This window comes from Wolbachia endosymbiont of Anopheles demeilloni (genome assembly GCF_018491735.2).
GTDB lineage: Bacteria > Pseudomonadota > Alphaproteobacteria > Rickettsiales > Anaplasmataceae > Wolbachia.
The window spans coordinates 692,058-749,728 of record NZ_CP084694.1 but is presented as its reverse complement, the minus strand read 5'-3'; the positions used below and the strand labels follow the sequence as shown (position 1 = coordinate 749,728).

Here is a 57,671-nt window from a genome sequence, read left to right as displayed (position 1 = left end):
GAATGTCAAATAAATTCCGTAATTTTGTTAAAAAAAACTCACAGGATCAACATCTATTGTTATTGCAATGTTTGAACTTAAGTTACAGCAATGTTTCAGCTTTTTCTTTATAAATGGACTATGTTTATTGTATATCTTTAGTAACACTCTGTATCGATATTTATTATTTAAGAAATTTATTGCTGCTGGTGATGGGCCAAAAATTTCGAGTTCTTCTTTTCTAGATTCCAGTGTCAAGCACTGGAATGACAACACAGAAGGAGTAGTAGCTGAACATTGATCATGCAAAAAGCTTGTTATCTCACTTGCTGCTTTCTGCGTTGCAAATTGATCCTTACCGCAAACTATAAGAGCTATTAATCTACTAAATGGAGGCATTTTAGCTTTGCGTCTTGACTCAAGTTCAATTTCATAAAACAAATCCCTTTTTTGCTGCTGCAATGCTTTTATTATCAAACTTTCAGGATTATTAGTTTGCACTATTACCGTTCCTTTTTCGTTGAACCTCCCAGATCTACCCGCAACTTGATGCAATAATTGATACGTCTTTTCTGCTGCCCTAAGATCAGAATTTTCAAGTCCTAAATCTGCATTTATCACTCCAACCAAAGTTAACTTAGGGAAATTATGCCCTTTGGCAATCACTTGTGTACCGATTATAATATTCACCTCTTCCTTGAGCACTGAGTCAATGACGCTACCAAGCGACTTCTGATCGCTGCTGATAATCGCAGTTTTTGCATTTGGTATTAATTTCACTATTTCTTCAACTAACCTTTCGATTCCCACACCATAAAGAAGCAATGACTGCTCACTTTGACAATTGGAGCATTTTTCTGGAAGTTTTGATTGATAAGAACAATGGTGACACAAAAGGACGTTCTTTTTCTTGTGGTAAGTAAGCCATACAGTGCAATTTGAGCAGGAAATTTTGTATCCACACTTTTTACAAACTGCAAGTTGTGCGTATCCTCTGCGGTTTAGAAAGAGCATAACTTGCTGTTTTTTCTCTATGGTTTGTTTTATTCCTTCGAAAAGTTCATTGGAAATCCATTGCTTATTATTTACTACTTTTATTTGTGGCAACTCTGCACCACCGAATCTTTTAGTCAATTTTACATTATTGTAATTCCCTTTTTTAACATGATAAATTGTTTCAAGTAGCGGAGTGGCGGATGATAAAATAATCGAAATATTTTCGAGCTTGGCTAAGATAATGGCCATATCTCGAGCATTATATATAATCCCCTGTTCTTGTTTAAAGGATGAGTCATGCTCTTCATCAATGATGATTAATTTTAGGTTTTTATAAGGTAAAAAAAGTGCTGACCTTGCCCCAATAATGATCTGCGCACTTCCATTTGCAATACTAAGCCAATTATTTCGGCGAGCTTTGGGAGTAAGTCCTGAATGCCACTCAGCTATATTGCCAGATGTCTGACTGCGAACACGATTTACCAATTGTGAAGTTAGGACAATTTCTGGCAGAAGGATAAGGACTTGTGCATTACCTCCTTCTGTTGTCATTTCAGTGCTTGGCAAAGGCAGTATGCTAAGTGTTACAGTGGGTTTTACCTTAAATATAAGGGTGTCATTCCAGTGTTTATCCAGGAATTTTGATTCTAAATTAGGTATTGGTCTTAAATTAAAATAAACGTTTGTGATGAGATTATATGAAAAACTGGATCCCAGTGTCGGGGCACTGGGATGACAAGAGAAGAGAGCATTGGAATTGCAAAAAAAGTAAGCGCTGTGATGATAGGAGAAGGAGGTACAGGAAAAAGAAACACTGGGATGACACCATAGGATGGAGTGACGTCTTTTTGGTAGACAATGTTCGTAAATACTATAATTCTTAATTAACTGTGCAATTACAGAGAGATAAACTTCCGTTTTTCCAGACCCGGTTTCACCGTCAAGTAAAGTTACTGAATATTCATTCAAATTACTTATTATTTTATCTCGAGCTACCTGCTGCTCAGGGCTTAATTGGTAGTCTATTTCGCTTATTTCTTGCTTTTGCTTAGTGCAAACTAACTTATCTATTTGATTTACCTTTAATACTCCTCCCATTATCACTTTGGCAAGCATACCAATAGGTATTACATTATATTGCGCAACCCACTCTGCAAATTCGATCAGTTTTGGTCTGATGCTCGGCAAATCGACCTTTTGTTCAATAAATTTTAATTCTCGATCGCTTTTGCTACTTTCTCTCCAAACTATTCCAATCAAACGCTTTCTGCCAAACGGCACCACTACGTAATCTCCAATTGAAACTTCAGTATCTTCCTCAACTGCATATGAAAATAGCTGATCAATTGGAAGTGGCAGTAATACGTCAACTGTTTTTGTCATAAGTTAGCGCTGTTTTTAGATACATAGAGAAGCCTTAATGCTCTTTTCATAGTACACAATTTATAATCATAAATACTGGAAATGTGAGGAAATTCTGTATGTTTAGCGATAAAATAGTCCTAGACTTTGAAATAGAAAAAGGTGATCGAATAGATTGGTGTTACTTCTCTACACGCATCAAACTTACAGATAAGAGCAAGAGTTTTTTACGTGAAAAGCTCGGTAAACCTAACAATTTAGATGATTACTTTAATCTTAATCCTGAGAATTTTTATATTTATTACAACAAATATAGTGGTCACTATGGTATAAATGAGCTATATGTCAGAGATGATAATGGTAGATATTTAGCTACTAAACTTCCACTTGATCAAAGCGGATTTTCGATAGAGTTATCATTCGACGAGGTGAATTATGGTTTTTATCCTCTGTATGCAATCTATAATCCCACTCAATATGACAAAAAGCAGGAAAAGAGCTTTGAAGATAATGGTGAATTGCAGCCGTTTGTGTCAAGTGTATTGGATTACTTTCTAAATGGCTTAACCATTCAAGATATGTTTTTGCAAATACAAAATGAGCTTGTTGAAAAAGAAACAAAATTAGAAGAAGACAGAAGAAAGGCAGAGGAAGAATTAAATCAAAAGAAAGAAAAGTTAAGAGAACTCATAGAAAATGATGAGATTAAAGTACTTAAAGTAATAAAAGGCCATAGTATTGGGAATGGACGTTCAGTGGCAATTTTACAGCTTAATGGTGATCTTGATGCAAGTAAATACTACATAGCAGAGTATGAAAGCAATGAATACTTACATTGCACGAGCTCTGGTTATGACATACTGCTTGACCAGAGCGATTTATTTTTTGTTCTGAATAGCAGCTCTTATCTTGAACTTGAAAGCGGTTTTTACTCAATCCCTGAATTTAATTCTAGAAGCTATGCTAAATATCTCAATACTAAGAATCGGCTTTTCAGCGATGATCAACTATCTCAGCAGTTGTGCAAAAACAAGGTAAAGGCTGAATCTACAGTTAACGCATTTTTCTCAAGACTTATTTATAGTGAAAATTTTTAAGAGGTGAATATGAAATTTAAAATAAATTCTGAATATGATAAATCACAAACTTTGATTAAAAAATTATTTCCAAATAAAGAAAGTATAGTAATAAACGATCAGCTTACAATAGAAGTAAAATATGGGGGATTAGCTAGTTATACCCCTGAGTATATAAAACAAACTGTAAAAGATGCTTACGGAGCCTGGTCTGATAATTTTTATTCACAAAAAAGCGTTCATTCTGGTCCAGTAAAATTGCAGCTTTATGTGCTGAAAAATTACGATGATTACAAAGCTCACATCAAGGAATTTTCAGGTGGTAAGGACCATAGAGAATTATGGAGTGGTGGAACAGTAAGAGCACACGAAGCTGACGGCACGATAGCAAAGACTTTTATTGTTGGAGATGTAAATGGCTTACTTTGTGCAAAATCTAAAATTTTAATGGAAAAAATGAGCGATGCATTTCTTGAGTACTCTACCGGTAATATGGATACAGTACCTGAAGTTTTACGTACCGGTATGAAGCTTTTCATGTGGAGCTATGATGCAGCTAAAAAAGAAAGCACTCGCGATATGCATTATACAAAAGAAGCATACAATAAAATTCATGAATCTGGGCATGATACACCATATAAAATAGCAAGTATGTCTAACGAATATAGAATATCAGATTGCTTAGTGACATTCCTACAAGAAAAACATCCTCAATTCATAAAGCAATTGCTTACTGAGATGTCCTTCGATAGAGTAGAAGCGATATCAAAATTCAAGCATCTTTTGAATAACTCAGAAGTTGAAAAAGAATTTAAGCAGTGGATGGATGTAAAAAGTGGCGATAAAATTGTGGCAGATCTTGTGCCAGATAGTGAAGTTATGACTTTCGGCGAACACAAGCTTCAAATAAATATAAAATATGATGATGAGGAATTAACTCAGAGCAAATTGAGTAGTGTAAAAAATGCCATTGAGAGTACTATAAAAGATTTTGGTTCAGCATTTGGCATTAATAATTCTCAGCCTTGGCACAACATACCAAATAAAGTTAATGTTTTCGTATTTAATACAAAGAGTGACTACGAAAATTATCTTAAGGAGTTGAACGTTAACTATAAAGGCGCTTCTGGCTTAACAGTTCAAGGGCGTGGCTCAGAAATTCATGTTTATTTTTATTTGCAGGACCAATTCAATGACTCATATTAAACTTTAAAACACGAAATGGGGTACGCTTTAACTATTATTAACTCCTATTATGGTACAGGTGATGTCTTATCTAAGGCCATGCATGAAGGGGTTGCTAACTATATGGCAAGTTTGGAAGATGGTCGGAATGTCAATGATCACGGAGATAAAGAGGCCTTGATTGCAATAAAGAATAAAGATCTCAAACCAGATGAAATATTGCGCAATAATATTAGCAATAACAAAGGAGAACATTATCATTCGGATGCTGAACAAGTGATCAAATTTCTTGAAGATAAACACCCAGATATGATTGATAATTTGCTCAAGAGCCTTTCTAAATCTGGTGCAAATAGGTCTCAAGGTAATAAATTATTTGAGGATTTTTTGACTGAGCTGAAAGGTTATGATCAAGAATTTAAACAATGGGTTAAGGCTGAGCTGAGTGGTGAACAACATATGGAATATAATGTTGTTGAATCTAACAGTGTTGAAAGTTCAACAAGCCAACAAAGTGCAGGAAAGGGTCTATATGGTTATAGCCCAGTACATAATGTAAGTGGTGATAAAACCAAGATAGAATCTAAATCAAGTGTCAGTAGAGAAGATTCTATGCAACCTGCTAAAAAAGCGAGTGAATACGAACAAGGAAAAGCTGTTACAACAAAAGTTATGAAGTATAATAAACAGCCTTTCTTAAAGGTGAATATTGATGACAATAATGTAGAATATACTATAGGAAAAGTAAACGAGATAAATAAGGTAACAGGTGCGACTAGTTTACATTTTGCTGCTTCATTGGGAGATTTAAGCAAAGTAGCAACGCTACTAAAACACAATTCATATATTGATACAAGAGACCATAATGGACAAACACCACTACATTATGCCATTCAGTCAGGAAATACGGGAGTAGCAAAATATCTTATTGATCATGGAGCAAATCTTAATGTTCATGACAATTATTATCAGAAAACTAATACTAAATATGTGTATTATAAGACACCTTTACACTATGCTATTGAGTCTGGAAATATAGAGATAGCTAAATACTTAATAGATCTTGGTGCAAATCTTAATATTCAAGATGCTTATTCCAAAACGTCATTATACAGTGCTATTTATTCAGGTAATACAGAAATAGTGAAGTATCTATTAGATCATAACGCAGATCCTAATAGTAAAAGTTATTATACTTTTCCGTTACTTGCTGCTATTAAGCTAGGGAATGCGGAAATAGTTAAGAGTTTAATTGAGCATGGCGCAGATCTTGGTATCAAGAACACGTCAGCTCAAACACTACTGCACTATGCAATTGAGCTAAAATATACGGAAATTGCTAAATACTTAATAGATCATGGTATAGATGTTGATATCCGTGATATTAGCTCTGGTAAATCTCCACTACATTTTGCCATGCACATGAAAAATATGGAAGTAGTTAAATATCTCATAGAGCATAATGCGGATATTGATATTCAGTATAGCTACGGCTTAACACCTTTGCATCTTGCTGTTGATCTTGGGAATAAGAAGATGATAGAGCAGTTAGTTGAAAAAGGTGCGAGTATTAATGCTCAGGATAATGATGGTTAGACACCTTTAGTTCATGCAGTGAGGCATGGAAAGTTAGATACAATAGAATATCTAATAAAAAACAAAGCTGACGTTGACGTTGTAGGTAAAGATGGCAGGACACTTGTTGAACATGCTGAGTTATGGGCAGAAGAGAAAGGACTAGCAAGAGATGTAATAGATAGCAAAGGCGATAATGATTCTTATTATCGTGAGCTTTCAAAAGAAGCTGCAACTTGGGAAAAAGCTGGAAAGGATATGCTTAGCTATCTCAAAAAAATTACTATGCAAGAAGAAGAATCTAACTATATAGACCAAATGCCAGCAGATCAACCTGCGAGTGAAGAAAGGAGTAAAAGATCGATAAGAGGAGACGAAGAGAAGCAAGAGGAAACAATTGTTATAGATAATGTGAAAGAAGAATCACAATATCCTTTAAAAATCAAAGTGGGTGAGGCTGTTGAAATAGGGAAATATAAGGTAGAACTGCAAGTTACGTATGATGATATAAGAAATTTTTATGACACTATACGTGGTAAATATCATGATGGTAGTGGATACAATTATGAGCAAGTAATGGTTTTGTACAATGAAATTGTTAGGCCAGCATCACAGCATCATGATGAACCATTTACTCTTGCTGAGTCCTATATTGCAGATGGGCATCTATTTATTAAAAATCAAGATTTTGGAATTTTGAATGATTTTAATGAGATGTTCTATAAAAGTGATGAGTTTATGTAACATAAAAGGTGGATGAGAATTAATTGATATAAGGAATTAGATCTTCTATTTTCATTCCAGCGTTTCCTTCTCCTGTCATCCCAGTGCTTCGACACTGGGATCCAGTTTTTCATATAATCTCATCACAAACGTTTATTTTAATTTAAGACCAATACCTAATTTAGAATCAAAATTCCTGGATTCCAGTGTCAGCTACTTGCATGACACCACCTATTATGTAATTTACTTTTTATATAATAAATATTATTAAGATATATAGTTAATATCTTAATAACTATATATGCCAAAATATGTTAATCGCATTGCTGAATCTATTGTATTAAAAGTCTATACTGACAAGAAAAACGCTAAAATTAGAGTGTTTTCTAAAATTAAAGATGGAGAAGTTGAAAAAACACTTTCAAAACAGCAAATTGTAGAATTTTTAAACCTATTAACTAATATAAGGAATCAAGGAAATAAAGAACTTGCTATCAGTAAAAATGTAGAACGTGGTATCGTTGAAGATATAGAAGGTATACGTAGAGAAAATGGTAGATATGTATATAAGGCGTCAGATTTATCAGCTAAAGAACAATATAATAAATTATTTGAAAGTGAGAAAGCTATTCAATTTAATTTGAATACTTTTATGTCAGATAGTATATCTAAAATTGTACAATTAAAAGATAGATTTGAAGAAATTTTAGGTTTTTCTCTCGAAAGAGGGTTATGTCACTCATTAAATTACTTTATTACTTTTCTAAAATTAGAGAATAGGCAAGATTTTGTTGGATTTCTCGAGTCTGATAATATTATATCTGAACAAGATTTTATGAATTATATTGATGGAAGAAAAGAACAAACGATTAAGTTATTGATGATGAAGTTTTTATCGCAATTTTTACCTATTCTTGATGTTCAGAGCATTAAAAAGCGAGAAGGAGATCCATTTTATTCTGATGAGGTAATATATGAGCAATTATATGATAATTTATTTTCAACAAAAGTATGGATCGATACTGAGCAAGAACAAATCAAACGTGTCTTAAATGATGTGGAGATAGGATGCTACTTAGAATTTAATTCTTTTTGTTTTACTTATAATAGAGCAGATGTCAAGGGTGCTGGACATTCTATGTTGGTGTATAAAGAAGAGAATGATAAATACATATTTTTTGACTCTAATAAAGGAGTGGTTGGCTTTTGTCCTGATACAGGAGCTGCCAATTTTACATTAGAGGAAGTTTGTAGGGTAATGGAACTTGCTGTAAACCGTTATTCATATGATATGTATATTGAAAATTTTGCAGATTATTGCCAAGTTTATATTATGCTTAGAAATGTAACACTAATGTTAAAGAAAGCCGAAAAGCTTTACGAAACAATGGAAAGAATAAATTCAAAAATAATTGATATATCAGTTGATAAAGGTATGAATAAATTGTTGCTCACACCTGCAAGTCTGTGAAAGGACATAACTTGATCTTTTTGGCTATTTACCAAGTATAGACATCAGCTCATTCCATTCTCTTTTACCAATGCCACTTTCTTCTCTCGTAACATTTTCTCCTTTTATTAGCTTGCGAATTATTTCAAGAGCAGTTTTTGAAATGCAGGCTGATTTTAGCGAGTATTCAACAAAAGCATTATAGGCCAGCGGGACCCATTTCTTCACTATGTCCAACATAACTTCTGCATAAACTCTAATTTCATATTGGGCGTGCTGATCAGCTCTAAGCCTTAAAAAGTGAAGAAGGTTGTGTAAATCTATTTTCCAATAAAACTGAGTATAGTAATTAAGTGTTAGATTAGTTCGGGCAATTTCCCTTGCAAGGCCCTGTTCAATAAATTTCTCATAATGAGAATATACTAAATTAGAATCATTTATTAGAGAATCTATTATTTCTTTTGAAGTACTTGAGTCAAAAGCTTCACCGCTGCCTTGTTTATTATTATCAGATTGTTTTGCAACCTGTTTTGGTATATAAAATTCATTATCAAGTATCGAATACCTTCCGGAATATTCATTCACATTTGCAGTTCTATGTCTTATCCACTGTCTTGCAATAAAAATTGGAAGTTTCACGTGAAACTTAATTTCACACATTTCAAATGGAGTTGTATGATGATTTCTCATCAAATATTTCATAAGCGCCTCATCTTGATTTATCTGTTTCGTTCCCTTTCCATAAGAAACGCGAGCAGCTTGAACTATTGCGCTATCAGAGCCCATATAATCAATTACTCGAACAAATCCATGATCTAACACCTTATGTTCTTCGTATAGAATTTCATCTATCTCTTTTACTGTAGTTCGCTTATTCATAACATGTCCTCAAGGAAATATCGGCTCCACACGAATTGAGTTTTTCGTCCATCGCTTCATAGCCTCTCCATAAATGATGTGAGTTATTTATTGTAGTTTCTCCTTTAGCTACCAAAGAAGCGAGAATTAAAGCTGCTGTTGACCTTAAGTCATTAGCATGAAGATTAGCTCCAGATAGGCTCTTTGTTCCACTTATAGTAGCTTTACTTTTTTCGATGCTGATATTAGCGCCTAGTTTTCTTAGCTCATTTGCATGTGCAAATCTACTTTCAAAAATGTTCTCTTCAATGATTGATATTCCATCTGCAATGCACATTGCAGACATTAGTTGTGGTTGCATATCACTGGGAAAGTTGGGATATGGATTTGTTGCAACGTGAGCAGATTTAATAGAGCCATTTTTTCTAGAAATAATAATACCATCATCATGTAACTCAACTCTGGTTCCTATAGTCTTCAATTCATTTGCAATACATTCTATATAAGACAAACTTACTCCTTCTAACTTTAGCTCGCCGTCGGTAATGACAGCAGCCAAAGCATAAGTACCGGCCTCTATGCGATCTGGTATTATTTTATGCTCACACCCATTTAATGCTTCAACACCTTCTATTGTGATTTTTATATTATTAACTTCAATATTGGCACCCATAATCTTCAGAAACTCTATTAAATCAAGAACTTCCGGCTCGATTGCAGCATTGTTTATTATTGTTACTCCCTCTGCAAGTGTTGCTGCCATTATTATATTTTCTGTTGCACCAACACTCACTTTTTCAAATGTTATTTCTTTGCCTTGCAATTTCCCCTTTGTTGTTGCAGTTATATTACAGCTATCAATTTCAATTTTAGCTCCCATTGCTTCAAGTGCCTTAATATGAATGTCAACAGGACGTTTTCCAATATTACATCCACCAGGAAATACTGTTGAAACTCTACCAAATCTGCTGAGCATTGGACCTAGCATTAAAAAAGATGCTCGCAGTATGCTTGCAATTTCATGTGATATTAAATAGTTATTGATATTGCTACAGTCAATTTCTAAAGTGTGATTTGCTTTATAGTCTTTATTGCATATAAAATTTACTTCTGCACCAAGACTCTTAAGCAGCTCAGACATTAAATGCACGTCAATTAAATCAGGTACGTTATGCAAAGTTATTGAAGAATTACTAAACAAGCTTGCCGCCATTATTGGCAAGACTGCATTCTTTGAACCATTAATTTTGATTTTTCCAATCAAGGGCTTATGGTTATTTCTTACTAATATTTTATGCATTTAATCAAGCGATAGAACTTATCAAGTAAGTATAATAGGTTAGCGGTAAAAGGCAAAATTTTGCTTTTTCTTCTTCTGTCATTCGAGTAGTTGACACTGGGATCCATTTCTTCATCATCATCAAAATGTTATATTTCAACATTACTTTTATGCTGACCAATTTAACTGGATTCTAGTTTCAGCTACTCGAATAACATTTTCGTAGTCGATTCAAAATAGCATAATTAACTACAGCTTTCCAAAGATGAGAGACGCGTTGGTACCACCAAAACCAAATGAATTAGAAAGCGCATATTGAATTTTATGCTCTTGAGCTTTAAGTGGTACAAAATTTAAATCACACCCTTCTGAAGGTTTGTGTAGGTTTAAAGTTGGTGGAACAATTCCATTGTTTAATGCAAGGATACTAAATATTGCTTCAACACTTCCTGCGGCACCAAGTAAATGTCCTATAGAAGATTTAGTCGAGGAAACAGGTATTTTATAGGCATAGTCACCGAATAACTGCTTCATTGCTATTACTTCAACTTTATCCCCAAGTGTTGTTGAAGTCCCATGTGCATTGATATACCCAATTTGACTTGGGCTTACTTGTGCACTCCTTAAAGCAAGTTCCATTGCCTTAAGTGCGCCTCTTCCTTCTGGATGTGGTGCTGTGATGTGGTACGCATCTCCTGTTAACCCATATCCAGTGAGTTCTGCATATATTTTTGCTTCCCTTTTTTTTGCATGTTCATATTCTTCCAGAACTAATATACCTGCCCCTTCGCCCATGACAAATCCATCGCGTTCTTCGTCCCATGGCCTTGAGGCCTCTTCAGGATTATCATTGAATTTAGTTGATAGCGCCTTCATTGATGCAAAACCTGCAATTCCAACTCTGCATAACGCACTTTCTGCTCCGCCTGCAATCATAATGTCAGCTTCACCGAGTTTTATAGCTCTTGCTGAGTTTATAATCGCATGCGCACCTGTTGCACATGCAGTTACCGCTGAGTCATTTGGACCTATAAATTCGTATTTAATAGAAATATGACCAGATATCAAATTTATTAGACTTGCAGGAACAAAAAATGGGCTAACACGTCTAGGACCCTTCTCCTGCATGGTAATTACATTTTTCTGAATTGATGGAAGACCACCTATACCAGAACCAATAGCTACACCTATTCGCTCTTTATTAATATTTTTATTTTCCAAAATTAGTGAATCTTCTACTGCCTGAACAGCTGCTGCAATTCCGTAGTGAATAAAACGATCTGTTCTTTTAAGGTCTTTTTCAAAAATATAATCTGGTGGATTAAAATAATGCTCAATGTTATCGGATTGCACAGGCACCTGTCCTGCAACCTGGCAAGCAAGATCAGAAGAGTCGAACCTATCTGTATTAATTGCTTTTATGCCAGATTTACCTTCTTTCAGCTTTGACCAGGTGTTATTAACATCTGCTGCTAGTGGAGTAATTAAGCCAACACCGGTAACTACTACTCTTCTGCTCATTCAACATCAATTGTTTGCTTTGTTTACTATATATTCAACTATCTGTTCCATAGTTTCCATTTTTTGCGCATCTTCATCAGGAATCTCTATACCAAACTCTTCTTCAGCTGCCATAATTATTTCAACTGCATCTAAACTATCTGTGCCATGGTCTGAAAGCTTTGAAGAACTACCAAATCCCTCTACATCCTTACTGATGTGCTCTAGTATAATCTTCTTTACTTTTTCTTCTATATCTTCCCTAGTGCTTTTTGCCAATTCGCTCATTTCTTACTAAAAAATAACCTATTCTCTGATGTTATAAGAAATTTTGATGTTTGCAATAGCTTTTATGATTATATAAACTATTAAAAACTTCCTATCTCTTAGCACTAGATAGTTAATAAATTAAAAAATGCTAGACGAAACAACAAAAAATTTGCTTGTTGTAGAAGTGAATAAGCTCTTACCTAAAAATAGCGAGAATAGACTTATATCAGCTATGCGTTATGTGCTTCTTGCTCCTGCAAAACATATACGTTCTTTTTTAGTTATAGCATCTTCGTCGATATTCAACATAAAGGTTGAAAAAGCAATAACAGCAGCAGCAGCAATTGAATTTATTCATGCTTACTCCCTAATTCACGATGATCTGCCATGTATGGATAACAGTGACACCCGCAGAGGCCAGCCAAGCTGCCACAAAAAATTTGGTGAAGCAACATCAGTACTGGCCGGAGATGCATTACTTACACTGGCTTTTGAGGTATTATCTTTGTTAAATTGTGAGATCATAAAAGTGCTCTCTCAAGCAATAGGAATGAAGGGAATGGTGGGAGGGCAGATTTTAGATATAGGTGCAGATTTTGACAAAATAAAAGAAATTCATTTGATGAAAACTGCAAAACTATTTGCAGCTTCATGTGAAATAGGGGCTATAATAGGAGGCGCTACAGACAAGGAGCGGGAAGCATTATATAACTATGGAATAAATCTAGGGCTTATTTTTCAATCCAAGGATGATATCGAAGATTATGAGCAAGATAAAACAAACAATTTAATGTCCGTGCTTGGCAAAAATGAAATGGAAAACTATATAGATAGTCTCTTTAAACAGGCCTCAGATAATTTAAGTACGCTTTCAGGGGATACTAATGACTTATATGATTTATTGAATCAAGTAAAAAAAGATGGTTAGAAAAATTATATTACAAATGTTTATCTCTGTAGTAATGATTCTCGCTTTAGCTTCTGCTTTTATAATTACGATTGTTTATATAAACAAAGATAAACCAGAGAAAAGGGAAAAGCTTTACGAAATAAATGCTACACATGGTGGTTTGACACAGATGATAGCAAGTTATTTGGTCAGGCCGATACTTGAATCAGCTCTTGATCGTTATATTGAAAAGCATGGGTTAGCAGAATACTTAGAAGAAATAACACAGCAAAAAGAAGAAGAGATGATAAACTTTTATGAAATTACTGAAGGCAGTGGCAGTAAAGTTTTCTGTGGCCAAGAAGTTCTGCTACAAATGTACAAAGTTTCCAACAACCTAGCAACGCTACTTCCGACTGATGTCAATTTGAAAATAGGTCAGGATTACTTAAAAGAAGTGAGTTTAGGGGTAATAGGTATGAAAGAAGGCGGAAAGCGTGTAGTTACTATTGCTGCTGATGACAATAAAATGAGTTTTAACTCTTATTACATCAAATTGATTGAAGTAAAAGATAAATATCCCGATTCAGTAAATAACCTGATGATTTTTAATGACTTAATTAACAAAACTGGAAAACGAGTAAAATGTGGCGATGAGATATCAGTTCAATATAGCATAAAGAGACATAATGGTGAGTATATAATCAAAGATCAAATAGTGCAGTTTAAGGTTGGTGACAAAAAAATACCACTTGCTATAGAACTTGGAGTTTTGGGAATGAGAGTTGGTAATAAAAGAACAGTTCTTTCTCCACCTGATCTTTTAACTGATGTGTTAACAAAAGGCATAGATTGTGATATTGCAATAATTGATTTAAGCTTGAATTCTACTATTGAAAAATAGCTTAAAGAATTACGAAGTAAGAAAAAATAAAACCTCTTGAATGCTCTATATTACTTAAAGTAGGCTTCCTCTAAAGGATAAATTTAGATAAATCAAGCTGCTTTGAAATTGACTCTAGTTTATCTCTTACATATTTGCTATCTATAACAAATTTTTCACTATTTTTTTCAGAAGCGATAAAACTTATTTCATCCAAAAGCTTCTCCATGACAGTATGAAGTCTTCTTGCACCTATATTTTCCACTTCTCTATTAACTGTAAATGCTATTTCAGCTATAGTCTCTATGCCATCATCAGTAAACTCAAGTATTACATTTTCCGTTTTCATTAACGCTATATACTGTTTTAACAAACTAGATTCTGGTTCCTTTAATATTTTTATTAGATCCTCTTGAGTAAGCGCCTTAAGTTCCACTCTAATTGGCAATCTACCCTGTAATTCTGGTAAAAGATCAGATGGCTTAGATAAATGAAAAGCACCAGATGCAATAAATAATATATAGTCTGTTTTTACGGAGCCATACTTAGTTGAAACAGTTGTTCCCTCAAGTAATGGTAACAGATCGCGCTGCACTCCTTCTCTGTTGACTTCACCTTTTATTTCTGTACGTGCTGCAATTTTATCTATTTCATCTAAAAACACTATGCCTTCATTGCTAACAAGATCAATCGCTTCTTTGATTATCTTGTTTTCATCCATTAACCTTTCGCTTTCTTCATTAATCAATATTTCACGTGCTTCTTTCACTTTAACTGTAATAGTTTTTGTTTTTTTGCTCCCATTAAACATCTTGCCCACGATTTCTGTTACGTTCATCACACCAATTTGCCCACCTGGCATGCCAGGTATATCAAAAGTGGGTAACATACCCTTGCTCTCCCTGACGTTAATAGAAACTTCTCCATCTTCAAATTCCTTATTTCTCAGTCTTTCTCTGAAAACTTTTTTGCTTTCCTCGGTTGCATCTTCACCAACCATGGAGTTGACTATTATCTTTTCAGCCAAACCTAAAGCTTTTTTAGTTAAGGCTTTACGTGCTTTTTCCTTAACTAAAACTATTGCTGCGTCAACTAAATCACGTATTATCGAGTCAACATCACGTCCAACATATCCTATTTCAGTAAATTTCGTTGCTTCAACTTTTATAAAAGGTGCACCAGCAAGCTTTGCTAAACGGCGAGCTATTTCAGTTTTACCAACTCCCGTATGGCCTATCATGAGTATATTCTTAGGTATAATCTCTTCACGTAGTGGAAGTGGGACTTTATTTCGACGCCAACGATTTCTGAGTGCAATAGCAACAGCGCGCTTTGCATAATTCTGCCCGATTATAAATCTGTCTAATTCTTTAACTATCTTCTGTGGTGGTAGATCATCTAACAAAGCTTGTGAGCTTTGAATACTGCTACTTCCTGTACCTTCATTTTCATAGAGGCTATTTTTCTCATTACAGTCATCATTATTATCAAATTGACCTACTACAGATTGACTAGAAAAATTAGCACACAAAGTTCTTGACATATTACTCCTCTATTTTTTCGATAATTAGATTATGGTTTGTATAAACACATATATCGGCAGCTATCTTCATAGCCTTTTTTGCAATCTCCTCTATTGATATTCCTTCAACGTCAATCAAAGCTTTTGCTGCAGATAAAGCAAAATTTCCTCCAGAGCCAATGGCTGCAATGCCATCTTCAGGTTCAAGAACATCACCCGTTCCTGTAATGACTAATGAAATGGATTTGTCTGCCACGATCATCATAGCTTCTAATTTTCTTAGATATTTATCCATTCTCCAGTCTTTTGCAAGTTCAACACATGCCCTCATTAACTGTCCTGGGTGCTTATCAAGTTTAGATTCTAGCCTTTCGAAGAGAGTAAATGCATCAGCTGTTGCTCCAGCAAAACCGGCAATTACGGAATCACCAGAAAGACGCCTAACTTTTTTTGCTCCAGATTTTATAACGGTATGGCCTAGCGAGACTTGCCCATCACCTATTACTACTACATTTTTGTCTCTTCTAATTGACAGTATAGTAGTACCATACATTTTACTGCTGTCATGATGAATCATTTTTTTGTTATTTTAATTCGTTATATTATATTAAGATTATAACTTATAATATAGTACTTTTCTTATAACATTTAAAGTGTAGATGCAAAACATAATTCATCCAAATCTGAAAAAAGATATAAATAATTGGTTCAAAACAAAATTTAATGGTTTTACATTACCATTTTATAGCTCCATAGATCTTAGGAATTCAGGCTACAAAATTGCTCCAGTAGACGCCAATTTATTTCCTGCAGGGTTTAATAACCTAAGTGAAGTATCAAAAGCGATAGCAGCAAAATTGATAAAAAGCTACTTCGAAACAAAACAATATAAAAAGGCCCTTATAATACCGGAGAATTACACACGAAATAAAATGTATATAGAAAATGTATTTGCCATAGAAAAGGTACTGCAACTCGCAGGTTTTGAAACTAGAATTGGCCTCTTTCATAATGAAACGTACTATTTAATAGAACAGTATGAAACTGTTGTGAAAGAAAACTCTTTGCTGAAGACAACTTCAGGATTTGTGCCTGATGTTATTATACTGAACCGTGATATGACGAGCCACATTCCAGATACGCTAGAAAACGTAAAACAAGAGATAGTGCCAAGTCCATTATATGGCTGGCACAGTAGGCAGAAATTTCAATATTTTGAAATCTATCAAAAGTTAGTGTCCGAATTTTGTGGCGAATTTAAAATGGACCCATGGCTTATTTCTGTGCTTACAGAAAGCTGTAATGGAGTTGACTTTAATGATGATTCATCACTAGGAGAAGTAGCGACTAAAGTTGACCAAATATTATCTCTAGTGCAAAAAAAATATGAGGAATATAAAATAAAAACACAACCTTACGTTTTTATCAAAGCAAGCAATGGCACATATGGAATGGGCATTATAACAGCAACAAGTGGAAAGGAAATATTAAATCTCAATAAAAAAAGGCGTCATAAAATGAAAAAGATAAAAGAAGGAATAGCAATCAATAGTGTTATTATACAAGAAGGTGTACCAACTATTGACATATTTAAAAATAGTTCTGCAGAACCGCTAATATACTATATAGGAGATACTCCAACATGTTACTTATACCGATGTAATAGCAGGAAAGATGTATATTCTAGCTTGAATTCCACTGACTGTGAATTTTATGACATCAGCCAAGAAAATAAAACTTTGCCACTTTGGAATATTGTTAGCAAATTAGCAGTGCTAGCATTGGCAGTAGAAATTAAGTCTTTTCATCTCTAATAATTAATTTCTACAATGCTGCCATTATGCTGAATATGGTGAGCGTCATCAAGTCCAGTAGAAGGATCAGTAACATTATTAGGTTGATTGACAAACTTATCGATGTTTGATACTAGATATGCTATGCTTAGTATCAAACTGACCGTAACAGTTAAGTTGAAATTATAGATTATGCCACCACCCAAGTCTATTGGTATGGCTGAAAGTTCCATTCTTTTTAATATGAAGCTTAACAATCCTAATGACAAAGCGAATGTGCTAAAAATAACTTCTTTGCCATATTTAGCAGACTTTTCAGAATCCTTATTATCTAGATACTTCTTCCATGTATAATAACAGTTTATGCATTCTGAAAATAGAAATAGAACTGCTGATGTTAAGCTAATATAACTTATTACATCCTTGTTGTTTCTAGCTAAGAAATGAATGATTTTTGTCTGCATCAATATTCCTATGACACAGTTTGCCAAAAAGGCTAAGCTACCCACAACCTGTATTGGTTTTTCAGGTTCATTTCCCCCTTTACCATTCTGAAGTTTTTTAGATTTATATCCAGCTAAATTGAGACTAAAGTGAAGAGCAAATATTATTGATGTTGGTAGTTTGATGAACTTAGAAATATCTAATATAGTACAAATATTGGATCTGTTGTTATCAATAAAGTCGCAACAGAATTGCAATGAAATTTTACACAATATGCCTGTTAAACCTACTGCAATACAATACATCTTTCTAATATCATGATTGTGAGCATCATGTATACTTTCTATAAATGTATTTGGCTTACCTTTTGGCATAAGTAGATAATAAAATAATAATTTTTTAATATTATACTATAAAAATCTAAAAAGAAAAGTGCTATAAATCAGTACTTTGAGAGTGATCTAAACATAAATCGGCCAAGCACTTGATAAATAAGAGATCAGTACTGAGAGTTGGTACGCGAAAGTAATATCCGTCTTTGATAATTGCTTTATACTCTATATCAAGTTCAACCAGTGTTTCAGAATGCTCAGAAACAAAAGATATAGGTGATAAAACTACAGGTATATTATCGTCTTTTGCGCGTGATAGCTCACTTTCAGTGCTAGGCTCCAACCATTTTACAGGGCCAACCTTACTCTGATAACATATTCCCCAATCAAGATCTTCAATATTCAATTTTTTTACTATTAATTTTACTGTTTTTTCTACCTGTGAAGCGTAAAGGTCGCCTTTTTTAATGATACTAAGAGGTAAGCTATGAGCCGAGAATAGGACTCTTGGCTTATCGATTTTGCTAGCTAACTTATAATATTTAGACGTCAGATTAACATGAGCTTCAATAAAGTCTTCATTGTCATAATAATGGTGAATTGTTTTTGTGTTACATTCCAGTTTGGCATTTTTTTGCCAATTCTCAATGGATGATAGAGTTGTGGTGGTTGAATATTGCGGATATAGTGGTAGTAGAATGACTTCATCAGGGTCAAATTGCTTTACGTTTTTAACAACTTCATCAGCAAATGGATGCCAATAACGCATGCAGATGAATATCTTATATACATGGTTTCCATTTTCATTTAATTTTAGTTCTAAAGCATCAGCTTGTGCTTTCGTATTCTCCAAGATTGGCGATTTACCTCCAATGTGCTCGTATATTTCTTGTGCCGTACTTTCTCGCCTTTTGGAGATAAACTTTGCTAAAAGAAAGCGGAAAGGATTGGGTAGATTGACTATTCTTCTATCATAAAATAGATTAAACAAGAAAGGACGTACTGCACTTAGTGAATCAGGTCCACCAAGGTTAAATAAGATTACTGCCTTCTTCACTGACAGCACCTTTCTTCAGGTTTGCCTATAAAATCAGCTACACACTCATCAAGTTTAGTTACAGGCACTAAATTTCTCACACTAGCATACAATAGATGACCAAATCTCTTCACGTTACTCTGTGTAGATGCAAAGTTTCTATCAAAAACCACATCAACACAAAAACTTGGCACTGCTTCAAAAAGTTCAACAGCAGCCAAAGATATCATTATGCAGCTTTGTAGAGCCTTCAGAAAAATCATAAAGGGAAAAAGTAAAACCCTAACAAAGAGAGAGGGAGGACTTTTATTCATTATTTGTCCTTGATTAGGAGAATTATACTCAATATGCTGTCTGTTTTCATCAAAGATAGGAAATTTTATAATGTCTTTCTTAAATTCCTGCTCTATTTGTTTCTTGGTATAATTTTCATTATTAGTCATTTTTTTCAATAACTTTTCATGCAAGTGAAAGGTTCTTACAACAAAACATGTTGCAACCATCAGTGCAGAACATATAAGTGCGCACTCGATAAGGCTTATTTTGCCTACCATAGCTGGTAATACAAAGCAAAAAAACAGCGGTATGGTAATCATTTCACCAAATGGAACAACGTTCCTTTTCATCGTAAAAGCGGCACCTTCTTTTAATTTTGTATTATTGTGTAAGCTATACTCTAAATAACTTAAAAATGCCAAATTAAAGGTTAAAAAACCTTTTGTTCCGCAGAAAATTGATGATTTAAGATTATTCACTAGTTTCTTACGACAGTAAGCCATAAACTACCCCTTGATGTTTTATTCTTGACTATAAATAAAAAATCTCTTTGATGGAACAAAAATTCACAATAAAGTAAATATACGATCTTAATATAAGGAAATGATATGGCAATTGAGAGAACACTTTCGATATTAAAACCTGATGCAGTAAAAAATAATATTACAGGCAGTATAAATTCTTACATTGAAAAATCTGGACTAAAAATTATAGCACAGAGAAAGATGCTGCTGACAAAAAAACAAGCAGAGCTGTTTTATGAAATTCATAAGGATAGGCCTTTTTTTGAAGAGTTGGTGGAATTTATGACTTCTGGGTCTGTGATAGTTCAAGTTTTAATCGGTGAAAATGCAGTCAGTAAATACAGACAAATCATGGGTGCTACAGATCCAAAACAGGCAGATAAAGGTACAATTAGGGGTGATTTTGCTAATGATATTAGTGAAAATAGAGTGCATGGTTCTGATAGTCTAGAGAACGCTCATAGAGAAATAGCTTTCTTTTTTGCTGAATGTGAATTGGTGTAGTTTTACTTTTTTACATATTAAATTTCTGAGTTTTATATTGAACTGTATAATGTTAGCCCAATTTTTAGTTTAAGCAATATTAAGGGAAAGCTTTTTCATGCACTATAGATAATATTTAAAATGGATCATGTTGTTAACGCTTATAATAGATCTGAAGCTTCTATAGTTAGAGGAGAAGGAGTATATCTCTTCGATAAGGATGGTAAAAAATATTTAGACTTTGCTGCAGGAATTTCTACAACCTCTCTAGGGCATTGTCATCCATACATTACAGATAAATTGAAAGAGCAACTGGATTCATTATGGCACTGCTCTAATATTTTTACTATTCCTCAGCAGGAAAGGCTTGCTCAGCGTTTAACAGAACTTACCTTTGCCGATAAAGTTTTTTTCTGCTCAAGTGGACTTGAAGCAACAGAAGCTGCAATTAAATTTATTCGCCGCTATTTCTACTTAAATGGACAAGAAAAGCGCAGTCACATCATTACAATTGAAGGAGGTTTTCATGGCCGCAGTATTGCTGCAATTTCAGCTGGGGGAAATGAAAAATCACGTGAAGGTTTTGCTCCACTCCTTTCTGGTTTTGATAAAGTTCCAAGAAATAACATTGAAGCATTAGAAAAGAAAATCAATAGCAAAACAGCTGCCATATTTTTAGAGCCCATACAAAGTGAAGGCGGAGTACATCCATTGGATGTAGAGTATCTTAAAAAAGTAAGAGAGATAACAAAAGCTCAAGGAATAATTTTATGCTTTGATGAAGTGCAATGCGGATATGGACGGATTGGCTCTCTATTTTACTATCAAAATATAGGAGTTGAACCTGATATGCTCACTTGTGCGAAGGCTATGGGTAATGGATTTCCTCTGGCTGCATGTTTAGTAAAAGATTATATAGCAGAAGCAATCACTCCAGGAACTCATGGGTCAACTTATGGAGGTAATCCACTTGCTATGACTGTTGGTAATGCAGTACTCGATGTAATGCTAAAGGAAGGCTTTTTTGACCATGTTAAGAAGGTCAGTAAATATCTAAAAGAAAAGTTGTTGCCTTTGACTGAAGAATTTCCGAAGATCGTTTCAGAAGTTCGTGGGGAGGGTTTATTGATAGGGATAGAGCTTAGAGTACCTTTGGCTGATAAAATTGTTAAACAATCTCTTGACAAAGGCTTAATAATGACTAATATTTTAAATAATAGGGTAATAAGAATAACTCCTCCACTTGTTATTGAGAATATGCATGTGAATGCAGTGTGTGATATATTTCCTGATTTATTTTTTTATATTAAAGATATATAGACTTGCAAATGCTTCTTACAACATATAAAATCAACTCTGTTTCTATATCGCAATAACATCATACTTTAATGGATTGGTTATTGATTTCAGTATTGTCAGCAATTTTTTTCTTATTGATTTTATCGTTTTTGTTCTCAGGAGCAGAAATAGGGTTAACCTCAATTAGCCGATCCCGAGTGAATAAACTAAAGCTAGAAGGTAACAAAAAAGCCAAGATAATAGAGCTTTTGTTAGGTAAAAAAGAATTAACAATAGGAACAATATTACTCTGTAATACAATTATTAACATTACTTGCTCTGCTTTATTTACAGTAATATTTATAAATTCTTTTGGGAGTGAGGGCATATTTCTTTCAACATTCATGATGACGTTTTGTATTTTGCTATTTTGTGAAGTTTTACCAAAAACTTATGCCATGCAAAATCCTGAAAAATTTACATTACTTTCTGCTTATTTTATGCTGTTTTTTGTCAAGATTCTTTCTCCATTGACATTAGGCATTCAGTTTATTGTCAATATCATTCTGAAGTTATGTGGGCTTCATAAGAATAGGGAGGTAATATCTGCAGCAGATGCAATGCGTAATATGATTACTCTTCACCGCAGTGAGGGCACTATGTTACAACAGGATTTAGATATGCTAAATAGTATACTTGATTTAGCTGAGACAGAAATATCACAAATTATGACCCACAGGAGAAACTTATTTTCTCTTGATATAGATCGAAACAAAGAAGAGTTAATAAGAGAGATTTTAACCAGTAGCCATAGCAGAGTACCTTTATGGCAAAAAGAACCAGATAATATTGTTGGAGTGGTTCACGTGAAAAATCTAATAAATGCCTTGCGTGAAAAGGATAATAAAATAGAGATTGCCAAAGTTATGTCAAAGCCTTGGTTTATGCCACAAAGTACGCCACTCAGTGTACAACTTCATAACTTCCGTAAAAACAGGAAACACCTTGCATTTGTTATTGATGAGTATGGAGCATTACAGGGAATCGTAACTCTTGAGGATATACTGGAAGAAATAGTTGGAGAAATTTCAGATGAACATGATTTGATCACAGAGAATTTTATAAAAAAGATATCCGATAATATGTATCACATAGAAGGAAAATCTACTATTAGGGATATTAATAGACAATTACATTGGGATCTTCTTGATAAAGAAGCTACAACTCTAGCGGGTATGATTATAAACGAGATAGAGCGCATTCCTGAAGAAAATGAAGAGTTTTTCATGTACGGTTTTTACTTTAAGATTTTAAAAAAAGATAAAAATATTATTACTATGATTGAAGTACAAGTAAAAACTGATAATACTGTAGTAGAAATTAATTAGTTGGGTTCTATGGAAGATACAGTAAAAATAACGGCTGAAGATTTGAAGAGCTATATAGAGAGAATCGAAAAACTTGAACAAGAAAAGAGGGATGTGCAAGATCACATTCGTGATGTATATGTAAAAGCTGCAGATGAAAGTTGGGATATAAAAGTGATGAAACAGATTATTAGGCTAAGAAAGATGGATGATGATGACAGGGAGGAACAGGAAATATTACTTGATACCTACAAACGTGCATTGGGAATGAATTACGAAGGTGAATAGTAGGATTGTAATTGGAATAAGTGGAGCATCTGGTTCTATTTACGGTGTACGGATTCTAGAGGCACTAAAAAATACCAATCATGAAACTCATTTAGTGATCAGCAGTGCTGGAAAAATAACTATAGCTCATGAGATTAAAGAAAAACTTGAAGATATTATATCGCTTGCAGATTTTTACTATTCTGAAGAAAAAATAGGAGAAAAAATAGCAAGCGGCTCATTTAAAACCTCAGGTATGGTTATTGCTCCATGTTCTATGAAAACAATGTCTGAAATAGCATCGGGGGTGACTTCCAATCTATTAATAAGGGCTGCAGATGTAACTCTAAAAGAAAGAAGAAAATTAGTTCTTATGGTGCGAGAATCTCCACTACATCTTGGACATCTCCGAAATATGTTAAAACTAACGGAGATGGGAGCAATTATTGCTCCGCCGATGCCTGCTTTTTATATTAAACCAAAATCTTTGGATGATATTGTAAATCATGCTGTTGGTAAAGTATTGAATTTATTTGATATCGCATTACCTGATTTCAAGGAGTGGCAAGGAAATGTCAATTATTATTAACGGTAAAAAAATAGCAAATGATCTCTGTGAGGAGCTATCAAAAAAAATTGATATTTTAAAGAAAGAGTATAATGTTTTTCCTTGTCTTAAAGTAATTCTTGTGGGTAGCAATCCAGCAAGTCAGGTCTACGTTCGTAATAAACAAAGAAAAGCAGAATCAATAGTCATAAGTTCTGAAACTATTGCTTTGCCTGATAGTATCTCAGAAGATGAATTGATTGAAAAAGTTAATACATTAAATGAAGATCCATCTGTGCATGGAATTTTAGTTCAGTTGCCTTTACCAAAACACATCAGTGCAAGCAGAGTAATTAATACAGTAAGTGTTAAAAAAGATGTAGATGGCTTTCATGATGAGAATGTTGGCAGATTAGTTAAGGGTGAAAAAAATTGTCTGATACCTTGTACTCCCAAAGGTTCTTTGCATTTAATTAAGTCAGTTGAAAATAATCTGTCCGGTAAAAACGCAGTAATCATTGGAAGATCAAATATTGTAGGTAAACCAATGTTTCACTTATTGTTGCAGGAAAATTGCACTGTTACCATCTTGCATTCACAAAGTAGGGATTTAGCTGATTATTGCTCTAAGGCGGATATAGTAGTTGCAGCAGTTGGAAAGCCAAATTTTGTTCAAGCAGATTGGATAAAAAAAGGTGCAATAGTGATTGATATTGGCATAAATAGTGTGAATGTAGGAGAGCAAACAAAGCTTGTAGGCGATGTTGACTTTGAGGGAGTAAAAGAAAAAGTCAAGGCTATTGCTCCAGTGCCTGGTGGGGTTGGACCGATGACAATAGCATTTCTTATGATAAACACTGTAATTGCTGCTTGCTTGCAGCGGGGAGTTGATCCTTCTAGTTTTATTGCTTAAGATTTAGGTTAATGTTAGCATAAACAGAGTAGTTTTGCAAATAGCACATATATAGTGCCGAGTATACAATTGTGTATAAGCATTCATAGCTTAAAAATTATAACGTATACCTACTTCTATGATTGCATCTGGTTTTTTCATCGGTGGTTTAAAGCCACTTAGTTGGCCACCTGCAACAATAGCAACTGTAGCAACTATCTGCGGAGTAAATTCATAATCAACACCTACCTTTAGTTTATAGGAAATAGAATTCAGTATTTTGTCTACTAAAGATGGATCAGACGTTACTTTGCTTCCATCAGCAGCTAGTAGAGCTGGAGCTTCTTGACTCTTTTCTTCCTCTTCCCTTTTATTATTGTCTTCTGTACCATCTTCATTCACAATTTTGCCTAAATCACCACTATCTGCAACATTTTTACCTGTAGTTTCACCTGTACTACTGCTACCGAAGTCAAAAGAAGGCAATACTTGGATATACCCACTCAGTCCTATACTAGCATATAATTTAATGGGATCAATTTCAAGATCAGGATAGTAACGGTAATTCGCCAACAAGCTAGCTCCTACTTTCCTTTTTTGTTTATCAGTTATATCACTTATATTGACAAGAACCTCAAGTTCAAATTTAGAACTTTTGTTATAATTATAACCAAAAACAACGCTAGGTTTCATTTTAAAAGTATCACCCCATCCAGCACCAAAGTTTAAACCTACATAACCTACATAGTACTGATCTTCTAACTCACTTGCACTACTACTAGCTGTACTTGCTAAAGATGAAGCAAATAATATAGCAAACAATTTTTTCATTTTTATATTACACCTAACTATTAAGTATTGATATAACGTTATGGAAATTAAAACTTAAACCAATATTAAAAATTATAACGTACTCCTAACTCCAGAATCGCATCTGGTATTGCCAATCTTTTTATACCAATGAGTTGCCCGCCTACGGTAATACCAGCTGTACCAACTATCTGTGAAGCAATTTCATAATCAACACCCACTTTCAATGTATAGGAAATAGCATTCAGTATTTTATCTACTGTCTGAGTAATAGCTGGAGTGGGATTAGGCCCCATTGCTTTTAGGTATCCTCCTAAACCTGCACTGACGTATAGTTTAACAGGATCGATATCAAGATTAGGGTAATAACGATAATTTGCTAATAAGCCAACTCCTACTTTCCTTTTTGCTTTCTCAGTTAAATTACTCATGTCAGTGAGAATCTCAAGTTCAAGTTTAGAATTTTTGTCATAATTATAACCAAAAACAACGCTAGGCTTCATTTTAAAGCCACCACCCCATCCACCACCAAAGTTTAAACCCCCGTAGTACTGATCTTTTGTGCTGTTACTAGCTTTGTTGCTAGCTGCATCTGCTAAAGATGAAGTGAGCAACAAAGCTAAAACGCACAATCCTTTTATTTTCATATAACTACCCATACAAAAAAATATATAATGCACAAGTATATATCCTTTATATTAAAAAAGATATAATTATGTATCAAAAAAAGTATAACTATGAATTTAGGAACATGCTACTCAAGTTTTTTATATAACTATGTTTACCACCTTATTTGATACAGCATATATAGTGCGAATTTTGTTTTGATCAATTCTATTAGATACAGAATCTGTTGCTATTTTCTTCAATTTTTCTTGAGGTAAATCAGTTGCTACTTCGATGGTTGCACGCAACTTTCCATTAATCTGCACTGCCACAGTCACCATATTATTAATTAGTAGTGATTCATCAGCTTTTGGCCAAGGTTGCATATATAGCATTCCTTCTTCTCCTATTTCTTGCCATAAATTTTCAGCCAGGTGTGGCATGAATGGCTCAATTACTCTGATTAGTATGCATATACCTTCATCAATAAGAGATCTTCCAGTTTTTACGTCTATTTCAGCTATTAAATTTGTCATTTCACGAAACTTTGCTACCACACAGTTTAATCTGCAGTTTTCTAAGTCATCTGTAAGCCCTTGCAATAGTTTATGGATTTTTTTTCTGTACTCTAGGAGTTTACCTACAATGTTTTCATTATCATAGTGTATGTTTACGGGCCTAAGTTGCACTACCATACGCCACAATTTATTTATGTATCGAAAACAACCTTCCACGCCATCATCAGACCATTCCATATCTTTTTCTGGGGGGGTATCGGATAATACAAACAAACGAGCAGTATCAGCACCGTACTTCTCTATAATAAAGTTTGGATCAACAGTGTTCTTTTTCGATTTGCTCATCTTTTCAATTTTTCCAACTTGAACCTTAGCACCCTGCGTAATCAACTCTTTTGCTTCTTCGGGAAAGAGCCATTTGCCATTCTCATCTTTATAAGTTATATGGCAGACCATTCCTTGAGTGATTAAAGTAGAGAAAGGCTCTTTAACGTCAAAATAGCCACATTTAGTTAAAGCACGGCAGAAAAACCTTGAGTAAAGCAAATGTAGAATTGCATGTTCTATTCCACCTATGTAATAATCAACAGGCATAAAACGATTACAAGTATCTTTATTAATCGATTTATTTTCACTGCAAAATGCAGCAAAATACCAAGAAGATTCAAAAAAAGTGTCAAATGTATCAGTTTCACGTTCTGCTTGCTTTCCGCACTCTGGACAATCAACAAATTTCCAGGTTGGGTGCTTATCCAGCGGATTACCACCACTTGTAAATTCTACATCCGTTGGTAGAATAACAGGGAGGTCTTTTTCTGGAACTGGAACAATTCCACAATCTTTACAATATATAACAGGTATAGGACATCCCCAATAACGTTGCCTTGAAATTCCCCAATCATGCAAACGGTAATTTACTGTTTTTTTGCTTATTCCTTTTTCTTCAAGCTTTTTAATGATTACTTCCTTTGCCTCATTAATCATTAGTCCATTTAAGAATTCAGAATTGAACATCACTCCATCATCGAAGTACGGTTCTTTTAAGGTCTCTGTGGTCTCTTCACAAACTACAGGAATAATCGGTAAACCATACTTCTGTGCAAATTCAAAATCACGCTGATCATGTGCAGGGCAACCAAAAATCGCACCTTCTCCATACTCCATCAACACAAAATTCGCTATGTACAGTGGCAACTCTTTATCAAGAAATGGATGTTTGACATTTAATCTTGTGTAAATCCCGATTTTTTCATCATTCTCCCCCTTTGCCTTCACACTGTCGATAAAGCCTTGTATGTCTTTGTCCTTAAGGTCTTGTACAATAGGGTGCTCTGCTGCTACTGCAAGAAAAGAAGCTCCAAATAAAGTATGAGGAGAAGTTGTAAAAATCTTTAATTTCTTATTCAGGCCAACTATTTCAAAATCTATAGTTGCCCCTTCAGATTTTCCTATCCAGCGCTCTTGCATAGTTTTGACTTTTTCTGGCCAATTTTTTAAACTTTGCAGACAATGAAGCAAATCTTCAGTAAAATCAGTAATCTTTAAAAACCACTGAGATAACTTACGTTTTTCAACAACTGCACCTGATCGCCATCCTTTTTCATCAACCACTTGCTCATTTGCAAGCACTGTTTGGTCCACTGGATCCCAATTAACCCACGACTCTTTTCGATAAGCAAGACCATGCTTTAAAAAATCCAGAAAAAATTTCTGTTCGTGTTTGTAATAATCAGGCTCACATGTGGAAAGCTCGTGATTCCAATTGTAGGAAAGACCTATAGATTTTAGCTGTGCACGCATATTGTCTATATTCTCTTTTGTCCACGCCGCAGGGTTAATATTATTGTCCCTTGCTGCATTTTCAGCTGGTAATCCAAACGCATCCCAGCCAATTGGGTGCAAAACCTCAAATCCATGAGCTCTCTTGTAACGTGCTATAACATCTCCTATTGCATAGTTACGCAGGTGCCCCATATGAATCTTACCAGATGGATATGGAAACATTTCCAACACGTAACATTTCTTCTTTTTACTATCTTTACTTACAGAAAAATCCCACTTATTTTGGTAGAATTTTTCAACGTTTTTACAATCATATTTCATAAATTCAATCACAGTTTATATGTACTAAAGGATCGACTGCTTGACCATTATGCCTTATTGTGAAACACATCTGCGGATCTTTATCTTGTGTGCTTGATTTACCTGCAGATCCAATTACTTGACCTTGTTTTACTTTATCACTAATTTCAACTTGTATGTTTTTTAAATAGGAGTACATAGTTATGTAATTATCTTTATGTTCCACTATAATTAAATTTCCGTACCACCTCAGGCCTTTGCCTACGTATATTACTTTGCCAGGTGCAGAAGCAATAACCTTTGTTCCACTTTGAGCAGTAATTTTTATGCCATCTTGACATATTTTATCAAAAGAGGTAACTGCACCTTTAACCGGTATTACAAATTTACACATGCTTTGTGCATTATTGTTATATACCTTATCTACAAAGACTTTTCTACTTTCTTTTCGCAGCGAAGAATCAACATTTTCTTTAATCAAATGATACTCCCTTATGTACTCTAGGTCTCTTTTCCCATAAAATTCTTCGCCTTTAAGTAGTACAGGTGCAGGTTTTTGCAGGCCACAGCTTATCAGTATTGCTGATAATATAAAGAACAATGCTATACGACACATACACTTATCTCTAGATATATCAACTTTCACAAAACTTTATAGTGTTTTTCGTCTATTTATTACTTTCTTCATTTATTTTATCAGTCAAATAGTCTCTTAAATCGGTAAGTTCTTGCAACAAATTTCTTGAATAATGATCAATTCTTACATCGTTACCAAATTCCTTTTGTACTCCTTTTATTGTATATCCTTTGTCATATAGCATATATTTTATTTTCTTTATTGCCTCTATACACTTATGATCATATAGTCTTCTTCCCTTCCGTTTTGTAGGTTTAATTTGATGGAATTGACTTTCCCAGAATCTTAAAACATGCTGCTCCAAATGTAGTTCTTCAGCTACTTCTCCAATTGTGTAAAATAATTTTTCCTTATTCATCGGTTGTTTATTAATTTCTTCATCATTTTTGAAGATCTAAAAGAAATTGATTTTCTCGCTTGAATTACTACCCTTTCCAATGTCTTTGGTATATTTCCTGGTCTTTCTTTCTTGTTTTTAACCAAAAATGTTCCAAATGAAGATATTTTTACTATTCCATCCTTTGCTAAGCTCGTTTTTATCTCATCCAATATATCATCTATTATTGCAATAGAGTCTTCTTTCGATAATCCAATTTCCTGGTTTATACATTCAGCTATTGTTGCCTTAGTTACTGTTGTGTATTTTGTTGTCATAATTTATTACAGTATGTTAATATAATATAACAATCGACTCAAGATTCAGCTACTTTATTTTTATAGTATGTTTCTTTTGTAGCATAATTAAAAATACTAGCAAATGTTAACATTGCAAATATTGTGAAAAGCGCCATTTGATGATCTGAAAAAAATGCTAAAATTGACACTAAAATTCCACTCATAACAAACATAAATCCATTGATAATGGATGATGATGTGCTAATATACTTCTGCTCAACAATCTCACTACCAACAGTAAAATTAAGCATATGTCCTCCTGCAAAAAAACCAAACATTAACATACAAAAGTATATAATATGAACTGTTAAATTGCCGCATAGTAAAATAATAGCTGAAATACTTTGCAATGTGGCAAAAGCAGAGATTACGTGCCTTCTATTTTTAAATAGATTTGAGATTAGATCTGCAATTGGAGCACCAATTGCAAGACCAAGCCACAATATTGCAGTTGCCACACCTAACTCGATTGTATTGAGTTTTAAGTTGCTTAGTAACCTTGGTGCCCACAGCATATTAAGCGCTAAAAATGTTCCAAAAGTAATAGCACCCACTATTGAGGTTATCCAGATATCTCTTAATTTTAGCACTGTTAGTACAGAACATATTACTGTTTTTATAGAGCTCTTTATTGTGTATTCTCCCAAATTTTTTTTGAAAGTCCTTTCGGATAAAAAAAACATAAGTACAAATATCGATACGCCAAATAATATTACGCATACAATAAGATTTTTCCAATCTGCACCTTCGGCAAGCAAGCTAGAGAAGCACATTTGAATCATCAAAGCAGAAAGACTTGAAATTGTCTGCACTAGTGAGAACATCAGTCCAAATTGAGTAAGGGGAAAATATGTGCTACTTACATGAGCAGCGCCAATAAAACCAAACGATGCTCCAATTGCGATCAAAAATTGAGATGAAATTAAATGGGCAAAATTGTCACTCTTGATAAGGACAAAAAAACCAAAGAGCATGATTGACAATGAGAAAAAATAATTTTTTTTGCTGGAAAAAACATTAAACATTGCCCCACTAAAAAATTGTGAGATAGCAAAAGTCCAAGTATATGCTGAATTAGCTAGTGCAACTTGCGCGATTGTGAGCCCAAGTTCTTTTTCAAGATTCACGCTTATAAAGGTGTAGATTATCTGCATATTGCTGAATACAACAATCAAGTTACTGATTAGCCAAATGAACCAAGCTTTATTTTCCATAAGATTTTTTTATAAATAGTCCATTGATAATAAATCTCTTTTAGGCTCTGATTATTGTTAAAACAGTTGCAATTATAGTATGATATAAAAGCTATGAAACAACAAATTTGTTGTGAGATTTAATTTGTTAAAGTCTGTACATAATCTCGAGAAAGAAATAAGTTCAACAATCATTACCTATAAGATAAAAGGTGAAAATTTGAAATTATCATGAACTGGCTCATTTTTCTGCCACTCGAATGATGTTCTTTCAATTGTTGGTAAATCAAAGTCAGTTTAACTATTAATTATTTATCTTTTTTCTAGTTATTCAACGGGCCTATTGTTAAATCTTTCAATAATACCTTTTATTTTTGCCGCCTCTTCAAACTCTAAATTTTCAGCATGCTTCAACATTTGCTTTTTCAGACTATTTAGATCATCCTGACTAAAATTCTCAACTACCACTTTTTCCTGTAAAGTATTTGATATAGGCTTTATTATAGTTTTTGGTACAATATTATTCAGTGTATTATGCTCTGTCTGTTTCTTTCTTCTCCTTTCAGTTTCTTTCAATGCACGATCCATAGAATTAGTAATTTTGTCTGCATATAAAATTACTCTGCCTTCAACATTTCGTGCAGCACGACCTATCGTTTGAATGAGCGAAGTCTCTGATCGTAAAAACCCTTCTTTGTCAGCATCTAAAATTGCAACCAATCCACACTCGGGAATATCAAGACCTTCCCGCAACAAGTTAACGCCAACAAGAACATCTATTTCTTTAGATCTTAATTTGCATATAATTTCAATTCTTTCCAGTGCACCAATATCTGAATGTAGGTAAGTTACTTTCATACTGAGCTCACTCATATGCTCAGCTAGTTTTTCAGCCATTTTTTTTGTCAATGTGGTAATTAGAATACAAAACCCTTTTTTTATCGTCACTTGTGCCTCATGAATCACATCATCAACCTGACTCTCTGTTGGTTTTATGATGCAGATGGGATCTGTCAGTCCTGTTGGGCGGATAACTTGCTCTATAAATGCGTGATTAGTCTTTTCTAATTCATATTTTCCTGGAGTAGCCGAAACGTAAATAGTCTGTGGCCGTATTGCCTCCCACTCTTCCAATTTTAATGGACGGTTATCAAAAGCAGAAGGTAGCCTAAAACCATAATCTATCAATTTCTTTTTACGTGCTTCATTACCGCTATACATTGCACCTATCTGGGGAATGGTTACATGGCTTTCATCAACAAATAAAATTACATCTTTAGGTAAATACTCAAACAATGTAGGCGGTGGATCTCCGGCTTTCATTCCGTAAAGATAACGCGAATAATTTTCAATACCTTTACACACTCCCGTTGCCATCATCATTTCAATATCAAAATTAGTACGCTGCTCAAGGCGTTTTGCTTCAACAATTTTGTTCTGTGAATAGTAATAATCCAGGCGTTCATGTAGTTCTTTTTTAATCAATTGAACTGCTTGCAAAAGAGTCTCACGTGATGTAGTGTAATAGCTATTTGGAAAAATGGTGACTGTATCTATGCGTCTGATAATATTTCCGTTCATGGCATCAATCTCAGAAATTTCCTCTATTTCATCACCAAACAATGATAAACGCCAAGCTTTATTTTCATAATATGCAGGAAATATATCAATAATATCGCCGCGCACTCTGAAATATCCTCGCTCAAATCTGACATCAGAACGTTTATATTGGAGATTAACTAAATTATTCAGAAAGTCATTAACATGAATCTTATCTCCAGCACTTAAAGTCAAGGTCATGCTGAGATAGCTCTCAGGCGAACCAAGACCATATATACAAGAAACACTCGCAACTACAATCGTGTCCCTATGCTCCAAAAGAGAGCATATAGCAGAATAGCGTAGCATATCAATTCTTTCATTTATTAAAGAGTCTTTTTCAATATAAGTGTCTGTTTGTGGCGAATAAGCCTCAGGCTGATAATAATCATAATAAGAAATGAAATATCCAACAGCATTGTTGGGGAAAAATCCTCTCATCTCCTCGTAAAGCTGTGCCGCTAAAGTTTTATTATGCGCCATAATTAACGCAGGCCTGTTTGTTCTTGCAATAACATTTGCCATAGTAAAAGTTTTTCCAGAGCCAGTTACTCCAAGTAAAACCTGATCTCTTTTTTTGTTATTTAGTCCTTCAACTAAACTATCTATTGCTTGTGGTTGATCCCCAGCTGGCTGAAAATTTGTAACTATTTGAAATGCCATAATCCCTATACTTTCATAATATATTTATCATTACATAATACACATGATATTATGAGTAAGGTATAAAAACGAGCGTAAATGAAGTTTTATTTTCCTTTTTTATAGAGTTGGCTCCAAACTCTATTGTTAGTGAGAACAAAAAATACTGTCAAAATTATAAAATATGTCACTATTTTTAGCCCAAGTTTATGTCGGCGCTCCAGTTCTGGCTCTGCTGCCCATTGTAAGAAATTTACCACATCATATGCCATATTTTCAACTGTGGCTTGCCTTGTACCATCATATTCTACCATTCCTTCAGAGAGTGGTGGTGCCATAGCTAACCTGCCTGTTGAAAAATATGGATTAAAATATAAACCGTTCTCATCATGTTCACCGTTTTGATAACCAATTAGTAGTGAATAGACATAATTTGCACCATCATGTCTTGCTTTGACAATTAATGATAAGTCCGGTGGAATTGCTCCATTGTTGCTTGCTGCAGCTGCTTCTTTTGTATCAAAAGGTGTAATAAAATAATCCGAAGACACTCCCGGCCTATCAAATATTTCACCCAAATCATTCGGACCATCTTTAACTTGGTAAGAGGCTGCAATTTGTTTTACATCCTCTTGAGAAAAACCAACATCTTGCAAATTACGAAACGCTATTCTATTCATTGAATGGCAAGCAGCACAGACTTCCTTGTATACTTTATAGCCACGCTGAATTGACTCTCTATCGAAAGATCCAGTAATTCCATCAAAACTCCAGTCGATTTTCTTATTTGGTAAAGGTTTAAACTCCTCTGCAGACAAAGAATTAGTGAGAGATAATATACAAAATACAGCAACTTTAACCAACAGCATCACTTCATCTCCGGAACGGAATCGTTTATTGTTTTTGGTAATTTTTTTGGTTTCTCATACTTACTAAGTAAAGGTAAAACTATCACAAAATATGAAAAATAATAAAGAGTTGAGAGCCTACTTAAAGTAATATAAGGCTCTTTAACTTCCTGCCCCCCAAGCCAAGCAAGGAATGCAAAATTTATTGCAAAAACCCAAAAAAATTTCTTAAATAATGGGCGATAAGCACCACTTTTAACCTTTGATTTATCAAGCCAAGGCAAAAGAAACCAAACTAAAATAGATCCAAACATGGTAAGTACACCAATAAGCTTATTTGGAATTGAGCGCAACATCGCATAAAAAGGTAGGAAATACCACTCTGGTACTATGTGTACTGGAGTTACCATAGGATCAGCTTCTATATAATTATCAGGATGACCAAGATAATTAGGGGCATAAAAAACAAATCCAAACAAAATTATAAAAAATAAACCAAAAGTTATGCAGTCCTTTGCTATATAATAAGGATAAAAAGGAATAGTGTCCTTACCTGACCTTACTTCTATTCCACTTGGGTTATTAGAGCCAAATCTATGCAGAGCAACAACATGCAACATAGCTAAAGCAATAATAATGAAGGGCAGAAGATAATGAAGGGCAAAAAAACGATTAAGTGTTGGGTTATCAACGGAAAAACCACCCCACAACCATATAACTATTTTATTGCCAATTAAAGGTGTGGCTGAAAATAAGTTAGTTATAACTGTTGCACCCCAAAAGCTCATTTGTCCCCATGGAAGAACATATCCCATAAAGGCAGTTGCCATCATTGCAAAAAATATAAATATGCCAATAAACCACACCATTTCTCGCGGTCTCTTATAAGATCCGTAATATAATCCACGCATGATATGAACATAGACCACCATAAAGAAGATTGACGCCCCAACAGCATGAGTATAACGTATCAGCCATCCACAACTTACGTCACGCATTATACGCTCCACACTATTAAATGCATGATCAACATGCGGAGTGTAGTGCATGGCAAGAAATATACCTGTTATTATCTGTAAAATTAGTGCTATACCAGCCAAAGAACCAAAATTCCAAGCATAATTTAAATTTTTTGGTACTTGATAAGAAGCAGTATGTTTTAGAAAAGAAAATATAGGCAGTCTATACTCTATCCAACCTAATATACCTTTTTCTTCTGTTATTTCTTTCTTGCTATCATCTTCCATAACTTAAAGTTTTTTCATCTTAACTCATTTTATTGTAACAACTTACCTACAATTCACAATAAAAAGTTTAATTTAAATAATAGATTTCACGAAAACAAGCACTCAGACTTGAGTGCTTGTTTTAACTGATTTAGAGGGATTTTTGATGACATACACCTTTAGATATTGTTGAATTGCTTAATAAACTTCGAGGACATTGATCAAATTTTTCAAACTCATTAATTATCATCTTGATATCCCTTTCTATAGCACTAACCTTTCTTTCTCTAATTTGCTCCAATGTCAAAAGTGAATCATCCAATGGTCTTGAATATTTCCTCCTGATAAACTTTCTGATTACCACGTCAGCTAGCAGAGCTGTTCCATTAAAATCAACTTGCGAAAAATCAATTGGGCTTCCAGTCAAATGTGCAACAGATTGCTGTGCAGGAGGTAAAGCAGGGGCACTCTGAAATAAGTTACTGAGTGCAGCAGTTGTTGAAGTTCCCATCCAACTAAATACACTATTAATAAAAGAAGAAGGCCTGACTGCACTGCTTGGTGCAGGATCTGGATTTACATTGATACTCTCTGCCTCTGCAGCAATTTCTTTTATCGTTTTACCTGGATAAAATAACTTAACATAATCTGATGGTGTTTCGTTCCTTATATTCTTAACATTATCAATATCAGCACCATTATCGTATAATAGCTTAATTATTTTTGGACGTTTTGAACTAATAGCCAAATATATAGGTGTTTGCCCCTGTTTGTTTTGAACATTGACATCAGCTTTATATTTAACGAGAAGTTCAACTATTTTTTTGTAATCTCTTCGGATAGCAGCATGTAGACACTAATCTTGTGAATAATCATTAAAATCAAACTTGCCATCTGGACTAGCACCATGATTAAGTAGGACCTCTATTTTTTCCGAACTATTTTTATCTATAGCCCAGCCTATAAGAGTACGTTTTTCACCAGCATATGAAAAATAACCACTAATGCTAGCCTTTTCATCGATTAGAAGCTCTATCATTTCTTTGGTGCCCTTTGTAACAGCATAGTACATAGGAGGCACACGAAAAAAGTCCTCAATATTAACATCTGCACCATTCTCAATTAAAAATCTCATCATTTCTAAATCTTGTTTACTAACAGTAATCGATAAAGGTGAGTTACCATTTCTATCTTTAGAGTTAATAACATTAGTAGTATGTGTCTTTCCTTCTCTAATATACTCCTCAGCTTTTTGAAAATCACGTTCCTTTACTGCAGAACGTAACCCATCTCTCCATTTTTAACTTCTGTTTTTGTAACCATAACCCTCCTAAAGGATAAAATTTTTGCCCTTATACCACATAATTTGGGCATATGCTAGTGAAATTTATATGTAAAATTAAAAAAAATTTACAACGCAAGAGATTGTTATTTGATCACGTGCTACATTTAGTTTTTGTACAAAACACCATAATCCTCCTTAGTTTACTTAAATTGCGTAGCAGCTTATTCCCAACATATAAGAGCTTAAACTTAAAGAGGATTATATGAAAACAAGCACTCAAATTTGAATGCTTGTTTTAACGGATTTAAAGAGATTTTTGATGACACACGCCTTTAGATATCGTTAAATTGCTTAATGAATTTTCAGGGCATTTATAAAATTTTTCACACTTACTAAGTGCTGTCTCGAAGTTTTTTTCTATAGTGTTAAGCTTTCTTTCTCTAATTTCTTGTATTGTGAGAAGTGAATCTTCTAGTGGGCTTGAGTATTTTTTCCCTGTGAACTTTCTGATCATTACATCAGTTAGTAGAGCTGTTCCATTAAAATCAACTTGTGAAGAACCAATAGGGCTACAATCTAAGTGATCAACAGATTGCTCTGCAGGAGGTAAAGCAGGAGCGCTGCTGAATAAGTCGCTGAGTGTGGCAGTGGTTACCCAACTAAATATACTATTAATAAAAGAAGAAGGTTTTACTGCGCCGCTTGTGATGCTGCTAGCTTCTTTAAAATCTGCTCTGGTAGAAGTTGAGAAAGAATTCACTGTGCTACTTGACGAGCCTTCAGTATTACTAACTTCCAATTCTATCTTAATTGCTTTGGTAGGGGATAATTGAAGACTCGCTGCACTACTTACCAAATCTGTGCTGTCGTTATCGTCTTTAATAACTACTTTTATAGAAGTTAATTCTGCTTCACAGTCAGCTTCAGTAGCATTGCTCAATACAGATTCTATTTTTTGAATTTCACTACTACTACATTCATCTTTTCTAGCATCTCCAACAACATTTAATGCTGTTTTGCCATAACGACTTTGAATACTAGCATCAGCACCTCTACAGAGTAGGAGTTTTACCATATCTAAATGACAATCGTTAGATGCTAAGTACAAAGGTGTACAGCCTTGATAATTTTTAGCATTGATGTTAGCACAACTATCAAGTAAAAACTTTGCTATTTCTAGTCTGTTATGTCTAGCAGCGATGTGCAAGGGAGTACTCAAATATTGATCACTAATAGTAGTATTAACATCAGCACCGTTTTTACATAAAAACCGTAATACCTTTAAATTACCTAAGAGAGTAGCATGATGTATAGGTTTCATATAGTATTTTTCATAATTCAAAACCTCATTTTTTATTTGTTTATGCTCTATCTCTTCAATACATTCTTTAACTTTTTGAAAATCACCTTTGCCTATAGCAGAAGCTAATTTTTCCCCAAATGTCTCAATTATTTTTTGTCTTTCCATCAAATACCTACTAAAGTACAACATCCTTGGCTTTATATCACACAATTTAGTATGTGCAATTGAAATTTACAGAGAAAAATTTCAATTGTTAAAAATGAGGTCTTCCAACAACCTATCATTTTAACTTTCGTACAAGACATGCTGAGCTTCCTTATTCAAAATTTTTTGCTCTTAATAAGAAGCAATCTGCTTGAGAAGAGGAAATAAGGGATAGAAAAATAAGCACTCAAATTTGAGTGCTTATTTTAACTGATTTAGAGAGACTGTGATGATGAAAACCTAGATATTGTTGAATCTCTAAATGAACTTCGAGGACATTGATAACGTTTTTCACAATTACTAATTGCCGTCTCGAGTTTTTTTTCTATAATATCAAGTCTTGTCAGAGGTGGATTGTCCAGTAGCTTTGAATACTTTTTCTCTGTGAATTTTTTGACCACTACATCAACTAGTAGAGCTGTTGCATTAAAATTAACTTGTGAAGAACCAATTGGGCTACCAGCCAAGTGATCAACAGATTGCTGTGCAGAAAGTAAAGTAGGAGCACTGCTGAATAAGCCATTGAGTGTGGCAGTGGTTACCCAACTAAATATACTATTAATAAAAGAAAAAGGTCTTACTGCACTGCTTGGTGCAGGATTTGGAGTATCACCAGCTTCTAACTCTAACTTAGTATTTACTCTAGCAAAAAGTAATAGTTCTGTACAATTATTTTTATGAAATCTTAACACAGCTAAGAATATTTTTTTTATGTCACAGCCATCACTGCAAAGACTTTCATAACCTGGGATAACCTCAAATGCCGTTTTGCCATTTGCATTTCTAATGATAATATTATTAATGTTATTATTGAGCAGAAGATTCGCTATATCTAGTCGACAATAAAAAAAGGCTAAGTGTAAAGCTGTAAAACCTTGCATTACTTAGGAAGTGGTACTACTAGTACAATGATATATCATTTCTTTTATTTCTGTTTTGCTATTCATGGTAGTAACGTACGAGTAAGGAACAAGACATCCATCACTAACAGCATTAATATTAGCATTATTTTTAAGCAAAAACCGCACTATCTCTAAGCTACCTCTATAAACAGCAAGATGTATAGGTGCCATACCATCTTTTTTACCATTAATAATCTCTTTTTCTTTATTTATATATCTTGCCTTTTTAACATATCTTTTAACTTTCTTAATATTAAGCTCATCTATAGCCGCAAATAAATTCTTTCTCAATCTCTCAAGTTTTTTCATCAAATACCTCCTAAAGAATAATGTTTCCGGTTTTATATCATGCAACTTAATATGTACAAGCAAAATTTACAGAGAAAACAATGGTTAAAATTAAGTCTTCATCAACCTATCACGTGCTGTGTTTAACTTTTGTGCAAAATATTCCGATCCTCCCTTGTCTGGATGGACCAGTTTCATTAAATTTTGGTATGCCTGATTGATTTCATTTTGGCTTGCCTCGGAATTCAGCCCCAGTATTTTTAATGCTTCATCTTTGGACATATTATCACCAGTGTAATTTTTGGTGTAACTTTTACTGCTGTTAAATTCGTTCAAAAACTTACTTAATATAGAGTTCATCATAAAACTTATGTTATTTCTCTTTGCCAAAAAGAGAAAGAATACAACAACGCTAGGTAAAACAAACGTGATTATTGTGAATATCAAAAAAAGGAAGAAGATGAATGACATGTATATTTTTTTATCATTTTATGATTAAATAGTAACAATTATAATTGTCATGGTAAATAACATGTTTATCCAGATTGAAGAAACACCAAACCCAAACACGCTAAAATTTCTTCCTGGTTTTGAAATTATGAGCGAAGGAGAAACAGCTGATTTTTCAAATGCAGATGAAATAAAGAACTCTAAACTAGCAGTAAATCTTTTTCAAATAGAACATGTTGTAAGAGTATTTTTTGGTCATGATTTTATTTCGGTAACAAAATCAGATAGAATGAATTGGGATATAGTAAAGGTGGAAATTTTAACTACAATTATGGATCACTTTACTTTTGGTGGAAAAGCATTTGATAAAGAAGGAGTAAGTGATAATAAAATGCTAGAGGAAGAATTCTTTAATGAAAATGATATAGAAATTGTAAATAGAATAAAAGAATTGATGGAAAGTTATATTAAACCTGCAGTTGCTCAAGATGGTGGTGATATCAAGTTCCGTGGCTATAAAGACGGAATAGTTTACGTTAAACTGCAAGGAGCTTGCTCTGGGTGCCCAAGTGCTGCAATTACCTTAAAACAAGGAGTGCAGAATATGCTAAGCTATCACATACCAGAAGTTTCAGGTATAGAGACTATGCTATGACTAATCAAAAAGTTAAAGGAACGAAAGATCTTCTGTTTGATGAATGGTATAAATTTACATACATAGAGCAAACAGCAAATAGAATCTCAAGTTTATACGGCTTTTTACCTGTTCAAACTCCGATATTTGAATACACAGAAGTCTTTACAAAGACTTTAGGTGATAGTTCAGATATCATAAATAAAGAGATGTATACTTTTATTGATAAAGGAGGAAAGAGCATAACTCTACGTCCTGAATTCACAGCAGCGATTGTCAGGCTACTTATTGAAAAAAAACTGCAAACACCGATAAAATTATTCTCAACAGGACCTGCATTTCGCTATGAAAGACCACAAAAAGGACGACAAAGACAATTTCATCAGATAAATTTTGAGGTTTTTGGTATAGAAAATCCAAAAGCTGATATTGAATTGATATCACTCGCTCAGCATTTGTTAACTGAATTTGGCATCAATGAGAATGTAAGACTGAAAATCAACTCTTTGGGTGATAGTGAAACAACAAGTAAGTATAGAGAAGCTTTGATATCGTATTTAAAAAAGTTTCAAAATGACCTATCAGAAGATAGTCAAAATAGATTGATTAAAAACCCACTCAGAATACTAGACTCTAAGGATAAGATAGATAAAGAAATAATCTCTGACGCACCAAAAATCAGTGATTATTATACAAAAGAATCTTCATATTTCTTTGACCAGGTGTTAAATGGACTGCAAGCTCTTGGCATACCTTACACTGTAAATAGCAAATTAGTTCGAGGTCTAGACTATTATTGTCACACAGTATTTGAATTTGTCACAGAAGATTTGGGTTCACAAGGAGCAGTTTTTGCCGGTGGAAGATACGATAATCTAGTATCTTCAGTAGGTGGAAAACACACTCCAGCAATAGGATTTGCAGGGGGGATTGAGCGTATAATGGAATTAATCAACTATGCTGAAAAAAAAGAGAGGCCTATTTATATAATTCCAATCGATGGAGAAGCTGAAGAACATGCTCTAACACTTGCAAGTGAATTACGTAGAAATGGTTTATATGTGATTTACGAATATAGTGGAACTCTAAAAATTCGCATGAAAAAAGCAAATCAAGCAAATGCAAAAGTTGTATTAATCTTTGGTGATGAAGAGCTAAGCAGTAAAATTTTAAAAATAAAAAACATGGACACGGGTGAAGAAAAAATGATTGCTCGCGATAAAATCGTAGAAAATATCTAATCAGAAGCAATAGGAGTGTTAGCTATAGAAGAAAATTCCTCTGCACAAGAATTTTTCATAGCATTTAATATATCATAATCTGTAAAATCTAATTTTATCGGTGTAATAGTAATAAAACCTCCTTTTATTTTATCTACACTACCACTGCCTGAGTGTTCCCGAGACCAATTTAAGCTCAAAGAACCATTCAAATTTTCAGTAAAAGTTAAATCACCATCAATGTTATATTCACCTTGTTCAGCAAATTCGACCCCTTTCACTTTTTCTGTAGCAGGAAAATTTATACTCATTACTATATCTTTAGGCCAACCAACTTTCATTAGCTTGCTGATAACCTTTGGTGCAAAAACTTTTGTATTGTTCCAGTCTATTTTATCATGATAAACTTGGCTCAGCGCAATAGAACGTATAGATCTTGCAGCACCTTCCATTGCAGCACCGATTGTGCCTGAATAACAAATATCATCGCCGACATTTGATCCAATATTTACTCCAGATAATATTAAGTCTGGTTTTTTATTCATAATTTTATTTAACGCGATAATGACACAATCTGCGGGAGTACCAGACACACTAAACTCCCTTTCACTATGTTGGTTTATTCTAATATATTGTTTCACTGGGTAATCAAGAGATCTTGCAGATCCACTCCTGTCAGTATCTGGTGCCACTATCCATACTTCCGATGCAAAATTGTGTGCAATTTCTTTAAGTAGTCTTATTCCTTCACTTTCAAAACCATCATCATTTGTTATCAATATTATCATATGTAATACTCACCTATCAAAGTATACTAATGAGGTTTGAAGTTTCTTTTCATAACCATAACAAAGAACCTGCTACAAATCAATAAGGAAAAATTAGAAGGCAGCCAGATTGCCATCGCCTAGGTTGCTGTGAGTTAATTGTAAGTACCAATTTTAGCTTCACGCCTAACTCACAATCAAAGCTTAGACAAGTCTTAGGGCTTTAAGCAGCAGAGAATCTTGTATGCCCTGCAAAAAATGCTTTCATCTTTTCAAGATAAGTAGATGATTTTTTAGAGATTTCTATATTATCTATTACAGCACTTACTGCTTCCCTGATATCCTCATCTGTAATTAGTTCTTTCAATTTCTGCTTTATAGGACCCCTTCCAACTTCTTGGCCATATCTATTATAGTAATCGACATACAACTTATTAAAGACAAATTGCTTTGCCTCTTCCATCAACTTACCCATACTATCTTTTACTTCAGGATCCATACCATTCTCAGAGTAGAAATTGTTAAAATTATTCTTTAAAATCTTCATCTTTTTGCTTTCATAATGATTGAGAAACTCTTCTGTAATGCTTGGCATTCTTTCGTATACTTGAGCATTTACCTCAACTGTAAAGTTGTTTTTTGCTTCAAGGCAACTAAGCGAATAAATAATACGATTAAACATTCCAAGATGACATTCACCACTTCCTTCTTGTAAACGCATGAGTAACATGCATTTTAGTAAATCTACATCTAACTTTTGATTCTTGGCTGCAGCTAAAACTAAGTTTGCAGCTTGTGTTAGCGTTAATTCAGTTCTTGATTCTCTATAAGTTGCTCCATTGGAACCATTAAAATTAAGATAAAGTTTTAATTGCTCTTTTTGCTCAGTTGTCAGCTCATCTGAATTATTTATGTAGTCTTCAAACTCTTTATTGAGCACATTTGACTGGTTCCCAAATTTCTGCTTTAAATCTTGAGCGCACTGAAGAATGCTATACTCAAAACTACTCGTATGGACACTCTTGCTGCCGGTTCCTGCATCACTTACATTAAACAAAAAGCTCATTTGCTTTACACTTAAATCCAGAGGCGAGAAGAGCTTTATTAATGGATACCTTATTAACTCAAGAAGTGCTACTGGGATCAATAATATAGTATTAATAAGCACTAAACATATTCTAAGACCCAACGCTCTACTAAGCTCTGATATCTTCGATGAACAATACAAAAATGGTAATTGGATACAATATATTGAGTATATAGAAAAAAATAAAATCTTATCTTTCAACCCTATTGTTGGGTCATTATATACTTCAGAAAAAATGTTATCATCACTATTTTCATTTTTGAAAGATTGATAGCTATTTGTAATCTTTTCTGTAAAAATAGAACAGAGCTTATGCAGTCCGTAGTACAAAACACAAGTGGCAAGTAAAACCGCAAGTGTTCCAAAAACAGCTAACACCTCACTTGAAGTTTTGGCAAGAAGGAATGCATAAAGCGCATCAATAAAGATCTCAAGTAAGTAGTCAAATAAAAAAATTGCTCCAATAGCAGCACCAACTAATAGAACATATCCACAAACAACCAAAAATGTTTTTAACCTCGGATTCATAAACCACTTCTTAATAACCTATTAATATACTTCTCATTATATGCTTAAATTAAAAAAATGCAAATTTTTATACAAAAAAGATCAATTGAAATTTTCGAGCTTCAGCTATATTGTTAATATATTCAGATAAAAATTAAACATTGTCGTGTCAAATAAAATAGGCTTTTTGGCTGTTTTTGCCTTGGTGATCAGCAGCCAAATCGGCTCTGGAATTTTTATGCTCCCAATTAGCCTTGCGCCTTATGGCGCTTATAGCCTTATAAGCTGGGTGATATCAGGATTTGGCGCTATATCTCTTGCTTTAGTTTTTGCTTCACTCTGCGCAAATTTTCCAGAAACGGGTGGTCCTCATATTTATGTGAAACATGCCTTTGGCTCTACAGCAGCTTTTTTTGTTGGCTGGACATATTGGGTAAGCTCGTGGGTAAGCTCAACAGCTGTGACAATTGCAAGTATCGGTTATTTAGCCCCGCTTTTTCATAATGATATACAAGATATACGTTTGCTTTTAGAAATAACATTAATTTTAGCTATTATGCTAATAAACTTAAGGGGAGTAACTACTGCTGGGCATGTTGAGTTTCTGCTGACCATTGTTAAAATTATTGCACTTCTCGCAATACCTATTGCAGGGTTGTTTTTCTTTGATAAAAATAATTTTATTGTAAGCGAGGAAGTATCAAACTTTACAATATCACAAACTCTTGCTCGTTCTACACTCCTTACTCTATGGTGTTTTATTGGACTTGAATCAGCAACAGCACCTGCAGGATCCGTCAATAATCCAGCTAAGACAATACCAAGAGCTATAGTGCTTGGAACAGTCTGTGTTGCTGTGATATATTTCATCAATAGTCTTTCAATTATGGGATTGATAAGTGGTAATGAACTAGCTAGTTCAAAAGCACCATATGTTGATGCGATAAAAATTATGTTTCCAGGTAATTGGCATTTAATTATTTCTGTTGTTGCCTTTATCGTTTCTGTAAGTAATTTAAATGCTTGGTTTTTAGCTGATGGACAGGTCACCTTAGGCCTTGCAAAAGACAAGTTAATGCCGCAATTTTTTGGCAAAAAAAATAAGCATGATGCTCCATTATGGGGAATAATACTCAGTACTTTGGGGGTGTTAGTTTTACTTATCCTAACGTCAAACAAAAGTTTTGCTGAGCAAGTAACTTCAATAATTGATATCTCTGTGGTGTCATTTTTGTTTATCTACTTAGCATGTAGCCTTGCTTTTCTCAAAGTTAATATACAAGACAAAAGCTACTGCAAATTTTTAATTGGAGGTGTGGCTGTATCTTTTTGCTGTTGGATAATATACGATACTTCTATAAAAACATTGTTAATATCAAGTCTATTCCCTTTAAGCGGAACACTTATTTATCTACTTTGGTATCATAAACTAAAAACTTAACTTAAATTTTTTATTTGCTAAAATCCTTAAGCTATACTACTGGCTTACATTAATAGAATTAAGAGGTGTTGTGTCAAATAAAATAGGTTTTTGGGCTGTTTTTGCTTTAGTCATTAGTAGTCAGATCGGCTCTGGGGTTTTTATGCTTCCAATTAGCCTTGCTCCATATGGCGCTTATAGCCTTATAAGTTGGATGATATCAGGAGCTGGTGCTGTGTCTCTTGCGCTAGTTTTTGCTACGCTATGTGCAAAGTTTCCAGAAACAGGAGGTCCTCACGTTTATGTGAAACATACTTTTGGTCCTGCTGCAGCGTTCTTTGTTGGTTGGACATATTGGATAATCTCATGGGTTAGTACAACAGCTTTAATAGTTGTGGGTGTTGGCTATCTTACACCATTTTTCCATGAAGATATCAAAAGTATGAGTTTATTTTTAGAGCTGTTGTTATTTACAATTATTACATTAATAAATTTAAGGGGAATAGCTACTGCAGGGCACGTTGAGTTTCTGCTCACGGTTGTGAAGGTTGCTGTATTGCTTGCAATACCTGTAGCAGCGTTGTTTTTTTTCGATAGAAATAATTTTATCATAAGTGAAGAGATATTAAGTCTTACAACATCGCAAATTCTTGCCCGCTCTACACTCCTTACTTTATGGTGTTTTATTGGACTTGAATTGGCAACAGCACCTGCAGGGTCAGTTGATAATCCAGCTAAAACTATACCAAAAGCTGTGGTGCTTGGCACAATTTGTGTTGCTGTTATATATTTTATCAACAATTTTGCAATTATGGGATTGATCAATGGCAACAATTTAGCAAGTTCAAGAGCACCATATGTTGATGCGATAAAAATTATGTTTTCTGGTAGTTGGCATTTAATTGTTTCTATAGTTGCATTCATTTTTTGTGTTGGCAGTCTAAACGCTTGGGTTTTATCTAGTGGACAAGTTGCTTTTGGTCTTGCAGAAGATAGACTAATGCCAAAATTCTTTGCTAAAAGGAACAAGCATGGCTCTCCTTTTTGGGGAATAACAGTTAGTTCAATTGGAACTGCAATTTTACTAATTCTCACTTCAAACAACAATTTTGCCCAGCAGATTACGTCGATTATTGACTTTTCTGTAATTTCATTTTTGTTCGTTTATCTTGCGTGCTGTTTTGCCTTTCTAAAGATTATTATACAAGAGAGGAGTTGTTATAAGCTTTTAATTGGTAGCATAGCAACAACCTTTTGTTGTTGGGTGATATTAGAAAATCCTGTAGGTACTCTGCTGATTTCGAGCCTTTTCACTGCAAGTGGCATACCCATTTATTTATTTTGGTACTGCAAAACTTCTGTGCAACAAATTCAGTAGTGAGAGATACACTTTAAATGGTTAATATTTATGGTCCAAGATTTTTTTTTTCTTTATCTACTTGTTCAATATTACCATTCTCAAGTTTGCTACCTACTTCTTCTATGCGTTTATTATCTATGTAGATCTCATTTTTTGCTTTATTAGAAAGACCTATTTGCGATTGCAGTTTTTTATACTCTTCTTTTTCAGGCGTGAAAATTTTCACTAAAAATCTTCCCATTATTGGTATTGAACTTAAAAAATCTCTTAATCCAAAAGATTCTTGCTTCTTGTTTGAAAGATGCTGGTCTATCTTAGAAATTTTCACACCATACTTTTTATCATCAAAATTTATCGCTGGCTTGCTTTTTTTCGAAAGAACATTTTGAATCTCTAATCTATTGACTTTTTCAGGCTTTTGAAATTCAGATACTGCAGGTTTGACCTTAGTGTCATCATGTTTTTTACTCATTTCATTCTATCATGCAATATTACTAGTATCTTATAATTATAACTAAATTATGGTTAATTGCAAGGTAAGAATATTAAAGTAATTGTAAATTTTATCAGTAAAAATATAATATAGCTTTAAAGTCAGAGGTTTATCTAATGGGATATAAAATTGCTGTTATTGGAGCAACAGGAAGAGTAGGGCGTGAGGTATTAAGCGCGCTTGCCGAGTTTCAAGACGAAGGAAAAATTTCAATAGATTCTGTTATTGTATTTGCATCAAAAAAATCAGAGGGAAAAAAGGTAAGTTTTGGCGATGAAGAATTAACTGTCTTAGACCTTGAGAACTACGATTTTGTTGGAATTAATATAGCAGTTTTCTGTGCTGGGTCTCATGTTTCCGAGAGATACGTACCGATTGCAACTGAAGCTGGATGTATTGTCGTAGATAATACCTCTCGTTTTAGGATGAAAGAAGGCATGCCACTAGTTATTCCAGAGATCAATAAAGATAAAATTACGGAATATAAGAATCACAACATAATATCTAACCCAAATTGTACTACAATACAGATGTTGTTGGCATTGCATTTATTGCACCAAAAAGCAAAAATAAAGAGAATCGTTGCTTCAACTTATCAATCAACTTCTGGTGCAGGTAAAGCAGCAATGGATGAACTCTACAACCAGACAAAAAAAATATTCATGAACGAAGCTAAAAAATCTAAAATATTTCCTAAGCAAATAGCATTTAATTGCATTCCCCATATAGGAGGGTTCATGGAAGATGGCTCTACAGAAGAGGAATGGAAAATGCAAGAGGAAACAAAAAAAATTTTAGGAGAGAATATAAAAGTGACTACAACTTGTGTAAGAGTGCCTGTCTTTATTGGACACGCTATTGCGGTAAATGTAGAATTTGATCAGCATATAACTGAAAAGGAAGCTCGTGAAATGCTCAGTGAAGCCGAAGATAGTGGAATTTTAGTGTATGATAGGCGTGAAGACGGTGAATATACGACTCAGATTGATACTGTACAGGAGAATGCTGTATATGTATCGCGTATCAGACAAGACAGTACCATAAAATATGGACTCAATATGTGGATAGTAGCTGATAATCTACGCAAAGGTGCAGCACTAAATATAGTGCAGATCTTGGAGATCTTGATCAAAGAGCATTTATAGCTCAATAACTTAAATCTATATTGACATGTCCCATTTTACGCTTGTCCCTAACCTCTTTTTTCCCATATATGGTTAAACTAGCTTTTTCGTTGCTCAAATATTTGTGAGAATTATATATATCATTACCTATTATATTTTTTGTCATGCAAGGAAAGCGTAATACTACTTCCTGCATAGATAGCCCGCATATTATCCTAACTAGCTGCTCAAATTGACTAACGTTGCATGCATCCAAGCTCCAGTGGCAAGAATTGTGGGGTCTTGGGGCCAGTTCATTAACTAGTAATTCATGATTTTGAGTGATGAAAAATTCAATAGCTAGAATTCCTACTACATCAAGCGCAGTTACTATTTTCTCTGCAGTTTTTTGTACCTCTTGGGCTAATTTATTATCTATTTTAGCTGGTGCTATTGAAGTATTAAGTATTCCGTCAACGTGGTGATTCTCTGCTATAGGAAAAAAAGCTACTTTACCGTTTTTATCTCTTGCAACGACTATTGAAACCTCTTTCAGTAAATCAACACTTGCTTCAAGAATGTACTCTTTATTCCAATCGAAGGAAGCAAATTGATTCAGTTCAGAATCATTTTCAATCACATATTGTCCTTTTCCATCATAACCCATTTCTGTTGTTTTTAGCCTCACTGGATAGCTAAAAGTTTCACTACTTTCTAGTAGCTGATTATAATTTTGTATACTTTTGTAATCAGCAGTTTTTATGCTTAAATCTCTAATAAAATCTTTCTCTCTCAGTCTATTTTGCGAAATGTGTAATGCCTTTTTGCCTGGATAAAAATCTGTATGCTGCGACACAATATCAATTGCACTACATGGAATATTTTCAGACTCAATAGTGACTAAATCCACACTCTGTGCAAAAGATTCAAGTGCCCTCTTATCACAGAAGTCTGCTATTGTTAAGTCATCAGCAACAGAACAAGCTGGATCGTTTTTAGCACTGGCAAAAATATGCGTTTTGTGCCCAAGTTTTATTGCAGCGATAGCAGTCATTTTACCCAATTGCCCACTTCCTATTATTCCTATCACTTTTTTATCTAGTGGATCTGTTTTGTTCATCATGTAAATTAATACTTCCTCGTTAGAGTACGATAATATGCTTGGAAAATCCATGAAAAAAGTGTATAATTGAAGTGTGTTAAATTTTTATCATGAACACTTTACGATGACCATGAAATACACACTTATTACTAATTCTGTTGAAGTTACAGTTTTGCCGATTTACATTGAAGAGCAATCCATTCCTTATGAAAATTGTTATGTATGGATGTATAATGTTAAGATAAAAAACAAAAGCTCATCAACCATTCAATTATTAAGTCGCTATTGGCAAATAATAGATCATAAGGGAAAAATAAATGAAATTGCCGGAGTTGGTGTTATTGGAGAACAACCTGTAATAAAATCTGGAGAGGTATTCAAATATACAAGTGGAACATACTTAAATACACCATCAGGAATAATGCAGGGTAAATATGAATTTCTGAACGAAGAGAGCATAAAAACCTTTGATGTTATGGTACCACCCTTTTCCTTAGATAGTCCATACGTTAACACTAGACCTCATTGATCATCAAGATAGTGTATTTGTTTAAGTGCATCTGAAATCAGTGCTTCTTGTTTTGTCATTTGAGCTTCCATAATGTCATCCGAGTAGCTGATACTGAGATCCAACTAAGTTGATAAACACGAAAGCACTGACCATTTGCTTCTATAGTTGTCTTTTTTCGTCTATCTTATTTTGTTACTTTGCTGAACAGATGCAAAATAGTTTATTTTTGATTCTTATCATCAAGTGTGAATAAGATTATTGTGGAGGTTAAACCTATAATAACTATCATTAACGAAAATGGGGCAGCTTCTCTGTAACGCTCATCGCTGACAAGTTCATATACTCTAGTTGATATAGTTTCAAAATTAAATGGTCTGATAATTAGTGTTGCCGTGAGTTCTTTTACCGTATCCATAAACACGAGCAGAAATCCCGATAGTATGCTTTTCTTGATAAGGGGAATATGAATATTCAGGCACGTGGAAATAGGTCCATGACCCATAGTATATGCAGTCCATTCAATTTCATTTGGTGTCTTTTTGAGTCCCGACTCTATCGCCTTGAAAGATATAGCAAAAAAACGAAATAAATATGAGTAAACTAATGCGCCAATAGTTCCTACCAAGCTAATTTCTACAATATATTGAGTAATGAAAGAAGATATTCTGCTTAAAAACATTATTATGCTAATTGCAATAATTGCATTTGGAATTGCATATCCAAGAGAAATGAGACGTGCTATATTGCTTATTACCTTATTTTTACGTGCTGTATATCCAATAATTATTGCAATGCTGATCGAGATTAGCGCGGTAATAAATGATAAACTAATACTGTTTGTTATTATATTATAAAATCTTGCTTCGTATATGAAAAAGCCTTTCTCTATGCTCCAATATATAAGTGGAATTATTGGTAAAATAAAGCCTATTAATATCGGCAATAAACACATAAGATAAGAAAAGATCAACGATATAGAACCGTTTATACTACGTTTATTGTGATAATCTGCATTAGTATTGATTGAAGAGTAAGATATTTCTCTTTTTTGTAGTTTTTTCTCGATAACTATTAGTGTTGCAACGAAAATCAGTTCTGCAACTGCCAAAACAGTAGTTGAGTATTTTTCATGCAGTAAAAACCAAGTACGGTATATTCCTGTCGTAAAAGTATCGATAGCAAGAAACTGTGGTGTGCCGAAATCTGTAATTACTTCCATTAGTACCAAGGATAACCCAGCTATAATTGATGGACGTATGGAGGGTATGATTACAGAAAACAGACTCTGTAATGAGGAGAACCCAAGTGTTGATGCAATAGTGACTGAGTTACTAACGCTCTTTAGACTTGAGCGGACCAACATATAAACGTATGGATATAGACTAAATCCCATTACTAATATTCCACCACCTAGGGATTTGATCTCGGGAAACCAATAGTTACCTTTGCTCAATTGAAAAGTATCTCTTAACAAGCTCTGAATTGGACCTGAAAACTCTAACGTGTTTACATAAACAAACGATACTATATATCCAGGAATTGATATCGGAAAGAATAAGGCAATCTCAAAAATTCTACTTCCGGGAAACGAAAAAAATGTAGTAAGCCAAGCTGGAATTACTCCAAATATAAAGGATATTAACCCTACTCCTACCATCAAAATCAACGTATTGAGTATATATTCAGGAAAAAGTCTACTAATTACCCATCCAGAATTTGCTGATTCTGTAAATAGAATCGATATTAACGATAGTATAGGGCAGACAAATAATACACTTACTAAAAACAAGAATATATTTTTAAATACTCTCAGAAACATTAACTTAAATCTATATTTGATATTAAAATGTTATATGCAAAAACTAGAGATATCCAGTAATTAACAGCCGTCCTATTGAATATCTTCATAATTTTATATATTATGTTTTAAATCGATAAACTAATTAATTATGAGTTTTGTTATTGTAACTTTCTATCATTTTGTAAAACTCTCTAATTATTATGACATGAAAGACGAAATAAAAGTTGCATGTGACAACGTTGAATTAAAAGGCACTATACTCCTTGCAGAAGAGGGTATTAATGCAACTGTATCTGGAGAAAGAAACGCAATTGATAAAATACTTGATTTTCTACGTTCTGATGACAGGCTAAAAGGTCTGACGTGGAAAGAGAGCTCGTCAGAATATCAACCATTTAGTAAGATGAAAGTGAGATTAAAAAGAGAAATTGTGAATCTTGGTGTAAGTAATCTCGGTACTTCCTTTAGAGGCCAGTACGTTGATCCAGAACATTGGGATGATTTTGTCTCTCAATCTGATGTTTTAGTGATAGACACACGAAATGAATACGAAGTAAAACTAGGCAAGTTTAAAAATGCAATCAATCCACACACTCAGCGTTTTCGCGATTTTCCTCAGTGGGCAGAATCATTTTCTGAGAGTAAAGACCTGAAAGTAGCTATGTACTGTACTGGTGGAATCAGATGTGAGAAATCTACAGCATATATGAAAAGCCTTGGATTTAAAGATGTTTACCATCTTAAAGGCGGTATTCTTTCCTATCTTGAAAAAACTGGTAATAAAAGTGGTAATTGGGAAGGCGAGTGTTTTGTTTTTGATGATAGAATTGCTGTTGATCACTCACTCGCCCCAAGTGATAAAATAAAATGCATATTCTGCTCAAGTAAAGTTTCAACTGATGAGCTGAAATCAGTTCCACGTGGCCAGGTAGTTTGCTCTAATTGTAAATCTTTAAGTATTGAAAGAAATTCAAAATACAACACGAACCTTTAACAACTTCTTTCTCTTTGCATACTTGTAACCTTAATTTTATCAAGGCATTTACCTACAACATAGCCCGCTCCAGCTCCAAGTAACGCACCAACTATAGCAAATGCAATCAACACTACACCAGAACCGCCAATAAGAGCTAAAGTTTCTTGCCCTAAACAACATGATGCAACTAGACCAGCAACTAAACCAATTCCTACACCTATACACCTAAGTTTCATATTATTATCTCTTCTAGATTTTATGTTATGACTAGTATCATGATCTCCAAAACCAAATTCTTTGATATCTTTTCTTTCTTTTATAAAATTGATAAGGTTACATATTTCTTTGTTACTTGTGTCGTTATGCAAATCATATAAATTTATAACGCCATCGTTTACATGTTTTTCAAAATCCATTTTATTTTTCCATACTATTAGAATATATTTTTACTACACTTAATGTCTTAATAATTGGTAAATTCCCATATAAGAATAAGTAGATAATCTTACCACTATAGGTGGGACTAAAGCGCTATAAGATTAAATTCTTGAAAAATGTTGGTAAGAAGAGCTTTTCCAAAAACAATAAAGTTAAGAGTTGAAGAGATAGTAAAAGAGCGACTTACAGTTAATCCAATTGATTTTGGTGAATCGTTTTGTTACAAACTCAAAGGATACAGAAGACTGAGAACTGGCGATTATCGTATCATGTAAATGCTGCAAAGTATAAAGTAACCATTGTTTCAATAAAACAAAGAAAAGATATTTACGAGTCTGAGGCTCCATACTAATATCCTTCCAGTATTAACTTACTGTAACCTTTCCGATTGATCCACTCCTATTCTTTGTAACGTTGATCTATAATTCGTTATGAGCGTCGGTTTATAGTAGCTGTCTTGTAGAGTAGTAAAACTATGTCAGCGTCTTGTTCCTGACTCTTTCAGGTCTGCTAGTTGCGGTCTTTTGTTTTGTCGGTCTTCTACGATTTATTTGCGATAGTGCTACCTTCAAAATCTTTGGCGATGTTCTTTAGAGTTCTACTGATCTCTAAGAGTTCTATTCTCAGTTTTTCCTGATCCTCTGAGTAGCTGCAGGTAGTCAATGTATATGCATTTTATGCTACAAATTGATTCAATCTTTCTCCTCAGCACATTTAAATTTATATTGCCTGAGTTATCGATGAGAATGTTTAAAAATGTTATTCCCTCGATATAAGAAGTCCATATTTTGGCTCTTGAGAATGTTATTTATTGTCTCGTTGATTTCAATGCTGATTATTCAATTGATTTGTTGACATCTTGAGTGAGAAGAAACAGACATATTCATGATCGTTTGGCAGCTTTGCGGCCTGCAGAGACATGTATAGTCCTATAGAAGTCTTGCTAATTGAAGTGCGAGCGGCAAGCACAGAGAGCTCTCCTTCTTTGAAGCCACCTGTTATTCTATTAAGTTCCCCTATTCCTATTGTCATGCCTTCTATTCAACTCGTGTTTGCGAGTAGTTTATTGATATAGTTTTTGTAATCTTTGAGGTAATCGAAGATTGGTCTCATCGATCCTGACCCCTTCTTCCTCTTCACTTTAAACCGGAGGCTCCTCAAACTTAAGATCTTGTTTCGTTGCCTCTCCCAATGAATTATATATATAATATAATTCATAGTGGGCAGTACCAAAAAATGAGTTATTTTTGAGCTGAGCAAAGCCACCTAAGGTGGAGAATGGATCAGGAAAGAGGGCTGTATAATATAATATTTATAATTTACTTACTTAACGAAACAGAGTTTATTGAAAAACATAGTTCTTAAGTACCTTCAAAGCTTTCTCGTAAATGATATCCCTATGTCCTATTGTAACGATAGTTACTTCATGTTTTTTGTGTCTGCACAATACATAATACGGTAATCGCCAACTCTTAGTCTTCTGAACCCTTTAAAGCTATGATATAAAGGCTCACCAAGATTCACTGGATCGACTGTAAGGCGTTCCTGTATTGCTTTGTTTATTCTTAATTCTATTTTTATCGATAAAGATGGAAGATCTTTTTCAGTGACATTCTTCAAAAATTTAATCTTGTAATCCACTTGATCTCCACTTTACATCTTTGTAATCAACTGTTTCTACACCTTCAATATCATATTGATCAGCAACTACAGATAGTAAAAAATCTTCCATTTCACGATCTATTACTTCTTTAAATAGCCTTTCTGCTAATTCTTGAGTGGGCTGCTTAGTGAGCTCAACTAGCTTAGCAAAATGCTGTAAAGTTTCTTTACTGAAAGCTAAATTAGCGTTTGCCATAAGTTTTACCAAGTTCTACTACTGCATAATTATACAACATTTGCCTAAAATTTTCAATAAAGAAAGCGAAATAATTATACTAATATTAATACTTATATATTAATATATAACTTTTTAAGTAGAATGTTATGTTTGGGAATCTTACAAGTTTTAAAGATAAGTTCAATGCCCTAGAGCAGCAAGATGATTAACCAATACAACATGGAGCAACACGGGATCTGGGAGAAGTACTGAACCATGATCCGTACGATGGACATTACTGATGTCACAGAGAGTGTGAAAAGAACTACACTAAATGGTACGAAGAACTAGATAAATCTATGTGCAAGGCCAGATGCAATAGACAATATCAAGCTCCAGAGAAATCTCAGAGTTCTGAATATTCTTCACAAGCTAGTGACATAAAGAGTACATTAGAAAATATTGGAGATAGTTTCTATACTCTTGCAGATTCATTTTCTGTTCTGTAGAAGGTACAGGTGTGAGGCTTCTTTATTTTTTCCTAAAATTTTCAATAAAGAATTGTATTGACAGATTGAGTATACACGGGTATTAGCTTTTGCTGAGGTTAGGGAGAAATGACACAGACTAAGTATAGTATTGCAAGACATTATTAGAAATAAGGAAGGTATGCCAGAAGCTGGCTACTGGATCATACTTCTATGATAACAACTACTCTTCGTCATCAAAAATCAAGAAGGCTCTGCAACTTGATGAACATCAACTCTATTCTTTTATTGACGTAGATGACTCTGAAAAATTGCGGAGCTGAAGTGCTAATGCTATATGGTTATTACGTTTAAGAACAAAACGGAAAATCCTATGTTATACTAAAAATAATGTGCGGAAAAGGGGGGATTCGAACCCCCGACATATTTTCATATGTGCACGCTTTCCAAGCGTGTGCTTTAGACCGCTCAGCCACCTTTCCATACTTATTCATAATATTAAAAATTATGCTGCTAAACAACTGGTATATATGGTTAGCCACGGAGATTCACAGTATTGTTAAACTTATTTTTGCACGTTAAAAACGCTTTATCACAACCTGCAAGTATCAAATATTTATCTCCGGTAGAAATTTGATATGGAGGAGAAGCAAATAATGTAACTACTTTATTTTTGTATTCTTTAACTACAACTTCAAATGTTGCTGAACTAAAGAATTTTACCACTCCGTGCTTATAATATCCATCACTTTCGATCAAATTAATGTCTTCAAATCTTCTTTCATCTATCATTTTAGTAATTGTGCTCATTCTGCTAAACTTTTTATCATCAGCTTTACATCTATCATCGCAAAATTGTGCCCTGCATACAGGAGAATATAGCTCTGTTATGCTTCTCTCAAGCTTTGTCGCAAGATCTCTAATTTCAGCGATAAACCTCCCACTATTTAATGTTACTTTACCAAAAGTTCCTGCATGCAAATTCATAATTCCCTGACTCAAATCTTTATAATTCACAAGAAATATTTCAATATTTGCAAAGTCATACCTTCCTGATAAAACATCTTTTTCTTTAATATCAGCACTATTTAATATTCCTTCAATTTCTAGATTATCAGTTTTTAAATCGCTACTTAATATTATGCTACTAGTTGTAAACCCACTTGAAGATTTATAGAGTATATTATTGAGATTTAAATCTTCATCATAATCAGTAAATCCCATTACTTCTCCACTTACAAGTGTTAATTTCCAGCAAGTAGCGATGGTAAGTAATTCTCCAGCTAAATGGTTTTTTAGTTTGGTTTGCATACTGCTTAATTGATTGAATTTGAAAACGTTCGATAGGTAAGGGATGATGATAATTTATCCATTATCTGAGTAGCCATAGGGTGTCATGCCAGCGCCCAGACATTGGCATCTAGTTAAATTTACGAGTATAAAAATGTTTCTGATGATGGAAAAATAGATTCCAGTGTCAGAATGACGTTGCCTTGAATGGAGAACAGTGCGTAATGCACCAAAAGTTGTGCGCTAAAATACAAGACTTCTTCTGTCATTCAAGCGCTTGACACTGGAATCTAGACCAGATTGAACACTAAGCTGATAAGTGGAAAGGCTTATGTTAAGTTTTTGATTGGATCCAAGTTTCTGGACACTATGACTTATTGTGTAAATTAAAGGAAGTGTTTATAGACATACTAAAATGATATCCTATATTTGCTTGATCGACAATAAAATACTAACAGAAAAACACACACCACATTCAAGCTGTGGTGTGTATTGTTAAATAACTAGAAAGAAAACTTCACGCCAGTGATGAGAAGAACTCCTTTGTTGGAAGGTACATCAGTACCTTTTTGATCTTTCAATGCACTTTTTTCATCAGTCA

Annotated in this window: 54 protein-coding genes, 1 tRNA gene and 2 pseudogenes (1 of these 57 only partly in view); 20 read left to right on the top strand and 37 right to left on the bottom strand. The window is 34.0% G+C overall.

The genetic code is table 11. The features are described 5' to 3' along the window. Positions 1-27 precede the first annotated feature (27 nt). Positions 28-2,358, bottom strand: a complete 2,331-nt coding sequence (gene priA, locus JSQ73_RS03955) for a replication restart helicase PriA (protein ID WP_214249679.1) — start codon at positions 2,356-2,358, stop codon at positions 28-30. Positions 2,359-2,456: 98 nt separating this feature from the next. Here priA and JSQ73_RS03950 point away from each other — a divergent pair, with 98 nt between their 5' ends. The 3 genes and pseudogenes from JSQ73_RS03950 (at position 2,457) to JSQ73_RS03930 (ending at position 8,367) form a co-directional block, all read left to right on the top strand. Beyond that, complete coding sequence (locus tag JSQ73_RS03950) at positions 2,457-3,434, top strand: hypothetical protein (protein WP_214249678.1); 978 nt, start codon at positions 2,457-2,459, stop codon at positions 3,432-3,434. A 9-nt stretch (positions 3,435-3,443) separates the two neighbouring features. Further along, positions 3,444-6,917 (top strand): annotated as a pseudogene (locus JSQ73_RS06780) (ankyrin repeat domain-containing protein). 280 nt (positions 6,918-7,197) lie between these two features. After that, a complete protein-coding gene (locus JSQ73_RS03930; protein WP_214249677.1) occupies positions 7,198-8,367 on the top strand; it encodes a hypothetical protein in 1,170 nt (389 codons plus the stop codon). A gap of 24 nt (positions 8,368-8,391) precedes the next feature. Here the strand turns inward: JSQ73_RS03930 and thyX are convergent, their stop codons facing one another. The 4 genes from thyX to acpP form a co-directional block, all read right to left on the bottom strand. Further along, positions 8,392-9,225, bottom strand: a complete 834-nt coding sequence (thyX, locus tag JSQ73_RS03925; protein WP_214249676.1) for an FAD-dependent thymidylate synthase — start codon at positions 9,223-9,225, stop codon at positions 8,392-8,394. Then, on the bottom strand, positions 9,218-10,504 hold the full coding sequence (gene murA / locus JSQ73_RS03920) for a UDP-N-acetylglucosamine 1-carboxyvinyltransferase (RefSeq protein WP_214249675.1): 1,287 nt from the start codon (positions 10,502-10,504) through the stop codon (positions 9,218-9,220). The genes thyX and murA overlap by 8 nt, the downstream gene beginning before the upstream one ends. A 228-nt stretch (positions 10,505-10,732) precedes the next feature. After that, on the bottom strand, positions 10,733-12,004 hold the full coding sequence (fabF, locus tag JSQ73_RS03915; RefSeq protein ID WP_214249674.1) for a beta-ketoacyl-ACP synthase II: 1,272 nt from the start codon (positions 12,002-12,004) through the stop codon (positions 10,733-10,735). Positions 12,005-12,010: 6 nt separating this feature from the next. Further along, the gene (gene acpP, locus JSQ73_RS03910; RefSeq protein ID WP_211907517.1) at positions 12,011-12,271 is read right to left on the bottom strand and encodes an acyl carrier protein; all 261 of its coding nucleotides are present in this window, start codon (positions 12,269-12,271) and stop codon (positions 12,011-12,013) included. A 127-nt stretch (positions 12,272-12,398) separates the two neighbouring features. Between acpP and JSQ73_RS03905 the strand changes: the two genes are divergently transcribed. After that, entirely contained in the window at positions 12,399-13,181 is a 783-nt protein-coding gene (locus JSQ73_RS03905; protein WP_214249673.1) for a polyprenyl synthetase family protein, read from the top strand. Next, the gene (locus tag JSQ73_RS03900; RefSeq protein WP_214249672.1) at positions 13,174-14,046 is read left to right on the top strand and encodes an FKBP-type peptidyl-prolyl cis-trans isomerase; all 873 of its coding nucleotides are present in this window, start codon (positions 13,174-13,176) and stop codon (positions 14,044-14,046) included. The genes JSQ73_RS03905 and JSQ73_RS03900 overlap by 8 nt, the downstream gene beginning before the upstream one ends. A 70-nt stretch (positions 14,047-14,116) precedes the next feature. Here the strand turns inward: JSQ73_RS03900 and hslU are convergent, their stop codons facing one another. After that, the gene (gene hslU / locus JSQ73_RS03895; protein ID WP_214249671.1) at positions 14,117-15,568 is read right to left on the bottom strand and encodes an ATP-dependent protease ATPase subunit HslU; all 1,452 of its coding nucleotides are present in this window, start codon (positions 15,566-15,568) and stop codon (positions 14,117-14,119) included. Position 15,569: 1 nt separating this feature from the next. Beyond that, positions 15,570-16,124 (bottom strand): ATP-dependent protease subunit HslV, encoded by a 555-nt coding sequence (gene hslV, locus JSQ73_RS03890; protein ID WP_010406442.1) that lies wholly within the window; start codon positions 16,122-16,124, stop codon positions 15,570-15,572. 82 nt (positions 16,125-16,206) lie between these two features. Here hslV and gshA point away from each other — a divergent pair, with 82 nt between their 5' ends. Further along, complete coding sequence (gene gshA / locus JSQ73_RS03885) at positions 16,207-17,361, top strand: glutamate--cysteine ligase (RefSeq protein ID WP_214249670.1); 1,155 nt, start codon at positions 16,207-16,209, stop codon at positions 17,359-17,361. Here the strand turns inward: gshA and JSQ73_RS03880 are convergent. The 3 genes from JSQ73_RS03880 to JSQ73_RS03870 all read right to left on the bottom strand — a co-directional run bounded on the left by JSQ73_RS03880 (position 17,358) and on the right by JSQ73_RS03870 (position 19,931). Beyond that, positions 17,358-18,158 carry a hypothetical protein gene (locus tag JSQ73_RS03880; protein ID WP_214249669.1) on the bottom strand — a complete coding sequence of 267 codons (801 nt, stop codon included), beginning with the start codon at positions 18,156-18,158 and terminating at the stop codon, positions 17,358-17,360. The two genes, gshA and JSQ73_RS03880, sit on opposite strands and share 4 nt — an antisense overlap. A 61-nt stretch (positions 18,159-18,219) precedes the next feature. Next, the gene (gene hemH, locus JSQ73_RS03875; protein WP_214249668.1) at positions 18,220-19,173 is read right to left on the bottom strand and encodes a ferrochelatase; all 954 of its coding nucleotides are present in this window, start codon (positions 19,171-19,173) and stop codon (positions 18,220-18,222) included. Next, entirely contained in the window at positions 19,170-19,931 is a 762-nt protein-coding gene (locus JSQ73_RS03870; RefSeq protein WP_214249667.1) for a hypothetical protein, read from the bottom strand. Before JSQ73_RS03870 ends, hemH begins: the two co-directional genes overlap by 4 nt. A 105-nt stretch (positions 19,932-20,036) precedes the next feature. On the opposite strand from JSQ73_RS03870, the gene ndk reads away from it, so the two are divergent. The 6 genes from ndk (at position 20,037) to folD (ending at position 24,807) form a co-directional block, all read left to right on the top strand. Beyond that, complete coding sequence (gene ndk, locus JSQ73_RS03865; RefSeq protein WP_015587995.1) at positions 20,037-20,456, top strand: nucleoside-diphosphate kinase; 420 nt, start codon at positions 20,037-20,039, stop codon at positions 20,454-20,456. Between the two features lie 120 nt (positions 20,457-20,576). After that, entirely contained in the window at positions 20,577-21,755 is a 1,179-nt protein-coding gene (locus JSQ73_RS03860; RefSeq protein ID WP_214249666.1) for an aspartate aminotransferase family protein, read from the top strand. A 68-nt stretch (positions 21,756-21,823) separates the two neighbouring features. Next, a complete protein-coding gene (locus JSQ73_RS03855) occupies positions 21,824-23,101 on the top strand; it encodes an HlyC/CorC family transporter (protein ID WP_214249665.1) in 1,278 nt (425 codons plus the stop codon). Positions 23,102-23,110: 9 nt separating this feature from the next. Next, positions 23,111-23,368 (top strand): DUF2312 domain-containing protein, encoded by a 258-nt coding sequence (locus JSQ73_RS03850; RefSeq protein ID WP_214249664.1) that lies wholly within the window; start codon positions 23,111-23,113, stop codon positions 23,366-23,368. Beyond that, the gene (locus JSQ73_RS03845) at positions 23,361-23,936 is read left to right on the top strand and encodes a UbiX family flavin prenyltransferase (protein ID WP_214249663.1); all 576 of its coding nucleotides are present in this window, start codon (positions 23,361-23,363) and stop codon (positions 23,934-23,936) included. The genes JSQ73_RS03850 and JSQ73_RS03845 overlap by 8 nt, the downstream gene beginning before the upstream one ends. After that, on the top strand, positions 23,920-24,807 hold the full coding sequence (gene folD, locus JSQ73_RS03840; protein WP_214249662.1) for a bifunctional methylenetetrahydrofolate dehydrogenase/methenyltetrahydrofolate cyclohydrolase FolD: 888 nt from the start codon (positions 23,920-23,922) through the stop codon (positions 24,805-24,807). Before JSQ73_RS03845 ends, folD begins: the two co-directional genes overlap by 17 nt. Before the next feature lie 90 nt (positions 24,808-24,897). On the opposite strand, the gene JSQ73_RS03835 is transcribed toward folD, so the two are convergent. The 15 genes and pseudogenes from JSQ73_RS03835 to JSQ73_RS03760 all read right to left on the bottom strand — a co-directional run bounded on the left by JSQ73_RS03835 (position 24,898) and on the right by JSQ73_RS03760 (position 39,967). Continuing rightward, positions 24,898-25,617: a cell envelope biogenesis protein OmpA gene (locus JSQ73_RS03835; protein WP_214249661.1), complete on the bottom strand. Its 720-nt coding sequence runs from the start codon at positions 25,615-25,617 to the stop codon at positions 24,898-24,900. A 65-nt stretch (positions 25,618-25,682) separates the two neighbouring features. Then, positions 25,683-26,243 (bottom strand): outer membrane beta-barrel protein, encoded by a 561-nt coding sequence (locus JSQ73_RS03830; RefSeq protein WP_214249660.1) that lies wholly within the window; start codon positions 26,241-26,243, stop codon positions 25,683-25,685. Positions 26,244-26,363: 120 nt separating this feature from the next. Then, complete coding sequence (gene leuS / locus JSQ73_RS03825; protein WP_214249659.1) at positions 26,364-28,823, bottom strand: leucine--tRNA ligase; 2,460 nt, start codon at positions 28,821-28,823, stop codon at positions 26,364-26,366. 4 nt (positions 28,824-28,827) lie between these two features. Beyond that, on the bottom strand, positions 28,828-29,418 hold the full coding sequence (locus tag JSQ73_RS03820) for a murein hydrolase activator EnvC family protein (protein ID WP_214249702.1): 591 nt from the start codon (positions 29,416-29,418) through the stop codon (positions 28,828-28,830). Positions 29,419-29,470: 52 nt separating this feature from the next. After that, positions 29,471-29,797 carry a MerR family transcriptional regulator gene (locus JSQ73_RS03815; protein ID WP_214249658.1) on the bottom strand — a complete coding sequence of 109 codons (327 nt, stop codon included), beginning with the start codon at positions 29,795-29,797 and terminating at the stop codon, positions 29,471-29,473. Continuing rightward, entirely contained in the window at positions 29,794-30,093 is a 300-nt protein-coding gene (locus JSQ73_RS03810; protein WP_214249657.1) for an integration host factor subunit alpha, read from the bottom strand. Before JSQ73_RS03810 ends, JSQ73_RS03815 begins: the two co-directional genes overlap by 4 nt. 38 nt (positions 30,094-30,131) lie before the next feature. Next, the gene (locus tag JSQ73_RS03805; RefSeq protein ID WP_214249656.1) at positions 30,132-31,328 is read right to left on the bottom strand and encodes an MFS transporter; all 1,197 of its coding nucleotides are present in this window, start codon (positions 31,326-31,328) and stop codon (positions 30,132-30,134) included. Positions 31,329-31,634: 306 nt separating this feature from the next. Then, positions 31,635-33,569 carry an excinuclease ABC subunit UvrB gene (gene uvrB, locus JSQ73_RS03800; RefSeq protein WP_214249655.1) on the bottom strand — a complete coding sequence of 645 codons (1,935 nt, stop codon included), beginning with the start codon at positions 33,567-33,569 and terminating at the stop codon, positions 31,635-31,637. Positions 33,570-33,655: 86 nt separating this feature from the next. Continuing rightward, a complete protein-coding gene (locus JSQ73_RS03795) occupies positions 33,656-34,417 on the bottom strand; it encodes a cytochrome c1 (protein WP_214249654.1) in 762 nt (253 codons plus the stop codon). Continuing rightward, the gene (locus JSQ73_RS03790) at positions 34,417-35,643 is read right to left on the bottom strand and encodes a cytochrome b (RefSeq protein WP_214249653.1); all 1,227 of its coding nucleotides are present in this window, start codon (positions 35,641-35,643) and stop codon (positions 34,417-34,419) included. Before JSQ73_RS03790 ends, JSQ73_RS03795 begins: the two co-directional genes overlap by 1 nt. 130 nt (positions 35,644-35,773) lie before the next feature. After that, the gene (locus tag JSQ73_RS03785) at positions 35,774-36,442 is read right to left on the bottom strand and encodes an ankyrin repeat domain-containing protein (protein ID WP_234301904.1); all 669 of its coding nucleotides are present in this window, start codon (positions 36,440-36,442) and stop codon (positions 35,774-35,776) included. A gap of 36 nt (positions 36,443-36,478) precedes the next feature. Next, the gene (locus tag JSQ73_RS03780) at positions 36,479-36,859 is read right to left on the bottom strand and encodes an ankyrin repeat domain-containing protein (protein WP_369409687.1); all 381 of its coding nucleotides are present in this window, start codon (positions 36,857-36,859) and stop codon (positions 36,479-36,481) included. 352 nt (positions 36,860-37,211) lie between these two features. Further along, positions 37,212-38,375 carry an ankyrin repeat domain-containing protein gene (locus tag JSQ73_RS03775; protein ID WP_214249652.1) on the bottom strand — a complete coding sequence of 388 codons (1,164 nt, stop codon included), beginning with the start codon at positions 38,373-38,375 and terminating at the stop codon, positions 37,212-37,214. A 254-nt stretch (positions 38,376-38,629) separates the two neighbouring features. Then, positions 38,630-39,625 (bottom strand): annotated as a pseudogene (locus tag JSQ73_RS03770) (ankyrin repeat domain-containing protein). Between the two features lie 90 nt (positions 39,626-39,715). Further along, complete coding sequence (locus JSQ73_RS03760; protein WP_234301644.1) at positions 39,716-39,967, bottom strand: J domain-containing protein; 252 nt, start codon at positions 39,965-39,967, stop codon at positions 39,716-39,718. 169 nt (positions 39,968-40,136) lie between these two features. Between JSQ73_RS03760 and JSQ73_RS03755 the strand changes: the two genes are divergently transcribed. Together JSQ73_RS03755 and hisS are read left to right on the top strand one after the other, a co-directional pair. After that, positions 40,137-40,709 (top strand): NifU family protein, encoded by a 573-nt coding sequence (locus tag JSQ73_RS03755; protein WP_214249700.1) that lies wholly within the window; start codon positions 40,137-40,139, stop codon positions 40,707-40,709. Then, entirely contained in the window at positions 40,706-41,929 is a 1,224-nt protein-coding gene (hisS, locus tag JSQ73_RS03750) for a histidine--tRNA ligase (protein ID WP_214249651.1), read from the top strand. Before JSQ73_RS03755 ends, hisS begins: the two co-directional genes overlap by 4 nt. Here hisS and surE read toward each other — a convergent pair. Then, positions 41,926-42,696, bottom strand: coding sequence for a 5'/3'-nucleotidase SurE (gene surE / locus JSQ73_RS03745; protein WP_214249650.1), 771 nt, complete (start codon positions 42,694-42,696; stop codon positions 41,926-41,928). The genes hisS and surE overlap by 4 nt on opposite strands. Before the next feature lie 202 nt (positions 42,697-42,898). Next, positions 42,899-44,290: a hypothetical protein gene (locus JSQ73_RS03740; RefSeq protein WP_214249649.1), complete on the bottom strand. Its 1,392-nt coding sequence runs from the start codon at positions 44,288-44,290 to the stop codon at positions 42,899-42,901. Positions 44,291-44,435: 145 nt separating this feature from the next. On the opposite strand from JSQ73_RS03740, the gene JSQ73_RS03735 reads away from it, so the two are divergent. Together JSQ73_RS03735 and JSQ73_RS03730 are read left to right on the top strand one after the other, a co-directional pair. Further along, entirely contained in the window at positions 44,436-45,710 is a 1,275-nt protein-coding gene (locus JSQ73_RS03735; RefSeq protein WP_214249648.1) for an APC family permease, read from the top strand. Positions 45,711-45,780: 70 nt separating this feature from the next. Beyond that, positions 45,781-47,067: an APC family permease gene (locus JSQ73_RS03730; protein ID WP_214249647.1), complete on the top strand. Its 1,287-nt coding sequence runs from the start codon at positions 45,781-45,783 to the stop codon at positions 47,065-47,067. Positions 47,068-47,095: 28 nt separating this feature from the next. Here JSQ73_RS03730 and JSQ73_RS03725 read toward each other — a convergent pair whose 3' ends face one another. Further along, entirely contained in the window at positions 47,096-47,521 is a 426-nt protein-coding gene (locus JSQ73_RS03725) for a hypothetical protein (RefSeq protein ID WP_214249646.1), read from the bottom strand. Between the two features lie 137 nt (positions 47,522-47,658). Between JSQ73_RS03725 and JSQ73_RS03720 the strand changes: the two genes are divergently transcribed. After that, a complete protein-coding gene (locus JSQ73_RS03720) occupies positions 47,659-48,687 on the top strand; it encodes an aspartate-semialdehyde dehydrogenase (protein WP_214249645.1) in 1,029 nt (342 codons plus the stop codon). A gap of 1 nt (position 48,688) precedes the next feature. On the opposite strand, the gene JSQ73_RS03715 is transcribed toward JSQ73_RS03720, so the two are convergent. After that, positions 48,689-49,765, bottom strand: coding sequence for a 5-(carboxyamino)imidazole ribonucleotide synthase (locus JSQ73_RS03715; RefSeq protein ID WP_214249699.1), 1,077 nt, complete (start codon positions 49,763-49,765; stop codon positions 48,689-48,691). 106 nt (positions 49,766-49,871) lie between these two features. On the opposite strand from JSQ73_RS03715, the gene apaG reads away from it, so the two are divergent. Further along, positions 49,872-50,276, top strand: coding sequence for a Co2+/Mg2+ efflux protein ApaG (gene apaG / locus JSQ73_RS03710; protein ID WP_012481895.1), 405 nt, complete (start codon positions 49,872-49,874; stop codon positions 50,274-50,276). 202 nt (positions 50,277-50,478) lie between these two features. On the opposite strand, the gene JSQ73_RS03705 is transcribed toward apaG, so the two are convergent. Beyond that, positions 50,479-52,077: an ABC transporter permease gene (locus JSQ73_RS03705; protein ID WP_214249644.1), complete on the bottom strand. Its 1,599-nt coding sequence runs from the start codon at positions 52,075-52,077 to the stop codon at positions 50,479-50,481. 130 nt (positions 52,078-52,207) lie between these two features. Between JSQ73_RS03705 and trhO the strand changes: the two genes are divergently transcribed. Continuing rightward, entirely contained in the window at positions 52,208-53,053 is an 846-nt protein-coding gene (gene trhO, locus JSQ73_RS03700; protein WP_214249643.1) for an oxygen-dependent tRNA uridine(34) hydroxylase TrhO, read from the top strand. On the opposite strand, the gene JSQ73_RS03695 is transcribed toward trhO, so the two are convergent. Next, positions 53,050-53,451: a hypothetical protein gene (locus tag JSQ73_RS03695; RefSeq protein ID WP_214249642.1), complete on the bottom strand. Its 402-nt coding sequence runs from the start codon at positions 53,449-53,451 to the stop codon at positions 53,050-53,052. The genes trhO and JSQ73_RS03695 overlap by 4 nt on opposite strands. Before the next feature lie 138 nt (positions 53,452-53,589). Here JSQ73_RS03695 and JSQ73_RS03690 point away from each other — a divergent pair, with 138 nt between their 5' ends. Then, on the top strand, positions 53,590-53,748 hold the full coding sequence (locus JSQ73_RS03690) for a type II toxin-antitoxin system RelE family toxin (RefSeq protein WP_019236727.1): 159 nt from the start codon (positions 53,590-53,592) through the stop codon (positions 53,746-53,748). 550 nt (positions 53,749-54,298) lie between these two features. Here JSQ73_RS03690 and JSQ73_RS06640 read toward each other — a convergent pair. The 6 genes from JSQ73_RS06640 to JSQ73_RS03660 form a co-directional block, all read right to left on the bottom strand. After that, positions 54,299-54,505, bottom strand: a complete 207-nt coding sequence (locus tag JSQ73_RS06640; RefSeq protein WP_214249641.1) for a DnaB-like helicase C-terminal domain-containing protein — start codon at positions 54,503-54,505, stop codon at positions 54,299-54,301. A 387-nt stretch (positions 54,506-54,892) separates the two neighbouring features. Next, positions 54,893-55,114, bottom strand: coding sequence for a type II toxin-antitoxin system RelE family toxin (locus JSQ73_RS03680; RefSeq protein WP_234301643.1), 222 nt, complete (start codon positions 55,112-55,114; stop codon positions 54,893-54,895). Beyond that, a complete protein-coding gene (locus JSQ73_RS03675; RefSeq protein WP_214249640.1) occupies positions 55,098-55,331 on the bottom strand; it encodes a hypothetical protein in 234 nt (77 codons plus the stop codon). Before JSQ73_RS03675 ends, JSQ73_RS03680 begins: the two co-directional genes overlap by 17 nt. 844 nt (positions 55,332-56,175) lie before the next feature. Continuing rightward, a tRNA-Ser gene (locus JSQ73_RS03670) sits at positions 56,176-56,262 on the bottom strand. Between the two features lie 52 nt (positions 56,263-56,314). Next, a complete protein-coding gene (locus JSQ73_RS03665) occupies positions 56,315-57,091 on the bottom strand; it encodes a DUF2163 domain-containing protein (RefSeq protein ID WP_214249639.1) in 777 nt (258 codons plus the stop codon). Between the two features lie 482 nt (positions 57,092-57,573). Beyond that, positions 57,574-57,671, bottom strand: the end of a protein-coding gene (locus JSQ73_RS03660) for a WD0745 family porin (RefSeq protein WP_214249638.1). Its footprint extends 1,945 nt past the window's final position; only the last 98 of its 2,043 coding nucleotides appear in the window; the start codon falls outside the window, past its right edge — the gene reads right to left on this strand; it ends in the stop codon at positions 57,574-57,576.

Bases quoted from the DNA above. Each gene is read 5' to 3' on its own strand.
- priA (WP_214249679.1), bottom strand. From the start codon at position 2,358: ATGACAAAAACAGTTGACGTATTACTGCCACTTCCAATTGATCAGCTA.
- JSQ73_RS03950 (WP_214249678.1), top strand. From the start codon at position 2,457: ATGTTTAGCGATAAAATAGTCCTAGACTTTGAAATAGAAAAAGGTGAT.
- JSQ73_RS03930 (WP_214249677.1), top strand. From the start codon at position 7,198: ATGCCAAAATATGTTAATCGCATTGCTGAATCTATTGTATTAAAAGTC.
- thyX (WP_214249676.1), bottom strand. From the start codon at position 9,225: ATGAATAAGCGAACTACAGTAAAAGAGATAGATGAAATTCTATACGAA.
- murA (WP_214249675.1), bottom strand. From the start codon at position 10,504: ATGCATAAAATATTAGTAAGAAATAACCATAAGCCCTTGATTGGAAAA.
- fabF (WP_214249674.1), bottom strand. From the start codon at position 12,004: ATGAGCAGAAGAGTAGTAGTTACCGGTGTTGGCTTAATTACTCCACTA.
- acpP (WP_211907517.1), bottom strand. From the start codon at position 12,271: ATGAGCGAATTGGCAAAAAGCACTAGGGAAGATATAGAAGAAAAAGTA.
- JSQ73_RS03905 (WP_214249673.1), top strand. From the start codon at position 12,399: ATGCTAGACGAAACAACAAAAAATTTGCTTGTTGTAGAAGTGAATAAG.
- JSQ73_RS03900 (WP_214249672.1), top strand. From the start codon at position 13,174: ATGGTTAGAAAAATTATATTACAAATGTTTATCTCTGTAGTAATGATT.
- hslU (WP_214249671.1), bottom strand. From the start codon at position 15,568: ATGTCAAGAACTTTGTGTGCTAATTTTTCTAGTCAATCTGTAGTAGGT.
- hslV (WP_010406442.1), bottom strand. From the start codon at position 16,124: ATGATTCATCATGACAGCAGTAAAATGTATGGTACTACTATACTGTCA.
- gshA (WP_214249670.1), top strand. From the start codon at position 16,207: ATGCAAAACATAATTCATCCAAATCTGAAAAAAGATATAAATAATTGG.
- JSQ73_RS03880 (WP_214249669.1), bottom strand. From the start codon at position 18,158: ATGCCAAAAGGTAAGCCAAATACATTTATAGAAAGTATACATGATGCT.
- JSQ73_RS03870 (WP_214249667.1), bottom strand. From the start codon at position 19,931: ATGGCTTACTGTCGTAAGAAACTAGTGAATAATCTTAAATCATCAATT.
- ndk (WP_015587995.1), top strand. From the start codon at position 20,037: ATGGCAATTGAGAGAACACTTTCGATATTAAAACCTGATGCAGTAAAA.
- JSQ73_RS03860 (WP_214249666.1), top strand. From the start codon at position 20,577: ATGGATCATGTTGTTAACGCTTATAATAGATCTGAAGCTTCTATAGTT.
- JSQ73_RS03855 (WP_214249665.1), top strand. From the start codon at position 21,824: ATGGATTGGTTATTGATTTCAGTATTGTCAGCAATTTTTTTCTTATTG.
- JSQ73_RS03850 (WP_214249664.1), top strand. From the start codon at position 23,111: ATGGAAGATACAGTAAAAATAACGGCTGAAGATTTGAAGAGCTATATA.
- folD (WP_214249662.1), top strand. From the start codon at position 23,920: ATGTCAATTATTATTAACGGTAAAAAAATAGCAAATGATCTCTGTGAG.
- JSQ73_RS03835 (WP_214249661.1), bottom strand. From the start codon at position 25,617: ATGAAAAAATTGTTTGCTATATTATTTGCTTCATCTTTAGCAAGTACA.
- JSQ73_RS03830 (WP_214249660.1), bottom strand. From the start codon at position 26,243: ATGAAAATAAAAGGATTGTGCGTTTTAGCTTTGTTGCTCACTTCATCT.
- leuS (WP_214249659.1), bottom strand. From the start codon at position 28,823: ATGAAATATGATTGTAAAAACGTTGAAAAATTCTACCAAAATAAGTGG.
- JSQ73_RS03820 (WP_214249702.1), bottom strand. From the start codon at position 29,418: ATGTGTCGTATAGCATTGTTCTTTATATTATCAGCAATACTGATAAGC.
- JSQ73_RS03815 (WP_214249658.1), bottom strand. From the start codon at position 29,797: ATGAATAAGGAAAAATTATTTTACACAATTGGAGAAGTAGCTGAAGAA.
- JSQ73_RS03810 (WP_214249657.1), bottom strand. From the start codon at position 30,093: ATGACAACAAAATACACAACAGTAACTAAGGCAACAATAGCTGAATGT.
- JSQ73_RS03805 (WP_214249656.1), bottom strand. From the start codon at position 31,328: ATGGAAAATAAAGCTTGGTTCATTTGGCTAATCAGTAACTTGATTGTT.
- uvrB (WP_214249655.1), bottom strand. From the start codon at position 33,569: ATGGCATTTCAAATAGTTACAAATTTTCAGCCAGCTGGGGATCAACCA.
- JSQ73_RS03795 (WP_214249654.1), bottom strand. From the start codon at position 34,417: ATGCTGTTGGTTAAAGTTGCTGTATTTTGTATATTATCTCTCACTAAT.
- JSQ73_RS03790 (WP_214249653.1), bottom strand. From the start codon at position 35,643: ATGGAAGATGATAGCAAGAAAGAAATAACAGAAGAAAAAGGTATATTA.
- JSQ73_RS03775 (WP_214249652.1), bottom strand. From the start codon at position 38,375: ATGGAAAGACAAAAAATAATTGAGACATTTGGGGAAAAATTAGCTTCT.
- JSQ73_RS03760 (WP_234301644.1), bottom strand. From the start codon at position 39,967: ATGATGAACTCTATATTAAGTAAGTTTTTGAACGAATTTAACAGCAGT.
- JSQ73_RS03755 (WP_214249700.1), top strand. From the start codon at position 40,137: ATGTTTATCCAGATTGAAGAAACACCAAACCCAAACACGCTAAAATTT.
- hisS (WP_214249651.1), top strand. From the start codon at position 40,706: ATGACTAATCAAAAAGTTAAAGGAACGAAAGATCTTCTGTTTGATGAA.
- surE (WP_214249650.1), bottom strand. From the start codon at position 42,696: ATGATAATATTGATAACAAATGATGATGGTTTTGAAAGTGAAGGAATA.
- JSQ73_RS03740 (WP_214249649.1), bottom strand. From the start codon at position 44,290: ATGAATCCGAGGTTAAAAACATTTTTGGTTGTTTGTGGATATGTTCTA.
- JSQ73_RS03725 (WP_214249646.1), bottom strand. From the start codon at position 47,521: ATGAGTAAAAAACATGATGACACTAAGGTCAAACCTGCAGTATCTGAA.
- JSQ73_RS03720 (WP_214249645.1), top strand. From the start codon at position 47,659: ATGGGATATAAAATTGCTGTTATTGGAGCAACAGGAAGAGTAGGGCGT.
- JSQ73_RS03715 (WP_214249699.1), bottom strand. From the start codon at position 49,765: ATGAACAAAACAGATCCACTAGATAAAAAAGTGATAGGAATAATAGGA.
- apaG (WP_012481895.1), top strand. From the start codon at position 49,872: ATGACCATGAAATACACACTTATTACTAATTCTGTTGAAGTTACAGTT.
- JSQ73_RS03705 (WP_214249644.1), bottom strand. From the start codon at position 52,077: ATGTTTCTGAGAGTATTTAAAAATATATTCTTGTTTTTAGTAAGTGTA.
- trhO (WP_214249643.1), top strand. From the start codon at position 52,208: ATGAGTTTTGTTATTGTAACTTTCTATCATTTTGTAAAACTCTCTAAT.
- JSQ73_RS03695 (WP_214249642.1), bottom strand. From the start codon at position 53,451: ATGGATTTTGAAAAACATGTAAACGATGGCGTTATAAATTTATATGAT.
- JSQ73_RS03690 (WP_019236727.1), top strand. From the start codon at position 53,590: ATGTTGGTAAGAAGAGCTTTTCCAAAAACAATAAAGTTAAGAGTTGAA.
- JSQ73_RS06640 (WP_214249641.1), bottom strand. From the start codon at position 54,505: ATGACAATAGGAATAGGGGAACTTAATAGAATAACAGGTGGCTTCAAA.
- JSQ73_RS03675 (WP_214249640.1), bottom strand. From the start codon at position 55,331: ATGGCAAACGCTAATTTAGCTTTCAGTAAAGAAACTTTACAGCATTTT.
- JSQ73_RS03665 (WP_214249639.1), bottom strand. From the start codon at position 57,091: ATGCAAACCAAACTAAAAAACCATTTAGCTGGAGAATTACTTACCATC.